Source organism: Roseateles koreensis (assembly GCF_028595305.1).
Lineage (GTDB): Bacteria > Pseudomonadota > Gammaproteobacteria > Burkholderiales > Burkholderiaceae_C > Paucibacter_A > Paucibacter_A koreensis.
Map to the genome: position 1 here is coordinate 1 of NZ_JAQQXS010000021.1, position 57,671 is coordinate 57,671.

A 57,671-nucleotide genomic window follows, 5' to 3' on the forward strand; every position below is an offset into this window, starting at 1 on the left:
CCCCTCCAGAACTCCCAGAAATCAATATCGATTGGATATCTTCCTGGGAGTTCCGACCATCGGCATTCACCCCAAATCACCAGTGTTCATGCGGGTTGGCGAGGTATTGCAGGTCAGACTAACTATTGAAGAAGTGGACTGGATTATTAAACACTTAACTCTGCTATTGAAAGATGCGTTTCCAGAAAAAGTAGAAAAATAGAAATCACAATCGTTGAACTTGAACTAAAACAACAAGTTCGCTGCGAGTTTTTGTATGAGAGTCAGAGCCCATGCCGAAAAAGAACGGGTTTTACCTCCTGAGTCCATTGGAGGTTTCAACCGTTGAAAGTCGCTGATAGCCGGGTGGTCGCCAAGACCCTGTGCAGCGATGGTGAATCGCACTTTCAACGGTTGAAACCTGCGTAGCATGCTGCAGGCTGGCCATTGGCGATCCGGCCTACTTTCAACCAGGGGTCAAAACTTGTTCCTTTTGACACCAGAGCAAATGGACAGCTCATTAGGCTCAAAAGTTACTTGTGAGTCATTGCAAGCCAGGCTCGCAATCGCTATATATCTTTTGATACAAAGCACACCCATGGCCCGCATCGCTTATTACAGAGTCTCTACCCGCGACCAGACTATCGAATCCCAGCGAAGCGCAATTAGTTGCGGCATAGCGTTCGACAAAGAGTTCATTGATGAAGGGGTCAGCGGTGCCGTCCTGGCTGCGGCCCGCCCTGGATTCAGCGAGCTCCTCAAATACACCAGGGAGGGGGACACCTTATTCGTGTCCGCAGTTGACCGGTTGGGTCGCGATGCCTTGGATGTCCAGGCCACGGTTCGAAATCTCATTGGCCGAGGTGTCTCGGTACATGTTCATGGGCTCGGCTTGATTTCGAAGGGGGTTGGCGAGTTGATCCTGGCAGTTTTGGCTCAGGTCGCGAGCTTGGAGCGAGATCGAATTGCTGAGCGTACTGCTGCCGGCAGAGCGACTGCCCGATCCACCTTGGATGCTACCGGCAAGACACACCGGGGGAAGACAAGCATGGGCCGTCCCTTCGGGGCCAATCCAGGTGAAGTTGCGCAGTGGCGGAGGGTTAACGGCGCCAGTATGAGTCAAACTGCAGCTCAGTTCGGTCTGTCACTGTCTACGGTCAAGCGGTACTGCTCTATAAAAGGCCAAGCCCTGGCAGACTGTGTGGCAGCCAACCTCACTCGCATGACAGATTCTGATTCGTCCATGAATGCGCTGTTGACAAAACTTGAAGGTGACGTTCCCTCGCGCTCTGACTTCGGCCCTTTTCGTGGGCGAAGAGGGTAGCTGCCATGTTTGATTAGTCAAAACACGAACCATGTTCACATTCGATCTACGTGCGTTTGATATATGCCGGCGCCAACCGCAAACTGTGTTTAACCGTTAAATCGTCAACCGCACAGCTTCCACATCGACACGATCAAGGGCGACATCAAGGCGCCTTAAAAGACCGCCCCTTGCTCTTCAGCACAAGACTGGCAAAGCGTCACACTGGACATCCAACCGACAGGATTTCGCTGCGAGCACTCTTTGCAGACGGCAAAGTAGCGCTTGCGCTGGATCACCGAAGCCGCCTGCTGCTGAACTTTGTGTGGTGGAGTGTCAGGCGAGAGGGCAACCAAAGGCACCCACTTCATCGAGGGTTCATGCCCCGACCATGTGATGTCTCCTACAAAGATAACTATGACGTCCGGATACTCGCTGACACGGACAAACTCATCGATGAGCTCTTGATCTTTGTTCATGTGCTCTTGCTTCCGCATTCAACCAAATTTGCTGACTTGAGGTCATATATTACCCGTGTAATTGATCCATCCTGAAGACGCTGGACGGCTTCATCAATCACATGATGGGGCACCATGAACCACTCCCTCGGCCTTACTGCTTACTGGATTCCCGAAGCGGTCATCAATAGTTAGGTCAAGCTGCGCGGATCTAAATAGACGATGGAAGATACTTTCCAGTCGCGTTCTATTCGCATTGTGCAATTTGTAGGTCGCGACCACTTCCACGGCAGACAACAAGTAGGTGCCCCAGCGCCGCAAATCGCGAAAACCGTTGGGCCGGCACTTGTTGGCGGTCGGGTTGGGTGGACAGGTACCAGGTACGCTTCAAAAATATTTGAATTTCTTCAACACCTGCGTAGTTTGTTGTCTATACAAAAAGCCGGTTTCCGGTTTTCACTAGGACAAACAATGCAAACAATGACGCATTCGCAAATTTGCAACACCAATTCAGAGCCTGCATCTGCACAGAGCGCGCCGCTTTTGATCAGATTGATCAGAGACGCCGCTCGGCGCCAGGGTCGGACGATTGAACAAATCGCCGCAGACCTAAACGTTACTCCGGGCTACCTGCATCAGCTCAGCAGCGGAATCAAACAAATTCAGAATGTGGGCGTGGACTTTGTTCAGTCTGCAGCCCAGTTGCTGCAACTGCCACCGGTCATCGTGATGATGCTTGCAGGGACTATTCGGCCAATCGATTGGCTAGCGCCAGATGAGCAGTATCTTGTCGCCGAGCGAATTCGCGCAGCTGATATGCGGGACGATCCAGCTTGGTCTATGCCTCGACCGTTTTCGGGCGATGCTACTGATCCAAGTTTGCGGGCAGCAGAGCTATGCATGTACGAAGCATTCAAAGGGTGCTCCCGAAATGCAAACGGTGCGCCGCCTCGGTTGCTTTCGAACATTTATCGTTTGCTACTACGAGTGGGACTCGATCAACTGACAGACACGGATTTAGAAGCCACGCTTCGTTAATATTTTAAAGGGCGCCCTAGTGCGCCCTTTTTTCTTCGCCTAAATTCAGTCATCGGGTCATTTGCTGCAGGCTACTTAAGCAAAACAAGTTGAGGTACGGCGTCATCGCCTGCCCAAACAATTGCGTTTTGCTCTAAGCGGTGGCCTAACGTCCTGGCTGCCTCCAAATTCAATCCCAGCACCAAATAGCTCGATTCTCCCGGCCAATTATTGTTTGGATGCTGACCAACGCCCTCAATAAAAGACAAGCTACGCGTCTTCAATTCCTGCGCAAGCTCGACTTGCCGCCGGGAGTTTTCTTCATCAGTCAAAACGGCACCAAAAGGGTTGCAGGCCGTAACGAAGGCACTGCTAAGAACACCTGTTGCTACCTGCACGGTCGCCAACTCTTGCGATGCAACACCTATTCGTAAAACGAACGGAGATTCACCGATAACCCTGTATTCAGTCTCTTCGTAAGCACGCCGGGTTTCAGGCTCGATGATTGATTCGAAATTCATTTGCTTTTCCAAAATTGACTGCCTAGGCAAAGGACAGCTATGCACTGATGTTTGAAATCCTGGCCTGGCGCAGCCTTACGTCCAACTGCTGGCAGACATTCCGCCCTTGTTCGTTCTTCCGTTCATGTGTTCACCGACGTCAGTGAGTCATTGGCGTAAGGAAGTACTTGGGGTATGCCAAAGCCCTCAGGGCTGACTGCAACCGCTAGGGCGATCACTTCAACGCCTGAAGCAACGGCTTCATCGAAGGCCTCGGCATAGACGGGATCGTGTGTATTGCTGACCACGAAACTTTTTGCATCAGCTCGTTGAACAAGAAAGAGCAGGACAGAGCGCTTTCCTCCCAAAGCTTGGCTTTTCAACGCTTTTAGATGTTTGACACCTCTTGGTGTAGCAGAGTCAGGGAAGCGGGCGACTCCACCTTCCACGACGGTAGCGCTCTTCACTTCAACCAAACACTCACCGTAAGGGCCGGTGAGCACAAAATCCACGCGGAAACCTACCTCCACCAGTTGCTCACGGGCCAGCGTGCAATAACTCTCAAGGCCCGGCACCAATTGCAACCTCAAAGCCTCCTCAACAATGCGGTTTGCAAGATGTGTATCCGTTCCGATCCAGCCATCCTCAAACTCAACCGCTCGCCAGGTGTACCGACGCTTTCTTTTCGGGTCCGCGCTATCCCAAAGTAGAGCTGCCATGCCGGAGGTCAGGCAGCCAGTCATGGCACCTGAGTTTGCACAGTAGACCAGCTCATCTGACCCTCCTGGCAAAGACATTTCAGCCAGAAACCGTTGCGGTCGGCGCAAAAACACTGCCTCACGCTGCGGCTGAGGAAACGTCATAAAAATGATGTCGCGACTCATGGAAAGCTAACCTTAAAGGTTCGGGCGCACTTGGCGCACGTAGGTACCGGGGGCACTCTCTCGGCCCGCTCAGTCCTCGAACGCCCGGTTCTTGAACTTCAACTGATCGCAGTTCTCACGCGCGGCCCGCTGGATACCATCGTCGAAGCCACTTGGCGACTCGGCCTCGATCTCGACGGAGATGCGCACCTTCACACCGGGCTTTTGCGTGAACAGCATAAGCACCTCCTCGGCAACATCCGAGAACTGCAACTTGGCTCTGACCGGATCGAGCTCCACGGAGCCAAAGAACATCGTCTTCTTGGCCGATGCTGCGCCGCCACCCGAACCCGTGCCTGTTCCCGATCCGGCACCAGTCGAACCGCCACCGCCCGAGCCAGCTGATCCCTCGCCCGTGCCGGTCGAGGTAGTAGAAGTTCCGCCCGAGGATTCGCCTTTGGACCCGCCTCCGGCGCCTGTGCTTCCCGCTTCCTTCTCCTTGGCCGCTGCCGCTCGCTCTGCAGCCTCCTCAGCGAGCTTGGCTGCAAACGCTGCCGCCGCTTTGGGCTCGATCAGCAGCAATGCATCATCAAGAATCGGGGTAGTGCTCTGCGCAAAACTGAAGCCTTGGAATCGGCCTTCCTCGCGCCCGTAAGCGATGCCGAAGAAGTCGCGGGAGGCCGCGCCCGCGGCAATGGTGGCTCTCAAATTATCGGCTTCGCGCAGTCTCGGCAGATAGAGGTAGCAGCAAGTTTTCTGCCACGTCTCCAAGGCACCGACCGCCGTCGCGTCGTCCTTCCAAAACCACGTTTGCAGCATCTTGGCCAAATGAATCGGCGCCCACTCGGTGATCAGGAGCTCATGCTCCTTGAGTACCTTCTCGATTTCCTCGGTGCGGTTAACAGCAGTCGGATTGATCAGGAAGTGGTCCCACTGAAGCTCTCCAATGCCCTTGCCGGGTTTGGCCTCCTGCAAGGGCGCCAGCAGCCACTTGAAGGTCTCGCGCACCATCCGACCCAAAGCGTCGTTGGCGAGTTCAAGGCTTTTCGATGCTTGTTTAGTCTGATGACCGTCGAGATTGAGGCGCCCTTCCTTCACGTCATCAACGATGGACTTCCACGCCAGAAGTGAAGTTACCTGATCTCTCAGGCGAGGAAGGCTGTCGGTATCAGGGGCCAAGAAGACCAAACGATTTTGCTTTTGCCTCGGCTGGTCACCCCTCCCCTTCAAGATTGCGGTGGCTGCATCAATTGCAGGACTTTGAGCACCCTTGCTGAAGGTCGCCTCCGGCGACAGCACCACGAGCCGGAGCTGCCAGTCGTCCGGCACGTCCGACGATGGCGTGAACACATGGGTGCCGCCAAAGACGCCATTGGCGAAACGCAGCTTGTCCTTGATGAAGGGATATACGTCTTCGCGCATGTCGAACCGCCGCTTGCGGTCTTCCATCTCGCGCCGGAGGTTGGGGCGCGTGTCGAACCAGAAGCGGTTGTTCGCGCTGTTGATGTACTGCAAGCGGTCCACCAAGGCCCGTACACCATCCTTGTAGTGACCCAGCACTTGGCCAGGCTGCGCGCTGCCCAACAGCATCCGCTCCAACTCGATGCCTCGGTGGTGCTTGGCGCCACCCACGGCTCCGGCGTCAGGGGCTGAACCCAAGAACACGGTTCGCGCAATGCGGCGGCATGCATGGATCGCACCGAACAGTGGGCGGGCGTTGTCGAGCTCGGTGCTCGCGGCCCGTTCGCCGTCAATATCACGGTCCAACACGGGGTCCCAGCCCTGCTCAAGGTAAACAATCGTTTCGTTTCTTGTGTCTGAATCAAATAGCGGGAGGCTCCCTGGTTGAATCATGAGGTCATTGTTGCCGGTGGTCCAAAGACGGTGGATCACTGTGGCCATCAGCTTCAAGACACCGCGTGTCCTTTGAAAGTTAGGCAGCGACGACCAATCCTCATAGAGCCGGTCGAAGACTTCCGGGTGGATCGGATAAGCGTGTTTAAGCCGATCTAGGTAGCCGGTCTCTTGGGTTTCGGGCGGGAAGTCGCCCGCGTTGGCGGTGTAGTAGTCAGCATAGGCGCGGCACACTTCCTCGGCGGCGAGACGATCCGTGACATCCGCGAACAAGCGCCTGCGAACGATCTCGAAGGCCTCCTCGGTCGCCACCGGCTTCCACAAGGCCTGCACACGTCCAAAATAGTGCTCCAAAGCCCTCAAGGCCTTCACGCCCTGCTGGCTACCTGCCTCCCGATCCGAGAACGGGAGCGACGCCAGAAGAATCGCATTGGGCACGGCCTTCAAGGCTTCGGTCAGCGACTGGATGAACGAGAGCTGCGTGTCGTAGGTGCCGCCCGACAGCGTCTTGCCCTCCTCGAACTGCGAAACGTACCGGACCAACTCGTCCATCAGGATGATGCAAGGCGCGCTGCCGCCAATGATGTCGGCCAGCACGCTTTTTCCCGGAGCCGTCCCGTCGCGGTCAGCTTCCGAAAGCTTGGCGAAGGCGGCTTCTCCACCCAACTGCCAAGCCATCTCGCCCCAGATCGTTTTTACGGTGGTCTTGCCATACACGCGCGGCTTGCTCGCGAGGTCCAGCAAGTCCACGCCGTCCAGCACTGCCACGCGGGCCTTGGGCAACTCGGTGATACCTGCAGCATCCAAGATCGGCGGAATACCCTGCATCTTGCTTGCGGTGGTTGCGCCCTTGGCTAGGTGATAGACCGCCAACAGCGTGTGGGTCTTGCCGCCTCCAAAGGCGGTCTGCAACTGCACGACCGGGTCGCCGCCTTTGCCAGCCAACCGCTTGACGACGGAGTCGAGCAAGAGGCGCATGCCTTCGGTGATGAAGGTCCGCTGAAAGAACAGGGCCGCGTCCTGATACTCCTCGGTCGCGATGCCCTGATGCACCTTGGAGATGTCGGCGGCGAACTCGGCTTGCTGGAAAGTGCCCTTCAAGACATCTTCGTGGGGGACGGCGATTTCGCGCCAAGGTTTCAGACTCATTGTTTTTCTCCCTTAATCCTCGATAGACATTTGCGATCCGAAGTGGCCCTTCTCGTGCGAGGCGTTTTCGATGCCCGTCCAAGAGGTGATCAATTCGTTGTAGCCCATGGCCTCTTCCGCCCAGCCCTTGCGCTCGCACAGGGTGTAGAGCCGATAGGCCAGATTTCGAATGTGGTCGGCTCGGGCGGGCATTCCTGCGAGCAACTCTCCGGACGCAGACTCGCCTTGGGCTTGCAGCGCCCGGATCATTTGGTGCAAAGCCTCCCAAACCGGCGTGTTGTTGTCGTTCTCCGGCAGCCAATCCGACGGGTATTCAGAAGGCTTGAACAACCTGACGTTGCCTGAGCCCGACTCGACCACGCCAGCGGCGGCCACGCCTTGTACGCTTGTCCCCTTGGCTCGGGCCAGCACGTCGGCTTGCCCGAATTCGCCCGCCGACCAGCCTTGCTCATCGAACCACGAGAGGCAGAACTGAGTGTCGGAATCAAAGTCGTCTGCGCCTTCAGTGAGCATCTTGTTGATGATAGTCAGCGCAGTATGGACGGTCATCGGACTACCATCAGCTTCGAGCACAGCCGAGTACTTCGAGAAGATCGCCATACCAGGGCCGATGACTGCTTGGGCCAAGTCAACGGGAGCAACTGGCGATACCCCTTCGGCTCCGCCAATCATCACGTCTAGCGCTTCGGAAAGCTGATCCTTGAGCTCGCGTTGGAACTCCCGGCGCGAAACCGTTTGGGCATCTGTATCACGCTTTCGGCACACCAGCACGATGGAGGAGGCCAAAGCATTCGATCCAATAGCCCGCCCCCGGCTGCTGCGCTCGGTGCGCACGGGCCAAGTTCCTGTGATGACGAAATCGGCCTTGATGACCGACTCTAGGAAGCTTTCCCAGCCGGAAGACGCCGTGCCGCTTGCCCCTGTGTCGCTTTGCTTGAACGCATAGTAGATGGTGACGGGAACCGACTCGTTGGACTTCGCATGCATTTGGCGCAGAGCCAATGTCATACCGTCGGTGAAGTGGCGCATCGCATCGTTGATGTCTGCATACAAGCTGTGCGAGGCCACCAACTCGTCGGCCTTCGGCGTTTGCCTGGTCGCGAAGATGTCAGGGAAGACTTGTCGCAGGCAGGGGCGCATCCAGATGTAGAAAAAGTCCGAAAGATTCGAATACGGAACGTTGTCGTAATACGGCGGATCGGTGGACACCACCGTCTGCGACTCGTTCGGAATGCTGGACTTGGCCGCGTCAAGTTGCATCGCGTGCCCTGTCTTGTAGGCAGGAAGCAAATCGATCACGCGCGCTATCCAGCCCAATGCACTTACCCATGAACCGCCGCCATCCGTCAGAGGATTGATTTCGCCGTAGTCCCAAACGATGGGCAGAGCGTGCTTAGTGAACGCGTGGGCGACAAACTCGCCGCCCGACTCCCATGAGGTCAGTGTGTTCCAGTAGTCGGCCGCCCGCCCAATCGCGCATGTCAAGTAAACAGATATTGCCTCGGCGTAGGCGGTGGCGCCCATGCCGCCTTGCTCCAAGCCCAAACCATCGTCCTTTAAGCCTGACTTGATCGCGTCGCGCTTAATGACATCGCGCGCCTCGACCACCAAAGCCCCGAAAGTGGACAAAGCCAATTGCTGCCGGACATTAAAGAGGCTCTGGAAGGTCTTCATGCCATAGACCACGACATTGGTGCAACCTGCCCAATGCAGGATGTCCGCCTCCGGCGCTGTGGGTTCGATGGCAGAGAAGTCCAGCTCCTCCATCTCGCTGGCCGCGACGTAAGCCTTGCCATTGGGCGTATTGACTACGGCAGCCATCATCCGCTGACCCATTCGCCCAGAGACCCCTTCTGCTCGTATATAGGTCAATGGAATTGGTGACTCTGTCAGGATGCAAATCCCTCCACGGCCACCGACCGTGCTGGTCAATTTCGGGCTGCCTCCCTCCTGGATTGCAAACGAGTAGCTACGCTTGTCGGCGGCGACCTTGGGAACGATGTGCATTTCCCTGCCTTCGCGCGTGGCGAGCTGAAACGACTTCGCCAACGGAATATGGGCACCACCCGCTGCGGGGTTGGGACTCGCGACAGTCCTGCACCAAAGCCAAGTCAACACGGTGCCCGTACCTCCACCCAGCCGTTTGGGAAGCTTGATCGGTGCGTAATGCTTGGCGAGCCTCTTGGAGGCCTCCTGCCCGACCCATTTGCCATAGCGGCGCAGGTCTTCAGAGAGTCCTCGGGCTCCAAGCCAGCGCTCGGGAATGCGCTCTTGATTCGCGGCCAATGACTGCGGCCCCACTGGCGGCTTGTCCTTGAACCGCGGTGGAATCTCAATCATGGCCTTGTTCAGCACCACGGGCACAGGATTCAAGTCAGTCGCGTAGCTCTCGAATCCAAGGCGCTGGGCCTCCAGTGGAAGCGAACCACCGCCAGCGAACGGGTCATGGAAGACTGGCAAGACGTTAGGGTCGAATCCGGGCACTCCCGGATTGAGGTCGCAGGTCTCCTTCCACGACTTTCGGATTTCTGCCCGAGCTCGGTCGAGCACCTCTTGGTTGTCAGTGTTCTCCCACTTCACCAAATCGCGAATGATGTTGAACAGGCGCTCGCGCTCGATCTTGGCCTTCTCTTTGTTGACGCCGCGCCCTAGATGGCGCTCGTAGCCTGGATCATTGACCATCTGAGCGAACAGGATCGCCCTCGCTGCAGCCAGCGGCCGGCGGGCGAACCAAAGATGCAACGTGGACGGATGCCCGTGGCGGATCGACTTTTCCTTGGACGATGCGACATTGATGTCGTCCAGTGGCAGAGCCACTTCGATGAGTTTTTTTGGTGTTTTGATGGTCATGATGCTTGCGCCCGTTCGAGCAGAGACGCGAGGTCCAAGTTGATACTGGTTACCGCCCAATCAGGCTCTTGCGTGAAAGGGTTGCGGACGTAATGGGGGCCTTCATGGTCGTCGCCATCGACGATCACGATGGCCAAGATGAACTTGTCGGCCTGGTTAAGCCCATAGAGGATTTCGTTGCGGGTAACGGTAATGGTGGATTGGCCCTTGGATCGTCCCTTGACCTCGATATGGCGGGCCTGCGGGAGCTTGCCCTCGACCACCGGGACAATCGCCGTCAAATCCCATCCGCACTTCTCGGCGGACACGTCGATTACCTGGTGCCCCTTGGCCTGCTCCGCCTTGCGGACGGCCTCCATGGCGACCTTCTCGACGCGGGCTCTGGCCTGCGCATCGGCTGACCATGTCGGGCCTTCGACCTCCCCACTTCGCATCGCTATTAGCCCCGCCGGAATCACGAGGGCGCCGCCTACGACCACCGGCATGCCAGAGACCACATGCCGCATGGCTTGAAGCCCCTTCGTGCGGGCTTCAAGGCGCACCGTCAATTCATCAATCGTGCGCCGGACATTCTCCAAGGGAAGCCGGACATCCTTGCCTACGGATAGGTCGGTCTTGAGCTTCTCGTGGCGGTCGGACCAGTAGTCAATCTCCTTGACCAACCGCTCGTGGATCGCCGCGAGGTTCTTGTCGATCTGGCGCTCGCGGCGCTCCCTGACTTCCTCGAAGTGCTCGGGCACGAGCTTGTCGGATGCATGGCTGAGAGCTGCCTCCTCCAGGTCTTTCTTGATCCAGTCGGCATCGATCTCGTTTGCCACCATGGCCCGCTGATCCGGCTCGATGGGGTTGAGGTCCAAGTGGGGCGCCCAACCGGCATTGCAGATTTGGCCGTGGCGGTCGATGGTCACGAATTGCAAGCGGCGCGATACAACCAAGCCCGACTCGCCGCCCTCCTTGACCGAATGGTCGATCAGAAACAAAAGCTTCGGATCAATGCCCTCGTCGTTGGGGTCCACCAGCACCGCCCCTTGTTTGAGCTTGCCTCGGTGCTGCTCGATCATGAGGTCCACAACCGACTGCATGAGAGGATGGGCCGGGTGCAAGAGGCTCGCCACCGCTTCATTGGGCTTGTCCTCGATGCGGACCTTGTTCTTCTCGAAGCAGACCCGCTCGTATTTGGTCACCACCGGATTCATGTTGCGGCGATCCCGCCCCGAAATCTGGCGGTCGCGCTCGCGGATGTTCGCGGGAACAAACGTGATCTCGTAGCGGCCTGATCCACGCGGGCGCAGGTCCCCGCCAAGACGCTCGAAGGCTTGGGCAAAGAATGACCGGATGAAATAGGGCTGGAGCTTTCTGGCCTCGGCCTTCTCCATCTCTTCTTTGAGAGCGAACAGGCGCTCCTCGCTCATGACTTCTTCGGCCAAGGCGTTGCGTTTGATGATCTCGCGGAGCTTCTCGGTTTCCAACGCGGTTGCGACCACTTCGCGAAGATGGAGCTTGCGGGCCGGGTCTTCCCCGTAGCGAATCGCCTCGATCAGCAAGTCCCGCAGGCTCACGCCCTCGAAAACCTCGCCCAAGATATCGAACACACGGCCACCCAAGGCTTTGCGCTCGATCTCGATCTTGTCGAAGAGCTTTTGGAACACGTCGCCCTCGCGGGTTTCGGCGGCGACCATGTTCCACAAGTGGCAAACCTGCGTTTGCCCGATGCGGTGGATACGGCCAAAGCGCTGCTCCAAGCGGTTCGGGTTCCAAGGCAAGTCGTAGTTCACCATGAGGTGGGCGTTCTGCAAGTTCACGCCTTCCCCCGCCGCGTCCGTGGCAAGCAAGACACGTGTGTCCTTATCGTTGCGGAACAGCTCTTGAACCTTGCGCCGATCTTCGCGGTGAACCCCGCCGTGGATCATCACGACGGCTTCATGCTTGCCCAAGAGGCCCCGAATCCGGTCGGCCAAATAGTTCAATGTGTCGCGGTGCTCAGTGAAGATGATGAGCTTGCGCTGCAAGCCATCGGGGCCACGCATCTCAGGCGTGTTCTGCAAGAGCTCGCGCAGCTCCTCCCACTTGCGATCTTGTCCAGAATGGACCAAGGTCTTCGCCTGTTCTTCGAGGTGCCCCAGTGTGAAGACTTCGGCTTCGAGCTCGGCAATGGTTTGGGCGGCGGTGGCCTGGTCAACGACTTCCTCTTCGAACTCCTCGTAGTCCTCAGGGGCCATGTCGTCAGCCGAATCCCAAATGTCCTCGGACGCCTTATCCGCGTAGGTCTCCGCCAATGACTTGCCGCCCCCGCGCTGCTTGATCTTCTCTTCTTCGATCCGGCGTTTGAGCTTCTCGCGGCGCCGCTTCAAGGATTGATAGATCGCCTCGGGGCTTGATGCCAATCGGCGTTGCAGGGCCGTCAGGGCGAAGCCGACTGTTCCCTTGCGCTTGCCGTCGAGTTGATCCGCGCGGTTCATCTCTTCTTTGACGTAGGTCGTTACGTCGTTGTAGAGCTGCGCCTCAGCTTCCGATAGCTTGTAGTTGGCGGTGTAGGCCACCCGCTCAGGGAAGAGCCTCGTGCCATCGAACTTCAACAGGTCTTCTTTAACCATCCGGCGCATGAGGTCGGTCACATCGACCTTGTGGGCTCCGTCGCGGAACTTGCCATAAAAGCGATCCGAGTCCAGCAGCGACATGAAGAGCTGGAAATCCTCCTCCTTGCCGTTGTGGGGCGTGGCCGTCATCAGCAAGAAGTGCCGGGTGACAGAACCCAAGAGCTGGCCCAGCTTGAAGCGTTTGGTCTCGTTGATCTTGGTGCCGAACCAAGTGGCCGAGAGCTTGTGGGCTTCGTCCACCACGATCAGGTCCCAACGGGAATTCCTGATCTTCTCTTGGAGCTCTTCACTGCGCGAAAGCTGGTCGAGCCGGGCAACGAGCAAATCGTGGTCGTCGAACGGGTTGCCCGACCGGCTTTGATCCATCAAGTCGCGACCAAACAGCGTGAACGAGAGCCCGAACTTCTCGAACAATTCGTCTTGCCACTGCTCCACAAGGCTTCCAGGCGACACGATCAGGATGCGGGCGGCGTCTGCACGCATCAGCAGCTCGCGAATTAAGAGTCCCGCCATGATTGTCTTGCCAGCACCCGGATCGTCGGCCAGCACGTAGCGCAGCGGCTGCCTTGGCAGCATGGACTCATAGACCGCGGTGATCTGGTGCGGGAGCGGCTCAACGTTCGACGTATGGACCGCCATCATGGGATCGAACAGGTGCGCGAGGTTGATCCGGTAGGCCTCGGCAGCAAGCTTGAATTCCGCACCGTCAGCGTCGAAGCTCCAGGGACGCCCAACGGATGCGATGTTGAGCTCCGACTCGTTGGAGCGGAACAGCACCCGCTCGCCCAAGCGGCCGTCATCGGCTTTGTAGACGACCGTGACGGCGTTGTCGCCCAAGGGGTCGGCGCTGACCACACGCACCACCTTGCCGGGTTCGATGCCGGATATCTGGGCGCCCTTGGATATTTGTTCGAGTTTCATTCGGTCCTCCCCTGTGCTGCTTGCTCATCGGCTGCAGTCTCGCCCGCGTCAAAGTATCCCGGCGCAAGAGTGGCACTCTCAACTCCATAGAGCGTTTGCGGATTGCGTAGCCACAAGTGATGCGACGCATGATCGAGCCGATGTCCGGGCGAACTGTCAACAGACCATCGCCGCAAAACATAGCCGACAAGGGCGGCCCTTGCCTTGATACGCAAAACACCCTCCAACATGCCGTAGTCTGCCTCGACGGCACTGGGCCATGAGATGCTCGGATGCGGGACCAGCTCTAGGTCAACGATCCGAGCCCATTGTTCGTCGGCGCTCAAGAGCTCATGCTCCTGCACTTCGCTTTCGATCATCTGAGCCTTTGTCAGCCGCGTGAGCACGAAGTCGCCAAATCGAGCCTTGTCACGGTCGAACGCTCGGATGTGCCAGCGAAACCCGTTGTCTGCCAAGGCAACCGGCACCAGATCGCGACATGTTTCGCCGGAAGACAGCGATAAATAGTTGACTCGTACTGCCTTCTTGGCAACCAAGGCTCGGGTGATGGTTGCAAGCACATCCAAGTTCGGCTTTATCAGTTGACCCGGCCCTTCACAAGGCGCTGCTTGGCGCAGCTTTAGATCGAGGCCGTCACCAAAGCCTAGCAACAGCCAGGCCAGGACTCGTTCTGTCGAAAAAGGGAAAACCGGACTAAAGGAATCGGACGGCCGATAACACCGCCCAGCCACGTCGTAATCAAGATTGGCCGGGGCGATATCGCGATAAGAGCTCAAGTCCCGTGAAGCAGCCGCGGGCTTAACGCCAAAACGAGCTTCGATGTCCCCTCGCCGCAGCTCACCGGCAAAGAAAGCTCGCAACTCAAGGAACGCAAGGCGTTCGCGTTGTGCCTGCGGCACATCCATTGATACGGCCAAGCTGTCCTTTCCCATGCTGATTGCCCGCTAGAAGATGTTGAATAAGATCAGAAAGACGATACCATACTCATCATCTTGATTAGGTAGAGCTCGTACAAATAGACCGCCAAACTACCCCAACAACGACTCAAGCACGCCAAGGAAAGCACCTGAGTCGTTCACCAATTTGATGCACCGCTCGCTTCAATTTCTTTCAAGTTGGCGGCGATACATCCAACTGCGGACCGAGGCCCCCCAGGGTCGTTGTATGACATTTCTTGTAAATCAGTATTGATTCTTCTATCGGCTGTGTAAAACTGATCGTGTGCCACCAGTCATTTGCGGAGTCGTATCCACACCGAACCGCAGAACCGCAGAACCGCATACGGGCGGTCTGTTCAGCCAAGCCGGATTTGCCACGCTACCTTGCGTCGAACCCCGTCCCAGATGCAACCGTCAGGCATAAGTCGCACTAGATTGTGGTCTGCAAGTACAGACATCGCTGCCCTTGCGCCGTCAGCACGCCGCAGCTTTGCGGGGCCAGCTTTGACCAGTTCTCCTAAGGAAATGCTGGAGACTCTTCGATCTCGCAACCAAGTCCACAACACTGCAGCGTCACTGGTCGCCACGCTGTGGACCTTTGATCCTTCGAGCCGAAGTGCTTCATTGAGATAGAAATGAACGACACGTTCCGCTCCGATTAGCTGCTGCAAATTGATCGAAGAAGCGTTCATATCTTGTATCAAAGTAAAGCAGCCGGCTACGCGCAGGATCTGCTCAGCGGCTTTGGAGGCGAATCGGCGAATGGGATGAAACTCCTGACCAATAGCGTGTTCAATATCGTTGAACATTGCTATCCACGCATCCAGCACCTCTCCTTCGACAACAAGGCCTCGCGGCGCGAGTTCATGAAACTCATTGAGTGGCCAGGGCGTATTCAAGATGGACGAAATGGCGTCGTTGTACGCGAGGAATTCTGGCATCTGCACAACATTGATATTTCGATACATCCGCGTGCCAGCGGTACTGCCTGGATATGACGTTAGGTACCTGGCGAACAAGCCGGAGTCTTGCAGTGCTGCATTAGCCAGCCAAGTTAGGGCCGCACGCGGTTGAATCATCAAATGCACCGCGACGCGGCGCCCGAACAACTTCACCGCACCCTCCTTCGCTCGCACCCGGTCGAGCGCTTCACCATCCCACAGTTGGTTCAGGCCGGCGGCAGTGCGCAGCGCGGCATCATCAGACATTGCATGGCCACCGATAAAGCGTCCGCCCTCAGCTGAGAAAATTCCCAACGCTGGCAAACCGGTTCCGAGAAGTTTCGACAAGCCTTCAATCGTCGGATCGCCCGTCAAAAACACGGCATCCCGTGGTTTATCCAACTCACCGCGACCCGCATGCCCGGCGCTCTTCTGAGGCTGCGTTTCCCGCCTTTGCTGATCAGCCAGGAACTTCTCGAAGGCCCTGTGGGGCCGCAGCACGATTGAGTCAACAGCACTCTTTCTTTCTCCAGATTCTGCGACTGAAATAACGAACAAACTGAGCGGAGATACGGAACCATGGGGCATCAGCACGTTGCCGAACGGTTGAACCGCAAGACTTGCAGCCGCGATCAGGCTGCCGCCGATGATGCCATCGGGGGCTTGAATTGCATCCGAGATCAGTCTCCCTACATCACACAAAACACGCGGTAGTGCGTCCATGGGAAACGGGTTTGGCGCTGAGGATGCACCGTCCAGGGGAAGCGGCGGGCCAAGCCATTCCTCGTTGGTGCTGGGTTCTTCAAAACTCAAAATTTCTGGAAGATCATTTTTCATATGGAGGTCGTTTGCTAAGCAGTCGGGGGTCCGACTAAAAGCGCGCTTATGTGTATGCACAAACGCACACCAGTCTGCTAATTCAAACTGGATGTAGCTGTCTATGAAGAACTCACAGCCTGTTTATGCGAAACGCCGCCTTCTGAGAAATTTTTTGCTTTTTCTGCTGACTCTGCATTGTTGAAGCTATACATAGAGTCGGCACATTGCCCGGCATACAGGACAAAACATGATCGAACTACAAGTGCCAGATGCAAGCCGCTACGTAAATGAGTTATGCCAGGAACAGGACGAACCCATTCTGATTCGGCTCCTCGATATTCATGCTGCTCAAAGCGGCTGGAGTACCGCTGATCTCGCCCGTTTTCTGGGGGTCACAGTTGGCTACCTCAGCCAACTCTCCTCGCGTCAAAAGGCCATCCACCGAATTCCGGATGACCTGGTGGGCGCATGTGCTGATCTACTCAGCGTGCCTGCATTTGTGGTGCAACTGCTGGTTGGCAGAGTCAAGCCAGCGGACCTTGTTACACAACCTGGAACTAGCAGTCTTTGCAACGTCGAATTGCTAGAAGTCATGCTGGCGGACAGCATCTGGATGGAGTTGGTGCCCCTTGGTATCGTTCATATGGAACTCGAACTTGTGAATGCGTACGTGTGTTTGCATGTACTCCATTCAGAAAGTTCAGTCGTGCCCAATAGCAATGCTGACCTTGTGCTGAAACGCCTGGGGCACTTTGCACAGCAGCTTGAAGCTTCCAGCATGGATTCGAAACAAAAGTATTTCGAAGAGGACTTTCTTTGATCGCTGACCGCCCCTTTTGGGGCGGTCTTTTTCGCCTTCCTAAGCCAGTGGGTCGCGCCTCCCAAACGGCCTCTACCCCTTGCGGTTCTGCGGTTCTGCGGTTTCGGGGCACATCGAAAGCTAGGTGTCAAACGTCGAAAGCTAGCCGCATGACGCAATCCGCGCTCGCTGAGTTGCACCGTCGCCGACCAGGGCTCCTAGAAGTCCTTGCGGTCCCCTCTTCATACACCTAATCTTGCCTTGGGGCAGGGCCATGGGCTCGCCATGTGTGCACGCCGGACACACTCGTGCTGCAGACCGAGGGGTGATCGCCCTGCCCTACCTAGCTCATTGGGCTACTGCCGATTTCGTAGACACTGATTGAGACTGCGCAACCACCGCCCAACGAACCTTGTTTGCTCGTAGACCGCGCGGCCCGCAATAGACTAGACACGCACTAGCACGTGAACCCCAAATGGCGGAACATAGGGCACCCAAGGAGACTGCAATGACTCACAAGGACACGCCACCAGAAGGCCGTTTCAACAAACTGATCGATGAACAACTGGATCTGGCCGCGGTCAAGCTGAGTTCTGCGTTTCACCTAGGCCGTGCCGCCCAAGCAGCTTCGAAAGATCTCGATGCAGCGAAGAACTTCGTTCGCATGACCGATACGTCCACGGATCCCATGCTGGCAAAGCTTGAAGAGGCGATTCCAACGCGCCCTGATTTCGGGCCATTTCGAGGTCGAAGAGAGTAATGTCGGGCGGAGCAGCCCGTTGACCTTTTATCCCGAACCCGATGGTGTGCACTTGCACTACATACTCTGCAGCAGCACATCTCTCCGGTGGCCGTACCCATTTCTTCGTCAAGCGAACCACTTTCTGCGCCGGGCGTACCTATTTCTGCGTGAATGCCTGCGGAACATCACAGTTCGGGCAGCTGGTCCTCCTGGCCGAGCGTAAGGATGTTTAACGGTTAAACACGGAGGTACCGGAACACGATTTGAGCAAGCCGGGTCCCGAATTGTCCAGCCATCTTGACCCGGCTGAGGCCGGTTTGACTATGCCAAGGAGGTATGACAAAATCGATTACGAAAAACCTCTAGAACCCTCGAATTTACTGGGTTTTGGTGGAAGTGAGTTTTTTTCTCACAGCTTCCGCCAGAAAGTAAGCAAAAACGGGCCTTAGCGGCCCGTTTTTTATTCCTCTCTACCATCCTATCTACCAATCATTGATCTGATTGAATTCAGTAGATTTGGGCCCAAGCAGTTGCAGTTCGTTCCAACGAGGCGGTGTCTTCCAGTTCTCTAGCGGTGCGTCTTTTTGGCCCGGTGGAGCGGCACGCATCCAGTGCCGACCCCGTGACTCCATGGTTGCAACGCTTTTCCGAACCTTGGTCCGTGCCGTTGAGATCTTTTTCCGATCTAGATTAAATCGCATGCCGGTATACGCGGTGGTGCAACGCGAACCAACACATGCCGGATCGGCTTCAGACTCTTGGCCGACCTATTAACAAGGCAATTGGCTTCAACCAGCCCTACCGACCATTTGCCCAACTTGGCACACTTTCCAACGAATTCCGATCTTGCGGCAGGCTGGTGCACAACATCGGTGAGTAGGATTGAAGGCGGTCGCGCGAGTGCAATGCCTTTGCCTGTGAAGTGAGTTCGCTCAGGCGACGCAGTGAACTCGTGACGAATCCCGTGGGTGTAAGCATTGCCCACCAACCTAAAGCAGGGAGCATAAATTGATTATTGAGACGGGAACCAGTCGCGCGCAGATTCCGCTGGAACAACGTGTAGAGATCGTGTCGGCAAACCTGATGCGCGCCTACGCAAAGATCAAGCCCGGTGCAGACAGGAGCATTTTCGAAAAAGAGGTCATCGGGCCCTTGCTGGTCTCAGGCTACCGCGCCGATGAGTTGCTCGAAGACCTGATGTCCATGGCAGGCAAGTCTGATGTGGCGAACGTCGATCAGCACATCATTCAGATCGCCTGCCTTTACACAGCACAGGCCGCACATGCACTGAAGGATGGCGATCGAAATCTTGCTGCAGGCAACCTGATTGAAGCCTATTTCTGGTCCGGCGTCGTCAACGCCTCAGGGGCGCTGGATCTGGCTGAACAAGCGGCCTACAAAGACGCAAGATCGAGCGTGGCGAGATCAGGCTCCGATGCGCGCAAGGCTCGCATTGACAAATCCAAGTCCCGGGCTTTTGAACTCGAACGTGAGATGCGACCGGCAAACGGCTGGCCCTCTTTGAGGCAGGCCGCCATCACTGTTTCAAAGGCCCTGCTTAAAACGCCTGTCAGCGATGGGCACAAGCTCAGCCCTGATCAGGCGCAAAAAACGGTCAGCGACTGGCTCAAAGAACTGCCAGACGCCGCAGAGCTGTTTCCAAAGACTGCGGCCAAGAAGAAATAGAACTCGCCTGACGCAAAAAGCTCTCCCAACCGGAGAGCTTTTTTTTTGCCCGTTTGATTTTTCCGAGTCCTGAGGCCTTGGGAATCGACCCCGCGTGTGTCCGAAAGCGTTCGAAGCCATGCAAATTTTTGGGAGGTTTGCAGGCAAACAACCTACGCGATTGGGCTCACAGTTCTTACGCGGATTGGCAGGGCCTTGGACACTGCAATGGCTGCATTCAACGACGAAAAGGAGCCAGCAATGTCAATCGAAAAAGTCCAATCCGATGTGCGCCGACTGCTGCGCAAACGCCAACTCCAGGAACTGATACCCGTGGCGAACGGCACGCTGTACTCCTGGATGGATAAAAACTCACCCTACTTCGATGCCAGCTTCCCCCTCCCGATCCGCCTGGGGGGTGGTGGTCGTTCGATTTTCTGGATCGCCTCCGAGATCGATGAATGGCTCAAGACCTGGGCCGACAAGAGCCGCGCTTCGGCGAAAGTCAACAAGGGCGTGTAGTGAAGCCGCTGGAACACCCACCGGTCAGGCAAGTGCGGCTTGCTTCGCCAATTTGTCTTGTTCTGAGAACCATCGGTACAAGTTTCATGATCGCGATGAAGGCCGCACCTGCAGGATTCATCGCTGTAGTGAGGAAAATTAAATGACAGTCACCGTTCATGACCAGCGCTTTCCGCGCACTCCTCGTCCGGCGCAGGTTCACTCGTGCGTGCGACTCATCACTGCGGCGGAGGTGCCGCCAGAGCCTATTCGCTGGGTCTGGGAAGGCTTTCTGCCGCGCGAAAAACTCGCTGTTCTGGCTGGGCAGCCTGGAACTGCCAAGACCACAATCGCATGTTGCTGTGCCGCCATCGTGTCCAAAGGCAGCATCGGTGGCATGAACTGGCCGGACGGAAGCCAGGCGCCTCAGGGGCACGTCCTGATCTGGTCTGGCGAAGATGGCGTCAGCGACACCCTGGTTCCCCGTTTGATCGCCATGGGCGCCGACCTTGCCTACGTTCACTTCATTGAAGGGACCCTCGACAGCGGAGGGCGCATTCGGCGTTTTGACTTTAAGACTGATGTGCCTAAATTGCGCCAGAAATTGGCGGAACTCGGCGACGTGGTGTTGGTGATCATCGACTCGCTTGTGCAAGCGGTTTCTGGCAACTCGAACAAAAACGAGGATGTTCGTCGTTCGATGGACCCGTTGGTGGAACTCGCTGCGGAAACAGGTTGCGCCATCCTGGGCCTCACACACGTGAGCAAGGGTGGTCAGAAGAAGGTTCCGCTGGAGCGCGTTACCGGAAGCCTTGCCTTCGCCGCCTACCCGCGTGTTGTGCTGATGACGGCCAAATGCAAGGCCGGTGATGACGCCGGCAGTGTGCTGGTGCGGGTCAAGAGCAACATCGGTCCAGATGGCGGGGGCTTCAGATACTGGGTCGAAGGCACCACCTTCGGTTCTCCAAAGGGGCCGATCGAGACGTCCAAACTACGCTGGGACGCTGAGATGTTGCATGGCACGGCAGCCGATATCCTAAGAGACGCCGAAGGCAGCCATGGAACACAAGACAGTGATGAGCCCAGTGACGCCGTCAAACAGGCCTGCGACTTCCTTCTAACAGTGCTGACGCCTTGCCCGATGCCGTGGCCGCAATTGGAACAACTTGCCGGGGCGCAGGGTATATCGACGGCCTCGATCAAGAGGGCAAAAGCCAAACTGCGAGACCTTGTCGGTTGCGAAAAGCAGAAGGGGGTCGGATCGGCCAGCCCGTCGATTTGGTTTTTGAAACAAGCCACCATCGAGCCCGGAGTAACACCACCATCGTGGCGGCCGCACGCCGTGATGAACCACGGCAGCCCATTTGCCCAGGCCATCGACATCGGTCATCCTCTGGCGCCCTATGCTGGCCTGAGTGCAGGACAGGGATGGAGCGACCCCAACGCTGGGGTACAGGTCGCGAGTCCTAATAACTGGGATCGGCGAAACCACGCGACTTTCACGCAGGTTGACTTCGCAGCTACGGGTTTGCCGAATAGTGCCACCCCTCTTTATCCACTTGGGGTGCACCATGCGCAAGTCGGGATTGATTCACTGGCATCGGCCCGCACCTCACAAGTTGCTCCAGTTGCTCCAGTTGCTCCAGTTGCGCCGGTTGGGCTTGTTGATCGCCGTCATTCTGTTGCACCAGTTGCGCCAGTTGCACCAGTTGCGGTTGTTGGCGTGGTGCTCGACGAGAAGGCGCAGGTGAGCTGGTATCTGGCTGAGGCGATCAAGGATTGTCGAAATGAATTCAGTCGGCGTGAACTGGCGTCCATCACCGATGTCGATGTCTTCACGGATGAGGTTGAGAGCATTGCCCATCACGTGGTCCGGTCCATGGACATCCAGATTGACGGCGACAACGAAGATGAAGTTGACACCAAGGACTACTCCCTAAGAAAACAGATTGCTGACCAGTTGGCTGCCATGAATTGGTGGGAACAGTGACGGCATTGCACCAGCATGATCGATGTGCTGATGACCAAGTCAGCCATGCCATGCTTTACGGTAGCAAGTGAAGCGAGCGAACATGAACGTGAAAAAAACATTTGTTGAACACTCAGCGCCAGGACCAAATTGGCTCTGCCTGCTGCTGGCGCTTTGCGCGAGCACGATCTCGTTGGCCGTCTCGGTGCAAGTCGGCTGGCAGCGTGGTGGATCCAACACCGAAAGGCTGCTCCTGGCCAGCGTTGGCGTCATCGCCGTGCTGGCCGGGCATCTGCTGCCATCGCAGTGCAGCAGTGCCCCCTTGAGGCTGCGCCTAATCGGCTACCTAGTGTGGAGTGCTTGCATGGCTTATGCAGCTTACAGCCATGCCAGTTTCCTGATTGACGTACAAGAGCAAATCGGTCAGCGACGAGTCGATGCAATTGATTCGGCCCCGTTGGCGGACCTGGTCGCACAGCCGCGCAACCTCTCTGCAATTCTTGAAGAGCGATCCAAGGTGATGTTTGAACTGACTCGGCGCTCCCGCGTTGAATGCGAAGATAAGTGCGCTGCAAACCGAGCGCGGCTGACCGCGCTGAACGGACACATTGCGTCACTGGACGCCGAGGCCGAGGAGGTGCGGGCTTGGAAGGACAAGCGTGACCAACTGGACCGACGCAGGATTGCGGCACGTGACGACCCGGTCACGGCGAGACTAGCGAGCACCTTGAGCGTGAGTCGCGAGAGCGCACGCTGGATCACCGTGCTCCCGATCACCTTCATACTTGAAGGACTTGGCTGCCTATGCTGGTCCCTACATTTTCAGAACCGCAACCTGGCAGGCAGGGGCAATGCCGTGCGGACGGCCCGGCGCAATGAGTTGCATGTCGCTCCAGCAATTGAGTCAGTCACGGCACCGATTGCGGTCACTACGAAACCGCTGCCAGTCACGGATGGCACTACTCATTCGGTAATCGCTGTCGGAAGCATTACTAAGCAAACGTCACGGTCGGAGATAGAAGACTGGGCGGCTGTTGTGTGGCCAGAGATCGTTGCAGGACGCGTCAAGCCCACGGTGAAAGAGATACGTGATTACCTGAAGATCGCCCAGGAAAAAGCCCGACATGTCCGGAAAATTGTTTGCAACTGGATAGATTCGGGAGGGCCCTCACTTCCGCCCGTTCATCGTGACTCCCCGCTGTTGCCCTTGTGACCGCCCGAGTCACGCTCTTGGGTCATGTTTGCTGCCTGACTGACCCGCGCGATGACGCGCCCTATCAAACCGAATGACCAGTCGACTGCTGCGTGTGTTGGCAGAACTTCAGGTAAGGCTCTCCTACTCGGTTTGCCGCCTTGGCAGTGAGATCAACCGCTTGGCTAATATTGATGAAATTGAATGAAAACCCAAGTAAATTCGACACTAACTTAATTACCGGCCTCAAAGGGTCGTCTTGCTATTACATATTGCTTTAATTGATGACAAGGAATGCAATTGACCGAGCACTCACTTTTCTCGACCATCAACAATTCGGTTATTTGATATTTAACAAATAGTAATCAAGACATAGCCTATGAAATACCGATGCACTTGATTGAATAAACTTACAACAGTTGATCTACTCGCAAAGTAGAGTGACGAAAATATGAGGAGCCAGAGTAACAAAATATCAATCCGCATAACCTTGTGAATCGAGCAATGGACTCACAAAAGGTGACGCAATGATTTTTAGTTCACAAATGACCAATCAGGCAAAAACATGGGATCAGTCATATATCGATGGCGTTTTCCATGAATTGGAGCATGTCAACATAGAGGTGATTTCGATGCTTCAGCAGCGAGATCATTTGCTATTCCTCCCTGAACCGGTTCAAAATCTTTACTGTCTTGTTGGAATGATCTATAGGTCGGGATTAACCGTTCATCAATGGAGTGGATTTCCTGAACTGCTTGAGCTATCAAGGCGCTGGGGCATGCAATGCCAAGAAGGCGACAGCTGGAGCAATGAGAATTCCCTTCAGTTTTTAGTTGAAATGAAGGCTGCGATATTTAAACTGCAGAGGAGAATGAATTCACTCCAGTACCGACGTATCGTGAATCAGAGTAGACGTAATGGAAACAACGTCTACAAACGAATGATCGATCTATTCTTACAGGGATTCGAACAGACCACGAGACTACTGGTGTGCCGGATAGACTGCCACTACAGGACTGCCGGATCCTGGCGGTTTCAACAAGACCTTTTGACTGGCGAACAATTTGCGCGTGATCGTGATTCGCTACTCCGAACGATTCCGGGGCTATATGGTGAAGCGCTCATTGGATATGCCTGGAAACTAGAGAGTGGAGACCGAAAAGGGCCACACATTCACGTAACTCTGCTATTGGACGCAAACAAAGCAAATAACGATGTTTGGGCTGTAAAAAAACTGGGGGATGAATGGGTGAGCCTGACCTGTGGTGACGGCTATTTCGTGAACTGTAATGCTAATTTCAAAAATTCCTACCAATATAACGCGCTCGGTCAAGTTCTGTTTAGTGATACTTGTGCCTGGCAGGGCATTAACAAAATTGCGAGCTATTTCGCAAAACCTGACTTCTCGGTGGGATTCTTCTTGCCCAATGGCGCTCGCACGTTTGGTCGTAGTGAGAGCTTGGTCCGATTAAGTCCAAAGCCGGGACCAAAGAGGCAGCAAGATTTACCCATAGACTTCATTCGGTCGCTACGACGGGTAATGTATGGTGCTGATAACTAGTTCCGCATTCTGACGGAGTGAACCTAACAAGCCGATTTTTAGGTTGAAGATGCGATTTTTTTGAGGCTATGCGTCGTGCTTTTCAAGAGTCCAACCGAGCAGCCAAGTCAATGATTGAACATGCGTCGTAAGTGACTGAACTGCTGCTTGCTGAGTTCCGGTCCAATCTCGAAAAGAGATTGAGGGCAGGACTTGCTCTTTGAATTGAGTCAAAAGAATGCGAAGGCCAGAAGCGTGCGACGTCGTTGCAGCGAGCATTTCGCTGATTTGATGCCGAGCGATGTCAAGTAGCCGCTTCGACTCAGCAAGCGATTCAATTCGAGTTCGTGCCGTTCGCGCAACTTTAAAATTCTTATACAAGTGATACCCAGCACTCAGTGTGATGCCTGCTCCAGCGACGCCGAGCCCAACTGGCGCTGCTAAGGCCAGTTGGGCAGTGCCGGCTGCCATACCCCCTCCACCGGCTGCGATGGCACCGCCCCCGAGCCAGGCCATCGTGGCATTTGTTAAGGCCAACCCGTAGAGGCTTGATATCGCCGCCCCCGTCGATGCAGTCCCAAACGTTGTTGCGATCGCAATGGCTGCCGGAGGACCACCAAGCGCGACGCCGGCGCCCAAAACTGAGCTTGCGCCTGCCACCACGAATTCGCCGCGCCCGTTGTTGAATGAGGCCTGCTCAATCTGTTTGCTGACCACGTGGCCAACGTTTGAGAAGGCGGAAAATTCGTGGGCAAATTTGGTAAAGACGTCCCGGATTTCCGTCGGAGCATCATGGATCTGGTCGACAAATTCCGCTGCATGCGGTACCAGAATTTCTCCTACCTGCTTGCGCAAATTGAACAACGATTTGGCGGCGTCCACGACGGCGTAGTGAGTTGCGTTGTAGTCAGCAATAGCAACGTTTAGTGCCGCCGTAGCCTCAGTTGCGGAATCCCGGTAAAACAAGTAGCCACCCTGTTGTTGGTAATAAGTTGCCAAGCACACGGCACAAATGTTACCTGCGAGTGTCCGGTCTCAATGGTGCTGTTGTCATTCAGAGGCGCCGTTCACGAAGTCGTAGGTCAACCGGAGCCGAATGGCTGCTGCTTGACACGTCGAAAAGGCGCGATCGACCCTAGAGGATCCGCTCGTTCTCTCGTCATCTGCGGCAGCAGTGTGCCCATAGCTGAAGTTCGTCGAAATTCAGCATTAGGATGTGAGCCACTGGTCGGCCGCCTTCCCATGAATGACGGCTGCCTGGAAGAGCAGAAACTTGAGAGCAACCGGGCTCGCCACTCATATCTGAAGACCTGATGCAGCCAGCGTGGTGAACAGCCCAAGCATTCCGATACAGTCTATTTACATGTCAAAAAACAATGCCAGCACTGGCCGTTTCCTGACCTATGCAGGCCGTGCCGGATGGTGACTGCGGGCATGCCCCATCAACCCAGCCGCCAGAGACAGAGACAGAGGAAACAGGAGACTTCGAGTTGCAGCCGACACCGCCCATGCCACCTCCGTCCGAACAGCTGAAGACCGATACGCAAGCTCTGCCCTTCGATGCAACGGTACTTTTCGCAGCGCTGCATTATCAGTTGCTTGTGGCCGTAGAACAGTGCCACGACCTCATGCCCGGAGAGTGCCTATGGATTGAAGCCATGGGCGATGTCACCGTGCCGGGCAAGACGCAGATCGAGGTCAAGCACTACAGCGACAAGCTGACCGACAGCCACCAGAACTTCTGGAACACGATCCGGAACTGGCTGCATGAGCGGTTTGACCGCAGCAGCTACAAGTCCCTGGTGCTTCTGACGACTCAGGAGTTCGGCACCCAAAGCCGCCTCAAGAACTGGAACACCCTGACCGCTGTGCAGCGGCTTGAGCGCATGCAGGAGATCGGCAGCGACGGGGCTGGCGCACCGCAGACGCAAATGGAGGAGTCACCCGAGCCGCAGGACGAGACCGTCCAAACTGCTGAAACTACGGCCCGCAAACCGTCCAAGGCGCGGGCACTACAGCAGGAGGTGCTAGCGCCCGAGAGCCGCGCGGCGCTGCTGGAGGTGTTGGAACGCATGGTCATCATCCCGGGCGAAGACGCCCTGCCAGAGCGCATCGACAGCTACAAGACCCGCTACCTCAAAGTCATACGACCGTCGTTGCAGCAACAGTACCTTGACGACTTGCTGGGCTTCATGTTCAGCACCGAACTCGTCCTAAACGGCTGGAAGATCACCCACGAGGCGTTCACCGCCAAGCTGACTGCTCTGAACTCCTTGTGCATGAAACATCCGGCAGAGTTCCCTTTGAGAGATCTTCGGCCGCTGGAAGAAAGAGTCGATCTCGACGAAATCAGGCCCATGCTCTTCGCCAGGAAAATCCTCGAAATCGAGGGCGAAAAATATCTCAAACACGCGGCCCTGCACCGCCTGTTTGCGCAGGACACGATTTCCGGGCTCCTCAAGGATCAGATTCCCATCAAGCCCTCTCTTGACCTTTATCTCCACAACCACCGCAGCAACCATTTTGTGGAGCGAGAAGCGGCCATTCTGGATTGCGACGGCCTGCAGGACGACGCGGCCCTCAAGAAGGCGTCACTCAGGTTCTACCTGGCACGTCTGAGAGCTTCGACGGAACCTTTTTGCGCCATGGCCAACACCATGCCGGAATTTCGCAATGGCATCTATCACATGCTGGCAGACGAGATTCCCAAAAACAAGGACGAAGAATTTCACTGGAAACTCTGGGAATGACGAGTACCGCCGCCGATCATCTATATACCTTGCATCGCAACGCCTTTGCGCTCGCGCCAGTGATCCAGAGCTTCTACCTGAATTGGGAGCCAAGGGAGAAGGACATACTGCTGAGCTATTTAGTTCTTCCCTTGGTGTCCTTTCCCGCGATGCAGGACTATTTGCATACCGCCAATCGAACCAGTTCGATCCGGACCATGACATCCGACTCATCCCGATTGGTCGGCTTGGCGCTTCGCATCTCGGAATATGAACCCATCACCAACAAGGCGCTGTTGATACTGCGCTCGGATGAAAGCCTCCAACTCAACGACGACCTGTCGGTTATCGCCGGTGAAAACCGACAGTCAGAGAATGCAGCTCCCAAGATGCTGCGATATGCGAGTCAGCTCGCCATGGTATTCAGGAACGAAAGTGTCGTGACCATTTATAGAATGCTGGGATTGAAGTCGCTATGAAATGTTATGTCCGATATATCGGCGTGATCGACCAAGAAAATGAGCCGCACAGTGTGATATTCAAGCAAGGCTTGAATATCATTACCGGTAAATCTTCAAAGGGCAAAAGTGCCATTCTCGACATCTTCGATTACTGCATGGGCAGTTCCGAAGACACGATTCCGCAAGGCATCATCTCCCAGCGGGCGAAGATATTTTTTACCGTTTGGCGCTTTTCCGGGATGGCGGTCGTCGCCGGCCGCAGAGCAGACAACGCCAACCAATGTTTCCTGCGAGAAGTCAGTGGCGAGCGGGCCAGGCATGTGCTGGCCTACATCAAGGATGTGGACAACTTCTTCACCGCGCAATACCAGCTTAGCCGGATCGAATTCTCCAAGAGCCTGGGGCGCTACTTCGGCGTCACTATGGAAGACATCGACACCGACCCGCTGCAGAAGCAGCTCATGCGTCAGAAAAGCCCGACGCCTTCCATCCGCAGTTTTGCCTCGTTCATGCTCCAGCATCAAAACCTGGTGGCCAACCGGCATGCGATCTTTTACCGCTTCGACGAAAAGCGAAAACGCGAACAGGCCATCGATCACTTCAAGATCTTCATGGGGATCGTGGGAGAGGACTATTTCGACCTGGCCAAAGAACTCGCCGAAGCAGAAACCGAGCTCAAGCGTGCCCTGGCCGTCATCCCCAAGCAGGAGCAGATCAAATCGGCCGGCATCGGAGAGATGGCGGGCTACCTGCGGGAGTTCCACGCCCTGGCGGGCACGCCGCTGACAGAGTTGACCGCCGAAGAAATCTGGTTGCGGCCGGCGCAGGCCCTGGAACGCTTGACCGGCATTGCCGTCACTGTCGATGGGCAGTCGGATACCTTCGACGCGACCCGCAAGGAACTGCGCACACGCAAGGCCGAGCTCATGGCCGAGATCCAGAAGGCCCTGAACACACGCTACCTGCTCGACGTCTCGACACAGCAAGTCGAGGGATTCGCCGGTGCCATGACGGATCTGCCCATCCCGAAGGCGACCCATCTGGACCATGCCGTGTGCCCGGTCTGTGCGTCACCCTCGGAAGCCGCCGAAGATGAGGCCAACAGACTCTCGGCGGCCATCCACTGGCTCAACGGTGAGCTGAAGGTCTCGGCCTATGCCCGCGAGGGCTTTGGACAGGAGCGTCGGGACATTGACGAGCAACTCAAGAAGGCTCGCCAGGCTTTGCGGCAGGTCGAAAGCACACTGCGTCCACTGGACCAGGAGGCCGACCGCCTGCAGCGCTCGAAGTCTGTCGATGCGGCAGCGCAGAAAGCCAAGATCAAGCTAGAAATCGCCATTGAACGCCGCATCGAGAGTCCGCCCACGGAAACCACGGAGTTGGTGAATTTGCTCCAGGACCGGGTGGCGGACCTGAAATCGAAGAAGGCTTTGCTCGATGTCGAGCCCCGGCTGCTGGCGTTGCAACGCGACATCAACCGGCGTCTGGAGATCGTCGGCACACATTTCGACTTCGAGGACTCCTACAAGAATGGATCCCTGAAGTTCGACATCGATTCCTTCGACCTATGGCATGAGACACCTGGGACAAACGGCGCGCCGGAGAAGAAAGTCTTCCTGAGGTCGATGGGCAGTGGCGCGAACTGGCTGTATTCGCACCTGACGCTGTTCCTGTCCCTGCACTACCAGTTTGCGGCCTACGCCGACTGCAAGCTGCCGCCCGTGCTGTTTCTCGACCAACCGACGCAGGTCTACTTCCCCTCCGCCGATTACGGCAAGGAATTCAATGCAGCCCAATTGCGCGCGAACCAGGACGACACAACCGCCAGCGCGCCCGGCAGCCCGCAGTCCGAAGAGATTGCGGACGAGCCCGCGACACGCGCCGCGAACTCGCCTGTGGACACGCACACACGCATCTCGACTGCCGACGACGACTTGAATACCGTCGCCAAGATGTTTACCGTCCTGGCCAAGTTCTGTGATGACACGGCAAAGGAGGTCGGCAACAAGCCGCAAATCATCGTCTGCGACCATGCCGACAGACTGGAGCTCGGCGAGGGCTACGACTTCGAGCACTTCGTCGCCGACCGCTGGCGTGACCGAGGCTTCATCGCGACGTGACCCTACAGCAGGCCCAGGACTACATCGCGGCCCGCCCGCATCGCCTGGATGGACCTGGCGGGCTTTGTCCTGGTGGCCTACTGGGTCAGTTCCAGATGGAAATTAACACTCAGCCGTAACGGCCCAATCAACTGGCGAGCTTTCATTTCGGCTGCGTGAACACTAGGGCAGCGCTGAGCAGGTCACCCATCGAACTCGGGTGTCGGATTTCGCATTCGATGCAGACGTCGGAGGCACCGAGGGCGACGACGGCAATCGCTGCAGTGGCGACCGTCAGCCCTGAGGTCGTACTTCGGCTATGGGCACGGAGGAGACCGCCACAGGCACATTCGCCGTTGACGCCAGCGGCGCCCTGATGCTGATTCGCAGCTTGTGAAAGCTGTCGTTGGGTCTGCCATCGTCTCCTGCCTTGTTGGTCGCACACTCAGACTTAGCCGATCGGCAGCTTCGGAAGGTGCTGCAGACATTCGTCCAACGAAATGCTCAATGACCCGAGTCGGCAGCAGCGGCAATTGGTGCACAGAAACCGGGCTTCGGCTGCCAGCCTAGTGCCGAAGTCAAATGAACTTTGGCAATTGGGCGCATTGCTGCCGACCCTGCCTGTGCTGTCGGTGCGATTGGCTCATGGACTGGGCAGCCTGCGCAATTCGATGGCGTTCGAACAAAAAAAAAGCAAGACAAAGCCACTCAATCGCCGTTCGATGGATGGAGTGGCCTACGCCGTGTCTGCGCTGCTGGCAAGTGTTGACGCGCTACTGAGTTGGCCCGGCCACTATTTGCTCGGATTGATACCTTCCTTCAGCGGCCTGCGGGAGTTAGTTTGGTGTGCTGAGCAAGGCGCCGACGGTCGTTTCATGGGACTGCTTGCCATCGAAGACCGTGACCTTCGTGTCTGGGCTGCCCTGCTCTTGGAGCCAGCTCTTCACGCCCGGCGACACCGCAGCGCTGACATCCAGCGACCTCATAAACAGGATGTGGTCGCTTGCGAAGTCGCAAACCAGGGCCAATTCCACCTGCCCGTCGGCGCCGAGCTGCAGTAAGCCCGCCACCCAGTTCTCTGCATGCGAGCCATGGGCCACACTGACGACGAACCGTTCACTTTTCAGACGCAGGGGCGGCAGCTCTGGTAGCGTCTGGTCCACGCATTGTCGGCCGGCTGCTGGCGTGATCGCGGCGATCTTCGGCCCCCAGTAGGCGTCCTTCAGCACGGTACCAGCCTGTGCGCCTTCGAATATGCTCAAGTCCACGCTGGTCGCCACCCCCAGCTTCTTGAGATCTACAGGCGCGGAAATGATCTTGGCCATTTGCTCCGGCGTCATGCCCGGACCTGATGCGGCTACTTCGGCTTGATGGGCCTGCCACCGCTCGTAGGCGAAGCTTCCGCCGTAGGCCAGGCAAGCCAGAGCGGTGACCACCGCCCCGCCGATAGACCACTTGCGTTGCGCGTCGTTGAACGCTTGCACGCTGGTCCATTCGCCTCGGCGCCAGGCCAGTTCACGCCCCTTGATGCCGAGCCAGATCGGCACAGCCAGGCCAACAAATGGCACCAGGGCGAGCAAACCCCACCAAACACGGAAGCGGATCGCCCAGACCCAGTTGAGCAAGAAGCCACCCCAGCACCAGCCCTTGATACCAATAGGCAGCGGCTCGTTCGGGCGAGTCGCTACTGACTTAAACGGTGCGGGCGGCCGCTCGTTGTGCGACGGCGCCGATGCACTGGCGCCCGGCAGTTTAGATGGCAGGGGCGGCGGCACGTCGGTCGATGTGCCGCTAGGAGCGTTGTTGTGATCGTTCATGGTTGATTTGAATAGTTCAAAAATTGGGAAGCCCCAGTGCTGCTGGTCAATGCGCACATCGGCCTGAACTCAGGCGCCCGCAAACAGGCTAAGCACAAAGAGCCCGATCCAGACCCATGCATAGGCAGGGCGTTGTGTCAGCGCTTTGGACCGCTTGAAGAGATAGACCGGTACGAGCCAAGCCTGGCCCAGCAACTGGGTATTCACGCCGGCCTTCTTGAGAACAGAGACGTCCCAGTAGGACAGGGCGATGCTGACCACGGGCCCGACCACCCAAAAGGCGTTTTGCGATACCAGTCGATCGGCCCGTGCTTCGTTGCCTCCCGTGGCGATCAGCGCGATGACGTAGCGGAGCAGCTCGATCAGTACAGGCGACAGTGCCAGCAGCCAAACAACACTGTTGTTGATCGCGTCACCGGGCAGTGGCGGAGAGGCGTCATGTAACAGCTGCAAACTTAGCTCTGTGGCCTCGACCGGTGTCCAGGCAGGCATACCGGCACTCCAGACAAGGGAGCCATGGGTTATGACGCCACCTTCAATCATCACGTGCATCTCGGCTTGGGTCACTGGGCCTTTGCGCTGGCCAGACTGCTCGTAGTGCCAGGTCTTGCTGGCAGGATCGTCTTTAGCTGGCAACACGGCAGACGCGTCAGACAGGAGCACCCGCAGTTCTGAGCGATCCATGGGAGCCCAGGCACCCCAGCCGCTGCGCCAGATCAAAGTGCTTGCAGACACGGTGCCATTGAGGGCTAGCGTCTGGATGTCGGCGGTTGAGACTGGCCCTTTGTGCTGGCCTGATTGTTCGTAGTACCAGAGGATCTCTTGTGATGCGGAGTTTTCTGTCATGAATGCTCCCCTTCCCTTTTGTTGACTTTGAGTCTCATTGGTAAGCAAAAAAAGCGATGCCGCAGTGGCATCGTTCCGAGTAGTAAGTTCACGCAAGCCTTCGCATCATTGGCATACGTGACTCATAGTCCGTAGTCTTATTGTCCTCATATCTAGAGGATCTGAGGCGTGAAAAGCGCCTCAGAACCCTCCCTATTAGCTGGCCGCAAGCTGCTCAGCCCACGTGGTCGTGGTGCTGTACCAGCTCCTGCCGACGAGGATCGCCTTCTCCGGCTATTCGCCGAGAACATGCGCACCTTGCGCCTGCAGCGCCAGTTATCCCAAGAGGCTTTGGGCGATCTCTGCGATCTGGATCGAACCTATATTTCGGGCATCGAGCGCAAGCGCCGCAATCTGAGCATTCGCAATATCCAGCGAATCGCAGATGCGTTGGGCGTAGATGCCCGCGTGCTGCTTGAGCCGGTGAAATAAGGTGTTACGCCGCAGCCGCTGATTGAGACGTGAGCTTCCTTGCCAACTTGGCAGCGAGCTGGTCCGTCACGCTTTGGGTTCCAGTGCTGGGGTGCTCATCCTCTTGCGCCCCTTCGCCAGGTCCGCGTTCCGGAAAAAACTCCTCCACGATGGCAGGGCTATCCTCGACCGACTCCTCGAAGGCGCCCTGCTCCAGGCCTTCCCGCGCCGTCGCGTCAAGGGCCAGTTGATCAAAGCCTCCAGCCTGCCGCAGGTCCCATTCCGCGCGAGCCTCGGCCACAGCTTCGCTCAAGCGCAGGCCACCGCGCAGCGCCAGATCGACGTAATAAATCGGCGCCCGATGAGACTGGGTTGTGGACTTTCCCCGCAGCCTCAATTCCAGGGCCAAGGTCGACAAACGTCCGCCTGACGCTGCATGAAAGTAGCGCAGCCTCGTGGACAAAGTGCGAATGCTGTTGAAACCCGTCGTGCGGAACACAAAGGCACTCAGCTCATCGTCATCGCCAATTCGTACGTTGAGCCGCCCAAAGGGCTTGCAGCCTTTCTGAGCAAGTTCGCAGCCTTCCGGCGCAGGGCAAGACATCGATTGGACGCCTGAGGCGGTTGAGCGCTTGCAGGTTTCGCCATTGCCGACGCACACCGGCCGACCGGTCTGCCGGTCAAAACAGCTGTAGCTGGCGCGCATGTTGAGGTCAGGGTCGTCGAACAGCAGCCGCACTGGGATCTGGCGCAGTTTGGTGTTGGCCTGGCGCAAGGTTTCGTTCAACGGATGAGGCACCCAGCCGTCCTTGTTTTGAACCTGGCTGGTCAGTGTGAATTCGTCGTCCTTCTCTGGCATTCGCTTGCCGTTTTTCTCGACAACCTTGCCGATGGAGATCCGCCCGATGATGGGCGGCGTTAGGGCCAGTCCTTTGAGCATGATGGTGTTCTCCTTGTTGAGTTTGATGGTTTCAGCCCGTCACTACAAAGCGTCGTGATCCGGGCCTGGTCGTCATGAAGCAGCGGGCCAGTTCGGGTTCGTCCTTGCAAAGCCGAGTTGCGTCCAACACTTGAGAATCCTTGCTTCGCTTCCAGGTCACATCGCCTCTTTCAAAGATGGCCTTCGTTGCGTCGCCCATGTGCTGCTGAATGCGCTGCTTAAGCTGAGCTTCGAGCAGGCTTTGCTGGTCCAGCACCTGCCGCACGGCCAGCAAGTCTGAGAACACGCCAGACATGGCAAAGTCCGCAGACAGGTCCAGCGTTTGCCCTGAGTCCTGCGGGTAGAGCGCCCGTAAGGCGGTGTCAGCGGAATCCGAACCATCGGCGGGTGGGGCCACGTCGTCCACGACATAGCGCCAGAACTTCCTTTCCAGTTCGATAAGGCGCTGGATCAGAATTTCGTCCCGCTCGATTCGGTGCACCTGCAAGTCCTGCCCACCCAAGAGCACAGCGACGTCAGCGGCCTGCTTGCCGGTCACTGCCAGTTGGTGCATGACCTGAAGCTGCACATACTCAGGAACACCGTCTTTCCACAGCCTGGCGCCATTGATGCCAGCCGTCTTGCATTCAAGAATCTGAACTTCGGGGGCGCCAGTGACTTCCCGGTCGATGTTGGCCAGCATCCATGGCTCGTCTGGATGCTGCAGCACGGCGTTGATGCGCCGAACCCGGTTGCCAGTTCGGCGGGTGTAGTGGGCTGCGACGATGGGCTCTAACAACGTGCCCCAGTACATCGGGCTGGTCTCGTCGTTGGGATCAGTTTTGGGCAGGTTGGCGTCCCGCCCGGTTTTCTCCATCCAGAGCTGCAACTGAGACTTGTACGGGTTCAGGCCGACAGCGGCGCCGGCATCCGAGCTGCCGATGCCGCCTTTGCGGACTTCCAGCCACTGATCGCGATCCAGGTTGGTCGTTTTGACAAGCCTCAATGCTGGCTTGCGCGATGCGGGTTGGGTTGATGATTGGGCGAGTGCCATGAAAGCTCCTTCTTACGAATGGTTTGGACTCAGATGAAATAAAGCCCCGGCCCACACGAGGTGGGTCGGGGCTTATGCCGTCGGGATTGGCGTTTGACGGGAGGGGAGCGATGTAGCCTCAAGAGATCAACTGCAAGGCTTGATCAAGCGCGCGCTGCTTGAGATTGGCGCCTTGACCGAACCAAGCGCTGTCCAGCCGGTACTCTTGGTTGCGAGCCTTGCGTTCGTGATCGACGAACTCGGTGACGGCATTGAGCAGGCCCCAAGCTGTGCCTTTGGCAGCGGCTAGCTCTGCACCTCTGCCAGCGCCGTCAAACAAGGCCTGCACCTTTTTCAGGGCACGTTCGTTGCTCAGGCCTGGCGCGCTATCGCCTTGGAAGTCCGCTTGGCAAATGACCTTGAGGAAGTAGTTCATCGCTTCGTGGCTTTTGACCTTGCGCTCGGACAGGGTCTTCATGCGGTATATGAAGCTGTCCCACTGCGACACCGCTATGCCCAGTTGCTTCTTGACGGCCAATGCATCAAAGCTCGTACGGTGTGGCACTTTGATGGCGCTGCTGGAACCGTTCAACGCGATGGTTAGGGTGTTGTTGCAGACCACCCGAACCGTCGTCGGAGTGGCCGTGGTGGCCAGCGTGCCGTCGCACGATGTGGCCAGCAGCAAGTAGCCTTTGACGACGTCATTGCCCTTGAGCATGGATTCTTTGCCCGTCTTCGCCAAGGCCCAGAACTTCTTGCCAGCTTTGAGAACGCCTGCTGTCTCCAGCTCGAAGCCGGAGACTTCAGTCAGGTCACGGTAGAACTCCAGCACCTCACGCGGCTGCACCACCTGATACCGGTCGCTGACGACGGACAGCGGTGCTTTGGTGTCGCTGCGGTACAGCACCATTTGTTCGTCAAAAGACATGACCGCGCCCAGCGTGCCGGCTTGCTCGGTCATGTACCGGACTGGCGTCGAACAGATGTCCCAGTTCATGCCCGCTTTGTCAGCCCAGACCTCAATGGGCTGTTTGGGCGGCAATTTGCTGCCGAGTTCGTGCCACGGTGTTTCGCCGACGTAGGCCATGGATTCGAGAAGGTGTGCCATTTGAATTTTCTTGTGCGGTTGAATAAGTTCAGACGAGCGAAGGTGGCCTGCGGGCTCAGGGCCTACAGGCTTGGGTCAGTCATGGGTGGTTAACGGGGATGGAATGTGCAGCCGCGATCGGCATGCAGGGCTTCGAGCGCCGGAAGGTCGACTTCAGTCAGTCGATGCGGATGGCGCCGGGCGTGGTGCCAGGTTGAATGTGAATCCGCAGTCAAGGCAGCGGTAGGCGTCGAACACATGCTCATCCAGTGCAGAGCCCAGCGCGTGACCAATGCTGCAACCCGAGACACCGCCCAGCAGGCCACCCAGAATTGCACCCGAGATCGCGCCGACGGCAGCAGCCTGTGGCGAGGCTCTCAGGCCTATCGAGGCCCCCAACTTGGGGCCATTCCAGGCTTGAGAAGCGCCACGGGCCGCGCCAGCTGCTGCGCCAATCGAACCAGCGGCCCACTTGCCGAGATCGCGCCGGCAGCACGATGCCGATCTACAGCGGGGGCATACGTTTTTCATGCGTCGGCCATTTCGATTTGAGGGAGGTGATGTACTGGAACATCCCAACAGCTGAAAGTGCGCCGGACGCGAAAGCGATGGCGAATGCAGCGAGGTAGTCCAGCGGGGAATCGTTGAATTTCATGTTGGCTCCATGAGGTGGTTAGTGCGAGAGTGGGGGCGTGGATTTGGATGCCGGTGAAACCTCCTTGGTTTGGTGCAGGTGAGCAGATTCAGCTGATGCACTGCGTGCTGACGGCATAAGGCCCGGTCTGATCTTTCGATCAGCCGGGCCTTTGGTTTAGGGCTTAGAAGTAGCAAGCAAACATGGCACCGCACGCTGCGCGGCGATGAAGCATCTAGCGTTCGTCTAGGTCAGTGATATGTGCCTGAAAAGAACTGCATTCAAGTCAAGAAGTTATGCAGACATAGTGCTTGTTCCAAGCTATCCAACGCACAGGGGAAAGGTCAAATAGGACCCGCGAAAGGCCCAAGGGTCGGCCAGCAAGAGCCTGTCAGAAATTTTGTGTGTGAGGCATAGCATGTCGACAAGGAGCATGAATGCCACGCAAGACAAAACCCACCGCTACGGCGGACCAGGCGGCGCAGCCGCAATTCCAGATCCCCGCCGAGTTGCTTGACCAACTGGTCACCGGGCCGATGACGCCTGAGCAAATGCAGGGACTATTTGATCAGATGAAGAAGGCCTTGTTCGAGCGTGCGCTCGGAGCTGAGATGAGTCATCACCTTGGCTACGCGCCGGGTGAAATCAAGCCTTTGGGATCGGCCGCCAACCATCGCAACGGCAAGAGTGCCAAGACCGTGCTGACCGACGCTGGGGCCCTGCGCATCGACGTTCCTCGCGACCGTGAGGGCACGTTCGAGCCGCAACTCATCGGCAAGCACGAGCGGCGCTTTACTGGCTTTGACGACAAGATCATTGCCATGTACGCACGCGGCATGACGGTGCGAGAGATCCAGGGTTTCCTGGCGGAGATGTACTCGGTGGAGGTCTCGCCAGACCTCATCAGTCGCGTCACAGACGAAGTCATGAGCGAGGTCACCGCCTGGCAGACGCGGCCGCTGGAGTCGATGTACCCGGTGGTGTTCTTTGACGCGCTGCGGGTCAAGATCCGCGAAGATGCGCTCGTGCGCTCCAAGGCCGTGTATCTGGCCCTGGGCGTGCTGCCCGACGGCAGCCGCGACATCCTGGGCATCTGGATCGAAAACACCGAGGGCGCCAAGTTCTGGATGAAGGTCTTCAACGAGTTGAAGACCCGTGGGGTGCAAGACATCTTGATTGCCGTCACCGACGGCCTAAAAGGCATGCCAGAGGCGCTGGGCGCGGTGTTCCCGGCCACGACGCTGCAGACCTGCATCGTGCACCTGATCCGCAACTGAATCGCCCCGGGATTTGTGGAGGCCATTTGGTTTAAGTCAGACCGCCACCGCGACGGCTTGACTGGCGAGTTGCCGGTAGTAGTTTGCCTCAGCCTCTGCAGGCGGTATGTAGCCGATGGGTTCGAGCAGGCGGTGGTTGTTGAACCAGGCCACCCATTCCAGAGTCGCCAGTTCCACAGCTTCCTTGGTCTTCCACGGGGCGCGGCGATGAATCAGCTCGGCCTTGTAGAGCCCGTTGATCGTCTCGGCCAGCGCGTTGTCGTAGCTGTCCCCCTTGCTGCCTACGGACGGTTCAACGCCAGCTTCCGCCAAGCGTTCGGTGTACCGAATGCTGACGTATTGGGCGGATTCAACTGGTCGTCGCAACACCGGATCAAGCGACGCATTCTAGGTAGACGGTCATGGCTTCCGTCGGCGTCTTCCAACCCAACGTTTTACGCGGCCTGTTGTTGAGGGTCAGTGCCACCGCTTGAATCTCTTCATCACTCCACCTTGATAGGTCGGTGCCCTTTGGGAAGTATTGGCGCAGCAGCCCATTCGTGTTCTCGTTCGTGCCGCGTTGCCATGGGCTGTGGGGATCAGCAAAGAACACCTTTACCCCAGACTCGATGGTGAATCTGGCGTGGTCCGACAGCTCTTTGCCACGGTCCCATGTCAAAGATTGCCATAGCTGGGTAGGCAGCTTCGTGACTGCTTGCTTGAGGGCATTGGCCATAGTGACGGCCCCGTATCCCGCCAGCGGTGGACCATTTTTCATACGAGGACTCTGTCCATAGCCCGATTCACGCGGAAGGTGCACAAGCACGGTGAAACGGCTCGTCCGTTCCACCAGCGTCCCAATGGCCGATCTGTCCAGACCGATGATCAAGTCCCCCTCCCAGTGACCGGGCACAGCACGATCTTCTATCTCAGCAGGGCGGTTCGAGATCATTACATCTTCACTGACATGCGCCCACGCTTTGGCCTGGCTACGGGCCCGAGGGGTGCGTAAAGCACGGCCAGTGCGCAGATAGCTTACCAACTCGCGCTTGAGGGCGCCTCGACCCTGGATGTACAGGGCCTGGTAGATGGCTTCGTGCGAAATGCGCATAGAGGGATCATCGGGGAAGTCGAGCAGCAATCGGTTGGCAATCTGCTCCGGCGACCAGCCATTGACCCACTTGCGGTCACCGCGGTGAGGCTTATTGCGACCAATGAACGGCGTCTGCTGGGGGCCTGAGACTTCAAGCCCGCGAGCATCATGGATAGAGCCCTCCAGGCGTTCTTGGACATACTCGCGCAGGCGTAGATTCGTCACCAGCTTGGCCGGCTTGGGGCGTCTGGCCAGAAGCTCCGACTTCCACTGTGCGACTGAGGGTCGGTACTCTAGCTTGCCGCAGCGGGTCGCTGCGTTGCGAGTCAGCTCCCGCGACACGGTTGAGGGGCTGCGCCCAAGACGACGAGCGATCTCCCGTACACCAAGATCTTGCGCCCGCAGGATCCCGATCTCTTCTCGCTCCGCGAACGATAGGTACTTGTCAGATACAGGTTTCGACATGAACAAAGGCATGCCACCACGATGCCGGAACCAGCGAGATCCCACAGCCTGAGAAACGCCAACTGCGTCGGCGGCCTTCTCACTCGTGATTCCGGTTGCAATCTGAACCCAGAACTGACGCTCGACCTCTCGCCGTAGCGATGGTGCCCCTGGAGATCGCATTGCGTCTCTGCCAGTCAACTGCTTCATCCATCCTGCGGGTCTCCCCATAAACACCTCCTGGTTGAAAGTGTTGCGACGACCGGTTGAATCCGCCCCCCAAAGCGTGCGGCGAGGTCTCGACAGATCGTGTCCCACAGCGGCGTGGTCGTGGCGCCTGGATTCACCACGTTGACTCGAATCCCGTGCTTTCCAAGGTCACGCGAGATCGCCTTGGCGAAGCCGGCAAGGGCGCAGTTGATCGTGCTGTTGATGGGGAAGAGAGGATCGGGCTCCTGGCTGAAAACGCCGTTCACGATCACCATCCGACCGGACTTCGCGCTGATCATGCCGGGGGCAACCGCGCGGGCCAGCCGCACGGTGCCGAGCAACTTTCCTTGGACGGTCTCGGCCCACATGCCCTCATCGGTTTCGAGCAACGAGGCCACAGGTCCGTCTCCGGCGGCCTGCACAAGATCGGTCACCCGGCCGTACCGACTCAGTACCTCGGCGATGGCCTGGAGAACCGACTCCGGTTCGCTGATGTCCACCACCTGGGTGGAAATCCGATCGCTTTCACTCACGTTCGTGGACAGGGTGTCGTGGACGCGTGCGAGCTTGGCCGCGTCGCGGCCCAGCATGACGACGCGCATTCCGTCCTCCAGCAGCCGAGCGCAGATCGCACTGCCCATCCCGCCCGTCGCTCCACTGACCAGAGCCACTCGGTCCCGAAGATCATCGTTGATGTGCGACTTCATAGCGGGCCTCGTCAGGCGGTGGCCATGCGCTGGTAGAGCCGTGTGTACAGACCGCGATCACCACCGGTGATGAACTGGTCGCCGGCTTCGCGGACGATCTGTTGATAGCGGGGGGGAACTGAACACCGCTGCGTAGTTGTCCACCGGTCCGGAGAACCCGGACACGAACATGACGCCAGGCTCGGTGCTCAGCACCGTGTGATAGGCCAGAAAGACCTCGACTTCGGTTGCGGTCCGAACAACGTCAAAGATTGTCCTCTCGCGCCAAGCTCGGTAGTCCGCGTAGCGGTCGGGTGGCACTTCGACATGCCGAAGTTGCACGTAGGCCGTTGCAGGCAGGGCATCCGGTGTGTCCTTCGGCGCTTCCACGAAGGTCAGGAGCTGCCGCCGAAAGTCGCTGGCAAGGTTTGGGCTCAGCTTCTCCCGTGCGAGTGCCCACCAAGACTCAAGGGTCGTAGCGTCGGCCAATGTGTTCAAGGCGCACAGTTCGAGAGCAACCTCACCATCGAGCGACTGGTAGATGGCACGCTGGATCACGCTGCTCTTCGGCGGCATCAGCGCGGCCCAGGCCTCGACGACCTGCTTCGTAGAACCAGTTCTCGGCGTCACTTCAGTGATCAAAAGGGCTTTGGTAGACATGGTTTTCTCCGTCAAGTGAAAGGGCTGCTGAGGTGATTGCAGTAGGGGTGGCGGTGGTACGGTGGGGATCGGTGAACTCTGGCGTCACCTTCTGCCGCGTGGCGACGACGAACCGGCAGCATTCTTCGGTTCAGGTTCGCGCTCATCGAGCACTTCCTTGGCCGCCAACATCGCATTGATGGCAGCCGGAAAGCCGGCGTAAGCGGCGACGTGAATGACGGCCTCGATCAACTGTTCGCGTGTGCCGCCGACGTTGAGCAGGCCATGCACGTGCACTTTGAGTTGTGGCGTCGCGGTGCCCAAGGCCGTGAGAGCGCCGACGGTGACCAATTCGCGCTGTAGCAGGTTCATGCCAGGGCGGGTGTAGATGTCGCCGAACCCGAACTCGATGATGAAGCGGCCGAGGTCGGGCGCCACGTCGGCCAGGGCGGCGATGACCTGCTCCCCGGCGTGGCCGTCGATGCGGGACAGCGCATCCCAGCCCATGTGAAAGCGCGCGTTCTGCGCCGGACTGGTCTGCGGCGCGGGATCGAACTTCAAGCCACGCTCCTGGAACACCTCCTTGGCTGCGAACACGCCGTTCAGCCCCGCTGGAAAGCCCGCGTAGACCACCAGATGCATCATCAGCTCGATGATTTCGGTTGCGCTGCAGCCGACGTTGAGCGCACCGGCGATGTGAAATTTGAGCTGAGGCCGCGCGTTGCCCAGTGCGGCAAGCGCGGCAACGGTGATGAGCTGCCTCTCCTTCAGACTCAGATGCGGGCGAGGATAGATTTCGCCATAGACGAAGCCGATTGCGAGTCGAGCAAGATCGGGCGCGATCTCGGCCATGGCATCAATGATCGATGGCTTGTCGGTTGCCTCAATCATGCGCAGGCAGTCCAGCCCGCCTTGGTAGGTCTTTGCGTTCACGGTCGTGTTGGTGTTTGGCATGGGTGCAACCGTACCGAGGGACACGACGTGTGCCTATGTCATTTTTTGCTGATACCTTTCGAGCATCAACGACACGACTGGGAGGTCGACGTGAGCAATCCACTGAAGCTGAGGCAATTAACCTACTTCGTCGCCGTGGCCGAGGAGCTGAGTTTTCGGCGAGCGGCCGAGCGGATGTTCATCACCCAACCGCCGCTGAGCCGGCAGATCAAGATGCTTGAAGACAGTCTGGGTGTTCCGCTGTTTGATCGCGATCGGCGCGGGGTGCGGCTCACCGAGGCGGGTACGCGATTCCTCGTCGACGCGCGCGCCCTGGTCAAGGAATCGGAACAGGTACTGACCCGATTCAGTTCGGACCAGAACACCCTGCAGGCCGAACTCACCCTCGGTATCACGACGGTGATCGATGCCAGCCTGTTCGCGTGGGTCGAGGTTGCCTTCGCGCAGCGGTTTCCTGGCGTCCGCCTGACCGTGAAACGGCAGATATCGTCGCAGTCGATCCGTGACTTGAATCGGGGCCACCTGGACGTGGCAGTGATTGGCCTGCCCTCGCGCGCCGAGGACCTGACCACCACGCATCTGTTCGACGACAGGATGGTCGTCTGCATGGCTTCGGATCACCCTGCGGCGAAGAAGCGCATCGTGTCGATTCGCGAGTTTGCGCAGGACAAGTTGTTCTGGTTTGATCGAAAGCTCAATCCGGCGTACCACGATCACTGCCAGAAGGTCTTTGATCGCTTGGGGTTCAAGCCGGAACGAATTCCCGAGCCCGCCGACCACCATGTGTTGCTCGGTCTGGTTGCCTCCGGCCAAGGTGTGGCGCTCGTCCCCCAGTCCCTCAAGTCGATCACCCGCAAGGGCGTTTCATACACGGAAATTCAAGAAGGGGATCAGCTCCAAATCAGCGTAGGGGCGGCGTATCGTGAAGCTGAACAGTCCGAGATGGTGTTGGCACTGGTAGCTTTGCTCAAGGAGCGTTCTGCGGCCCCTTAAAGGAAGAGGCCATAGCGATCATGGAGGTCAAACAACTATCGAACGCGAGCCCGTCGTATCCCGACGAAATTGCCAAGCTGTAACGTATTCCAAGCTCATTTCGCCTACTTGTGATGTCCTCAACCACTGCGGGCCTACCCCACGGTTCCAAGAAGATCAAAAACTGATGGTGCACCCTTTGGCTTCCCAATGAAGGACTCCCAGTCCTTCATCAGCGCTCGCCTCTTCTCAAGTGCATCCCCGCGACGGTAGGCAGCTTCGACCTTGTTTTCAAGCACGTGTGCCAGCGCCTGCTCAGCAACCTCACGCGGGTGGTTGGTCCGCTCACCGGCCCAGTCTCTGAACGTGGATCTGAATCCATGCGGCACAGCGTCCACTCCCATTCGCCGCATCACCTGCGTCAGCGACATATCCGATAGCTGACCGCCACGAGGCGCCGAAAAAATGAAGTCGCTGCCGGCGACCATTGGCATTTTTTCAATCAGCTGCAGCGCAGCATCAGTCAGAGGTACTCGGTGTTCTTTGCCGCCCTTCATGCGCTCGGCCGGGATTGTCCAGACCTTGGCGACCTTGTCGATCTCAGCCCAGATTGCGCCGCGAGCTTCGCCGCTGCGTGCGGCCGTCAGTATTGTGAACTCCAGAGCACGAGCCGAGATGCCGTCGCGCTTTCGAAGGTCCACCATGAACGCCGGCATGGCATCGATGGCAAGCGCCCGGTGATGTTCAACTTTTTGGATCTTGCTCGGCGCCGCCAAGAGTTTGTCGAGATGGCCTTTCCAGCGAGCCGGATTGTCGCCGGTGCGGTATTTGCGCACCGTTGCCCAGTCCAAGACCACCTCAAGTCGGCCACGAAGACGACTGGCGGTTTCGTTCTTGGTCTTCCAAATGGGTTCAAGGATTTTCAGAACCTGCTCCTGCCCTACATCTTGAATCTGAAGATCGCCGATGACGGGGTAGGCATAGTTCTTCAATGTACTGGTCCACTGCGCACGATGCTTGGCGCTTTTCCAGGTCTCACCATGAGCGCTGACGTAGTTCTCGGCGGCTGTTTGAAACGTGATCGCCGTCGCTTGCTGCGCCCGCAGCTGGCTCGCCGCTTCGCGCTTGCGTGCGATGGGGTCAATGCCCAAAGAAATCTCGTCACGAGCCTTTCTCGCCCGCTCTTTGGCTTGTGCCAGCGGAACATCTGGGAACCCACCCAAGCCAATATGACGCCGCTTTGACCCGACCATCACACGCAATACCCATGATCTAGATCCAGATTCAACAACGTAAAGGTACAAACCTGCGACTCCACCCACGGCGTGATGCCCTGGCTGGGTCAGCCTGCCCACAGACAAGGGTGATAGTTCTTTAGCTTTACGTGCCATGGGGAAAGGGCCTCTTTTTTATCTACCATACTTTCTACCATAATCTACGCGATTGCATTGGTTTTCGTTGGACGCCGTTGGAACGACATTTGGTCATTTTTCCTATGAGAGAGACCCTATTTGAATGTCATTGGATGGCATTAAATCTATTGGCGGAGGACACAGCTTCCGCCAGTAGTAAAAAGAAAATGCCCATGTCAATCATGGGCATTTTTTTGCCTGCACGGCTCGGCGATCAAATTGACTATCAATTGAAAATTGCTGCGTCGCCTCTGAAAATTGGACAAGCGCTGTAGGAGACTGCGGGCCGTGTGTGAAGTTGCACCGGCAGGTGCGGCAGATCTCAAGCCTATCGCAGCCCAGGCCAGCCGGATATGGCGTGACGTAGCGCGCGGCCAGCACGCCTTCAATCCGCGACGTTGGGGGGCTCGTCTGCCTCACACAAGGCGATCAAGGCGGGCAGATTCAGCACACTGATGCGGTAACCCTTGATTGCGATCACCTGCAACTCCCGCAACTGGCGCAAGCTGCGGGAGAAGGTTTCCGGCGATGTACCCAGCTGTGATGCGATAGCGCACTTGCGCTGACTCAGCACAATCTGCTGGCCCGCCGGCGCCAGTGCTGAGCCCTCAATGTCCGTTTTTGATTCCGCCTGCAAGGCCTGCAACTCGTTGAGCAGCCATGCCGCGCAGCGCGACAACACATTCTTGGCCATCAACTCATGGGCATCTCCGGCAACGCGTTGGACCCGGTCCGCGCTCACGGCCAGCAAGGCACGCGCCAACGCGGGCTGTGTACCCATGGCAATTTCAAGCTCCGCCACCGGAAAGGCCCACACCAGGGCTTGGGTCTCTGCCCGCGCGCATTCACGGAAACTGCCGCCCAGCCACGCGCTTTCAGCATCCACCCATTGCCCTGCGTGCACCGTGCGGCGTTGGCTCCATTGACGGGCGGCATCATGCCGCCCCACACTGATCGTGCCTTGCACAAGCAGGTACAAAGCGTCGGCCTTTTGGCCTTCGTCCAGGCACATGGATTTGGCTGTCAGGCCTTGCAGGTGCCCCAAACCGAGCAGGGCGGCGAGTGCCCCCTCGCTCAACTGCTCCACCGGAAATGCCGACTGCAAGGTGGCGCGCAAAGCCGCAGCGGACGGCATGTCGACACTGTGCCCACGCGCCGACGCGCGGCCGCGGGGACGCACAGCGTCAAAGCCATCGGACTCAAGGCTCAACGAGGCCGGATTGAGCCGGCGCTTCGACCGTGTGACGGCCAGAGTGGGAGCGGTGGACATTGTCGTCTCCAAAAAATCCTACACAGGGCTTGACTGTGGAACAGCCCGCGCCGCCTCCTTTTGAGGCAACGCAAAGGCCAGGCCTGTCACTTTTTGCGCAAGATCAAGCGCCATATCGATTGGCGTCCCAGGGGATGAGCCGAAACCGTGATGCCCATGAAGCAGATCAAGAAAGCGATCAAAGCCCCAGGGGCCCTAGCTGCCAGCGCAAAATGCTGGCCTCAGGAACGTTCACTGCACCCCATGCCCACCACCGCCGTTTCAAAACGTTTTTTGCTGCTGAGTCTGCTACTTATTGCGGCATGCACTGCACCGCAAATGCCGCAAACCGCGCGCAATTCGAGCGGCATGCTCAGTCAAGCTAACCCTCAGGCGCAAGAACTTACAAACGCCTACCCCGCCCTCGCACGTTTGCTGGCAGCACAGGTAACGGCGGGCCTTTCGCCCGGCGAAGCTCAGCTGCGCGTGGCGGCCCGTGCAGGCGTCAGGCCTGAAGAGTTGATGCACCCCACCCAAGCCCAGGACATCAGCAAAGACTTGCTTCAACGCCTCGATGCCGACACCCAAGCGCTGCTCGGCGCCGCACAAGCTGCGGGCCAGGCGCCAGGCACCGCGCTGCCCCTGATCGCCCCGCCCGGCAGCCTCTATGCGTGGACGCAGTTCAGCGACGACGGGCAAGCGCCCTTCTCGCGTGCCGTGCTGAGCGCCGTGGGGCGCTTTGCCAAAGATGGGAGCGCGCTTGCGATGGGTAGCCTGAACGACGAGTTACCGATGTCAGGCCCTGCCGCCAAGGTCAGCAACGCCAGCCCCGACGATCTGGCAGCGCGCTACGAGATGAGCGCACCGGGGCTGGGCGTCGGGCGTCAGGTGGCGCGCGCAATCACCACCGCAAGCCACTGCCCCGAGATGCAGGTGGACGGCCAAGCCGTGGCCATGAAGGTTCGCGCGCCGCGGGTGCGAGGCATCGCCAGCAACAGCGCCGCCCAAATGGGCCGAGGCCAGCCGCCCATCAAGGCCGACTTCGAGGTGCTGACCTGCGAGGCGCCCTTGCCCCCAGCGGCCCGGATTGTGGCGATCAACGGGCAGCGTCAGGCAGTGCTGGACCCTGCCGCGCTGATTCAACGGGTGGTGGTAGTGGGCGACACCGGCTGTCGCGTACAAGGGCCCGAGGCCTTCGGCCCGGCGGGGTCAACGGGGGCGCCTTTGCAGGATTGCAGCGACGAATCCGACTGGCCCTGGCGCAAAATCGCCCGCGCGGCCGCCAGCTTCAATCCGGATCTGATCATCCATAACGGCGACATTCATTACCGTGAAGGCACACCCAAAGGCCTGGAGCCCGGCCAGAGCCAGCCCAACGAGGTGCGGTACGCCGCTTATCTGGACACCATCACCTATGGATGGAAAGCCTGGCAGGCCGATTTCTTCAAGCCGGCCGGACCCTTGCTGAGCGCCGCGCCTTGGGTCATCACCCGAGGGAATCACGAGTTATGTGACCGCGCCGGTGCGGGCTGGTACCGCTTTCTGGACTACCGCAGCTTTCCGGCCGCCGAGCCGCAATACAGCACGCGCTACGACGCCAACACCTGCAGCAATTACACCGACCCCCTGCTGGTACGCCTGGGCGATCTGCAACTAATCTTGATGGACGCTGCAGGCTTGGCTGACAGCGCGGGGCGTGGCCGCAACCAAGGCTGGAGCAATGGCGACCATGTGCGCACGGCCCGGCAACTGAATGCGGTGGCCGAGGCCCCCTCCACCCGCAGCGCCGCCATCTCCTGGCTGGTGACGCACAAGCCCTTATTTGCCTACTACGCCGGCGGGCCGCAAGTCACCTCAAGCACCTGGCAATTTCAAAAGGCGCTGCAAGCCGGCGAAGAAAGTTTTGCAGCAGGCAACGGGCACTTGCCTGCGAATTTGCAAATGGTGCACTCGGGGCACATCCACGGCTGGCAAATGATCAGCCACCCCGCTGCGGCAGACTTGCCCACGCAGTTTTTGATCGGCATGTCGGGCCAAACCCTGGAGGGTCTGGTCTTTAGCTCACGCGGTGCCCGCCCCTACGCCATGGCCGTGCCGAAACATCAAGCCACCGATATTTCGCCTGACGACAAACGCTGGCCCTGGCATGAAGCGCCTTGGGCCTTTCAACAGTCCGACGGGCGCAGCGCCCGCCCCGACGCATTCAGCACCAGCCCCATCGCCCAGGCCGGCAGCGACAAAGCGCACGCCACGGAATTCGGTTTCGTCGTGTTCGATCGCCTACCCGGCACAAGCAACTGGACAGCCCGCATGTTCGACCCTGAGCGGCGTTTGTTGCGCACTTGCACGACCGAGGGCAAGCGGACGCGCTGCCAGGAATAGGGGCAGCGCCGCAGCGTTGCCGCGCCAAAAGCAAGCCCTCAGGGCGTGGTCAGGGTGTAGCGGGTATAAAAGCGCTGGCCCAAAGCATCTTGCGCGCCTAACCACAAGACATAACGGGTTGCCGTAAAGCTGGGCATCGCCAGAGCAGGTACGGCCAGCGTGGTTGTGGGCGGCAGCGGCACGGCGGTGTCGGTGATCAGAGGCGTTTGGGTGGCATCAGCCGCCAGACTCAGCACGGTGCTCACGCTGACCAAGCGCATGTCCGGGTTGGCCGCTGCCCAGTTGGCCCAATTGAGGGTGGTGCCCGCAACAAATTGGCTGCCCAGCAAAGGCGCGCTGCTGCCCACGCCGTCCAGGGTGGGAAACCGGCTCGCTGCCGGGCTGGCGGGTACATCGGCGCCCAGATAGACACTGCTTGTGGTCGCCGTGCCACCCCATGTATAGGTCACGGTGAATTTGGCGTTACGCGCGGTATCCGCGGCGCCCAACCATGCCAAGCTGGATTGCAGCAGGCCCGTGTCGCTCACGCCACCAAGTGGCACGGCGCTGGTGGCGCCCGCGGTGGCAGACACACACAGCTTGGGCAAGCCGCAATAGGCAAATGGCACGCTGAAATTACCGGCCGTCTGCAAGGTGGCACTGCTCAACAACAGAGTACCCGCGCTGCTTTGCGCCTGGATGGTGGCCTGCAGGCCGGTGGAAGGGTTGGGCGTGAAGCTTGTGCTGCTGCTGCCGTCCGCCGCCAACGCCGTCATGGCCATGGGGGTGACCGCCAACTCAAGCTTGCGGCCATTGCCGATCAAGTTCCAGGTGCTGCCTGTTGTGGAAGTCTTGTTGAAGCTGACTGCATCGCTGAAGAGATCAACCACCGTGCCTGATGCATCGCTGATCGGGGCTGACACCAGCACCCGGTTGCACAAACCATTGCTAACCGCCACGTCCGCGCAGCCCGTGATCAGCCAATGCCCAAATTGGCGATTGCCCGCCGCATAACTCGCCAATTTGGCGGCTACATCGGCTGGAGCCCGACCGTTGTGCGTGTCGTAGCTGGCCAGCAGCGGTGACGCAGCCATGCCACTGGCATTGAGCCCTTGCGCAATCAGCTTGTTCAATGCGGCGCTCAAATTATCCAGAGCGCCAAGGTTGGCCAGCGTGCCGGTCGGGCTGGTAGTGGCGAGCAAAGTGGAAGTAATGGCGTTGGCCGGGGTGCTGGCCGTTGTTTTCAACAGCTCGGTCTGCGCCGTGGGCAAAGCCACCACCACTTCAGCCGCTTGGCTGGGCTGGAGCTTGTTGTTCAGCTGCAGCTCCATCACGCCCTTGCTGTTCTTGACTACGCGCACGCTCAAAGTCTCAATCAGCAAGTCTTGCGCGCCTTTGTTGGCGGCAAAAGCCGGGTCGGCCAGCAAATCCAGCGCGGCGGTGTTGCTGATTTTCAGATCGCTGAGCTGCGTCTTCACCAGGGTCTTGACAAAGGTGCTGGCGGCACTCGCTGCGGTGGCCACCGCAGCAACCGACGTTGTGTTCTGCGTCGGTGCGGAAAAAACGGCTTGCGGATCCCCTCCAACGGCCAAGGCCACGATGGCCTGGCTCAAAGGCGTGATGTGGGCCACCATGGCTGGCGCAGCAGCACTCAGAATCGGCACCGCCGAATGCAAGACCTGCATCGTGCCGGCAGCGTCCATGCCACGGGCCTGCACCAGCAGCGGCGCCGTCAGGCTTTTGCTGCTGAGGCTGAGCGTGTAGCTGCCATCAGCCGCCAGCGTTTGTGCACTGCCCACGGTCGCGCCCGTACCGTCCAGCACCGTGATTGTGGCCAAGGTCAGGGGAGAGCCCACTGCCGCCACACCGCTGAGGCTTGGCGTCACACTGAAGGTGGTGCTGCCGCCACTGCTGGTGCTGGCGTCACTGCCTTTGCTACCGCCCCCACAGGCACTGACCACCATGCCGAACAGCAAGGCGGAGAAAGCTCTAAGGAGTCGGCCCCTGACATCAGGACCCACATAGACAAGGAGATTGCGCAACATGGCCATTTCAAGCTGAAGGCCCGAGGCCTTCTTGTCGCATGATCTTGCCAGCAAGTGATGTCCGGGATTGACCGGAGATGCAGGTGGTTTCAGCACCTAACCACAAAACTCAACTGCATGCGAAAACTCGGTCGCGCAGTGCAACCGGCCACGCTACGCAGCGCGCCAGATATCGTCGAGATGGGTAAAACCCCACTCTTGCGGCGACTCACGCCCCACCACCCGGTCTTGCGCGGCCGGGCTGGAGAGGTCCAAAACATGCACCGGCAAGGGCAGTTTGGAGCGGGTGGAATAGAACACCTTCACGATCGGGGCAGCCAAGCTCTGCGGATTGAGGTCCACCACCACGGCCAAGCGCCCTGACTCCAGGCGGACCAGACTGCCCACGGGGTAGATGCCAACGCACTTCACAAAGGCCTTGAAAATGGCGGGGTCGAACTGCCCCGTCCATTGCGCCATGCGCTGAATGGACCCTGCCGGATCCCATGCACTTTTGTAGGGGCGCGTCGAGGTGATGGCGTCATACACATCGCAGATGGCGCCCATGCGCGCCAGCACGCTGATTTGTTCGCCCTTGAGCTTTTGAGGGTAGCCGGTACCATCCATTTTCTCGTGATGGTGCAGGCACACGTCGAGCGCCGAGGCCGGCACCGCCCCACCCACCAAAAGCATCTGGTAGCCACGCACGGGATGCGAGCGGATCACATTGAACTCGGCTTCGGTGAGCTGGCCGGGCTTGTTCAGCACGTCAAGCGGCATCATCATCTTGCCAACATCGTGCAGCAAGCCCGCGAGCCCGGCATCCCGGGTTTGGGCTTCATCCATGCCCAATTGCTTGGCCAAGGACACCATCAGGGCGCACACCGCCACCGAGTGCATATAGGTGTAGTCGTCCTTGGTCTTGAGCCGAGCCAAGCTGATCAGAGCCGAAGGGTTACGGGAGACGGAATTCGCCACATCTTCAACAATCGAGATGCATTGCGCGTTGTCCACGGCCTTGCCCATCCGCGCCTCGCCGAACAGGTTCATCACCGCCTGCTTGGACCGATTGATCACCTTACCCGCCTGAAGCACCTCAGCCCCCAGGCTGACCTGAGCGGCGCTCTGCTGCGGGAAGTGCGCTACCGGTAGTTCAGGCTCCTGGGCAGCAAGCACAGGCATGACCAGTGCAGCAACCACCTCGGCCTCGTCAAGGGCGCGCTGGGGGTCTTTCAACGCCGGCACGTCGCTACCGCGACTGATGTCAATCCAGACAAATTGGACGCCACTGGTCAGCAAAGCTTCAAGGTCGGCCTGTTCGGTGAGGACGAACTTGGTCTTCCAAAACGGATGCGACAGCCACGAGCCTTCCATGGACTGGAGATACATGCCGAGTTGAACGAACTGGGTCGGGATTTTTTTGAGCATTGCCGGCTTTGCAGCTCATTAGGACAACAAGACACAAAGTATCGCGGAATCGCAAAAACGGCGTGCAAGACAAAGAGATGAAAAAAGCCGCCTTTCGGCGGCTTTGCACGGTTCAAGTCAGCTTGACTTGATGGCTAGCTGTACTCAGCGGAACTTGCTTTGCGGCACAGTGCGCAATTCGCTGGGCACAGAGGCCAGATAGCCAGCCAGCGCCTTCAACTCCGCATGGCTGAATTGCTTGACCTGGCCTGCCATGATGGCGTTGCCACGCCCCACCACCGGGTTGCCTTCGGTCTGGTAGGACTTCAATGCAACGTAGAGGTAGTCGGCGTACTGGCCAGCCAACTTGGGATAGCTGCCATCAATGGGCTTGCTGAAATTGGCACCGTGACAAGACGCACAAGCGCCCTTGGTGAGCAACTCAGCCACTTGGGCCGGCGCTGGCGCCAGGGTTTCGGCCACCGGCGCGGCACCAGCTGCTGCAGCTTGCGCCTCGTAGTAAGCCGAGATGTCGGCAATGTCTTGTTCGCTCAATGTTTGGGCAATGCCGCGCATCGTGGGGTGCTTGCGATCGCCCTTGCTGTAAGCCGTCAAGGCGGAAGCAATGTACTTGGCATTTTGACCCCCGATCATGGGCACCTTGTGCAACTCAGGAAACGTCGCGCGGTACCCCGGAATGCCATGGCAGCCAATGCACATGGCCACCTTGGCCTGAACGCTGGCCGCACCGGCCGCCTGAGCTTGAACAGAGGCTGCGCCGCCCAACATGGCGCACAAAGCAATCGAGATCTGCAACAGTTTTTTCATAGTCCCGTGGTCTTGATCTGAGGTCGGCGGCGATTATAGGGCCCGCCTTATACTGAATTCACCCTTAAACCTATTTGATCGACAGCATGAAATTTGCAGGCTCTGACCAATACATCGCCACGCCCGACTTGATGCTGGCCGTGAACGCAGCTGCAACGCTGCAACGCCCTTTGTTGATCAAGGGCGAACCCGGCACCGGCAAGACTATGCTGGCAGAAGAAGTCGCCGCAAGCCTGGGTATGCCCCTGTTGCAGTGGCACATCAAATCCACCACCAAGGCCCAGCAAGGCTTGTACGAGTACGACGCCGTCAGCCGTTTGCGCGACAGCCAGTTGGCTGGTATCGAGGGCGCGGAGAAGGTGCGGGAGATCAACAACTACATCGTCAAGGGCGTGCTCTGGCAAGCCTTCGAGGCGGACCGCCCGGTGGTTCTGCTGATCGACGAGATTGACAAGGCCGACATCGAATTCCCCAACGACTTGCTGCGTGAAATCGACCGCATGGAGTTTTATGTCTACGAGACCCGGCAACTGATCAAGGCCAAGCACCGGCCGCTGGTGTTCATCACCTCCAACAACGAAAAGGAGTTGCCCGACGCGTTTTTGCGCCGCTGCTTCTTCCACTACATCAAGTTCCCCGACCCGGCGACCATGCAGTCCATCGTGGACGTGCACTTCCCGGGCTTGAAGAAAGAGCTGCTGGCCGCCGCGCTGAAAACATTTTTCGAGGTGCGCAACCTGCCGGGTCTGAAGAAAAAGCCGTCCACATCCGAACTGCTGGACTGGCTCAAGCTGCTCGTGGCGGAAGACATCCCCACCGAAACCCTGGCCACGCAAGACGCATCGGTCAGCGTGCCGCCTCTGGTCGGTGCCTTGTTGAAGAACGAGCAAGACCTGACGCTGTTTGAAAAGCTGGTGTTCATGCAGCGGCATAACCGTTGATTTCAGCGCCATGAATCAAGCACTGAAGAATGCCCTGCAAGAGGGCGTGGCCGACGCCTTCGGCTTCGTCCTCGGCGCCCTGGCCGGCTGGAAGCTGGGCTTGGCCCTGGGCTTTGATTTTGTGGGCAGCGCCGCCTGGGGTTTGCCTCAGATCACTGGCCTGCTGTTGATTCTGGCCGGCTGCGGCGCCGGCCGCCTGCTGTGCCGCAGCCTGCTGGCGCATTGGCGCCAGACGCACTGAAGAGAGCTCAACCCTCATGAAACGCAAGGTTTTCGATGCCCAAGCGCTCTGGCAACTTGAACGCGTCGGCGCGCCCAGCCTGTCACCTGACGGCGCCCAAGTAGCCGTCAGCGTCAGCCGTTATGACGCCGACAAGAACAAGGGCAGCAGCAGCCTGTACCTGCTGTCGACCTTCGGCGGTGCACCACGGCAACTGACCGTTGCTGGCGAAAAAGATGCGGCGCCGCAATGGAGCCCGCGCGGCGACCGCATTGCCTTCATCGGGCGACGCGAGCAAGAGGGCGTCAAGGACGACGAAGCCCAGCTCTACCTGATTGCCCCCGATGGCGGCGAAGCGCGCCGCGCCGGCCCAGACGCGCAAGGCATCGCCACCGGCGTCGAGTCCTTCAAGTGGTTTCCTGACGGCCGCCGCATTGCCTTCGTTTCCTGGGTCTGGCCCGAACTGCGCGGCAGCAAGGCACAAGCCAAGGCGCTGAAAGAATTCAAAGCACGCAAGGCCACAGGCTACGTCACCTCACAAGCCTGCTACCGCTTCTGGGACCACCACATCCCCATGGGCCGCGTGCCGCACCTGCATGTGCTGGACGTCGACAGCGGCAAGGTCACCGACTTGTTTGAGGGCAGCGATATCAGCCTCAGTTGGGCCGAACCCGACATGAACTGCTTCGATATTTCACCGGATGGCCGGCGCATCGTCTTTTCCTTCGACCCCGCGCAGGAAAAGCGTTTGGACAACCGCTTCGCCCTGGGTGAAGTGGAAGTCAAGGGCGGCAAAAAAATACGCACCCTGCTGCAGGACAAAGACTGGCATCTGGAAGCGCCTCGCTACAGCCACGGCGGGCAGCACCTGGCCTTTATCGCCAGCCACCATGGCTTCAAGCACACCATGCCGGCGCAGTTGGCGGTGCTCGACACGCAGGGCCAATGGGCGGTGGTGTCAGACACCTGGGACCACGAGGTGAGCGCACCCCTGGTCTGGGCGGAAGACGACCTGCACCTGCTCTTCACTGCAGAAGACCGGGGCCGGCGTCACCTGTGGCAATTCAATCTGCAAACGCAAGAAGCGGCCCTGCGCTTCGAGGGCGGCAATGCCACGGCCTTCTCGCAGGCGAATGGCACGGTGGTGGTTCAGCACGACAGCGTGCAGTACCCGCCCCGGCTGTCGGCGCTGAATGCTGACGCCCAGCCTGAGCGGATCGAACACTTCAACAATTCGGAGTTGGCCCGCTATGCCCTGGCCACCCATGAGGAGGTCACGCTGCAAGGCGCGCAGGGCGACGCAGTGCAGATGTGGTTGGTCCACCCGCCCGGCTTCGACGCCTGCGACAAGAAGAAATACCCCGTCATGCACGTGATCCATGGCGGGCCGCACACGGCCTTTGGCGACTCCTGGCACTGGCGCTGGAACCACCAAGTATTCGCGTCGCAGGGCTACATCGTGGCCTGCGTGAATTACCACGGCTCGTCCAGCTTCGGCCACGCCTTCAAAGACGCCATCACGCACCGCTGGGGCGAACTGGAGTTGCAAGACATTGAAGCCGGCACCGACTGGTTGCTTCAAAAGGACTGGGTGGACAGCCAACGAATCTACGCCACCGGTGGCAGCTACGGCGGCTATATGGTGGCCTGGATGAACGGACACGTGCAGCCGGGGCGTTATCAGGCCTATATTTGCCATGCCGGCTGCTACGACTGGCAGGCCATGTTTGCTGACGACGCCTACACCTGGCACGCCAAGGAGCTGGGCGCCTGGTACTGGGACGACCCGGCCAAGATCGCCGCGCAAAGCCCGCACAGTTTTGCCCAGCACATGCACACCCCCACTCTGGTGATTCACGGTGCGCAAGACTACCGCGTGCCTGACGCCCAGGGTCTCGCTTACTACAACACCCTCAAGGCGCGTGGTGTGGACGCACGCCTGCTGTGGTTCCCTGACGAAAACCATTGGGTGCTCAAGCCCCAGAACAGCTTGCTCTGGTATGGTGAATTCTTTTCTTGGCTGCGTGGGCATGCGCCCGGCAAGCCAGACAAGCCGACCGCCCGTTCCGCCAAGAAATAGCGTTAAAGAACTCCGATGCTGATCAAATTCTTCTACACCTTGCGCGCCGCCAAGCTGCCGGTCTCCGTGCGGGAATTTCTGAGCCTGCTCGAAGGCTTGAAGGCCGGCGTCATCGGCTCAGATGGCCCACCCAGCATCGATGACTTCTACTTTCTCGCCCGGGCCACCCTGGTCAAGAATGAAGCGCACTTCGACAAATTCGACCGTGCCTTCTCGGCCTATTTCAAAGGGGTGGAACTGCTCACCGACTTCAGCAAAGAGGTGCCGCTGGAGTGGCTGCGCCAACACCTTCAACTGGAGCTGACGCCCGAGCAAAAGGCCGCCATTGAAAAAATGGGCTGGGACGAGCTGATGGAGACGCTCAAAAAACGTTTCGAAGAACAGAAAGAACGTCACGAAGGTGGCAACAAATGGATTGGCACCGGCGGCACCAGCCCCTTTGGCAACAGTGGCTACAACCCGCAGGGCATCCGCATCGGGGGCGCCAGCCGCAACAAGAGCGCCGTCAAGGTTTGGGAGCAGCGCGCCTACAAAGACTACGACGACAATTTGGAGCTGGGCACCCGCAACATCAAGGTGGCGTTGCGCCGTCTGCGCCGCTTCGCGCGTGAAGGCTCTGAGCTGGAACTCGACCTCGACAACACCATCCACAAGACGGCCGCAAATGCCGGCATGCTGGACATCCGCATGATCCCCGAACGTCACAACAAGGTGAAAGTCTTGTTGCTGATGGACGTGGGCGGCACCATGGACGAGCACATCCACCGGGTGGAAGAGCTGTTCTCGGCCGCCAAGTCAGAGTTCAAACACATGGAGTTCTTCTACTTCCACAACTGCGTCTACGACTTTGTCTGGAAGAACAACCGGCGCCGCTACGCCGAAAAAACACCCACCTGGGACATCATTCGCAAGTACAACCGCGACTACAAACTGATCTTCGTCGGCGACGCGACCATGAGCCCCTACGAGATCCTGCAAGCCGGCGGCAGCGTCGAGTACAACAACGAAGAACCTGGTGCGGAGTGGCTGCAGCGCCTGGCCAACGCCTTTCCCAAATACGCCTGGATCAACCCCGAACCGCAGGGCGTGTGGCAGTACCGCCAAAGCGTGGCGCTGATCCAGCAGATCATGCACCAGCGCATGTTCCCCTTGTCGCTGGCGGGGCTTGAAGGCGCGATGCGATTGCTGAGCAAATGATTCGACGTTCAAGGGCTCCGGCCCTGCGACAGCGGGCGCCTTCGGCCGTTCTTGCCGCTCCGGCCTCACTTTCGTCGCCTGCCCGGCATGTGTCGCTGTGCGCTGCGCTATGTGTATGGCTGTGTATGTCGCTGTCCGCCTGCTCAGGCCTGGCCCCTTTCAGCCGACAAGCCGCAGCACCCGACGCCAAAGTACAAGCCGCAACGGCCCCTTCAGACAGCGCCAGCGCGCCGCAAGGCGTGCGCATGGTTGCGGAGTACACGCTCAATGTGCAGGCGCCTTCAGAACTGCGTGAACTGCTTACCGAAAACCTGGACCTGGCCCGCTTCCGCAATGCGCCGGCCGACCAACGTTTGGGCACACAGGAGTTGGCCCGACTCAGTGCCGCAGCACCCCAGCAAGCGCAATCCCTGCTGGAGACTGAAGGCTACTTCAACGCCCGGGTCACGGTGGATCGCGACTTGACGCAAACACCCATCGTCGTCACGGTCAAGGTCGATCCCGGCCCGCGCACCACGATCAAGAACGTGACGTTTTCTTTCAGCGGAGAGCTGGCACCGCCTGAATCTGGCAGCGCGTCTTTGCCCGCACCGCAGCAGGCCGCCCAACAGCAAGCCGAACAACTGCGCAGCGCCCTGCAAGGAAGTTGGCCGCTGAAAAATGGCGCGCCTTTTGTGCAGGGTGCTTGGTCCAACGCCAAAACGGCCTTGCTCGGCCAGGCGCGCGCAAAAGGCTATCCGCAAGCGCGGCTCGAGCAATCGGCGGTACACGTCGATGCTGAAACCAACAGCGCCGAGATTGAATTGCAACTCGACAGCGGCCCCTTGTTTCGCCTCGGTGAACTGCACATCACGGGACTGAAGAATCAACCGCCCGAAGTGATCGAGCGCCTGAGCGGCTACACCCCCGGCGATCCGTACTCCGAACAAGCCTTGCTTGATTTTCAAGAACGACTGGTCAAGACCACCCTGTTCGACAACGTCAACATCACGATTCGCCCCGAGCCCGATGGGCCGGTGCAAACG

General features: G+C 58.4%; 45 protein-coding genes and 3 pseudogenes (1 of these 48 running past the window's edge). 22 read left to right on the plus strand and 26 right to left on the minus strand.

All coding sequences use genetic code 11. From position 1 onward, the window contains the following. A partial coding sequence (locus PRZ01_RS18080; RefSeq protein ID WP_273598245.1) for a hypothetical protein occupies positions 1–202 on the plus strand: 202 nt, incomplete at its 5' end. 375 nt (positions 203–577) lie between these two features. Beyond that, complete coding sequence (locus PRZ01_RS18085; protein WP_273598246.1) at positions 578–1,303, plus strand: recombinase family protein; 726 nt, start codon at positions 578–580, stop codon at positions 1,301–1,303. Positions 1,304–1,458: 155 nt separating this feature from the next. Here PRZ01_RS18085 and PRZ01_RS18090 read toward each other — a convergent pair whose 3' ends face one another. Beyond that, positions 1,459–1,761: a hypothetical protein gene (locus PRZ01_RS18090; RefSeq protein ID WP_273598247.1), complete on the minus strand. Its 303-nt coding sequence runs from the start codon at positions 1,759–1,761 to the stop codon at positions 1,459–1,461. Beyond that, positions 1,758–2,046: pseudogene (locus PRZ01_RS18095) on the minus strand (GIY-YIG nuclease family protein); the annotation flags it as partial. The pseudogene PRZ01_RS18095 and the gene PRZ01_RS18090, both read right to left, overlap by 4 nt. Here PRZ01_RS18095 and PRZ01_RS18100 point away from each other — a divergent pair. Next, the gene (locus tag PRZ01_RS18100; RefSeq protein ID WP_273598290.1) at positions 1,963–2,778 is read left to right on the plus strand and encodes a hypothetical protein; all 816 of its coding nucleotides are present in this window, start codon (positions 1,963–1,965) and stop codon (positions 2,776–2,778) included. The pseudogene PRZ01_RS18095 and the gene PRZ01_RS18100 sit on opposite strands and share 84 nt — an antisense overlap. Positions 2,779–2,849: 71 nt before the next feature. Here the strand turns inward: PRZ01_RS18100 and PRZ01_RS18105 are convergent, their stop codons facing one another. The 7 genes from PRZ01_RS18105 to PRZ01_RS18135 all read right to left on the minus strand — a co-directional run bounded on the left by PRZ01_RS18105 (position 2,850) and on the right by PRZ01_RS18135 (position 16,207). Then, positions 2,850–3,278: a DUF3293 domain-containing protein gene (locus PRZ01_RS18105; protein ID WP_273598248.1), complete on the minus strand. Its 429-nt coding sequence runs from the start codon at positions 3,276–3,278 to the stop codon at positions 2,850–2,852. Between the two features lie 122 nt (positions 3,279–3,400). Then, positions 3,401–4,141: a DNA/RNA nuclease SfsA gene (gene sfsA, locus PRZ01_RS18110; RefSeq protein ID WP_273598249.1), complete on the minus strand. Its 741-nt coding sequence runs from the start codon at positions 4,139–4,141 to the stop codon at positions 3,401–3,403. Positions 4,142–4,210: 69 nt separating this feature from the next. Beyond that, positions 4,211–7,123 carry an ATP-binding protein gene (locus tag PRZ01_RS18115; RefSeq protein WP_273598250.1) on the minus strand — a complete coding sequence of 971 codons (2,913 nt, stop codon included), beginning with the start codon at positions 7,121–7,123 and terminating at the stop codon, positions 4,211–4,213. 12 nt (positions 7,124–7,135) lie between these two features. Continuing rightward, the gene (locus tag PRZ01_RS18120) at positions 7,136–9,973 is read right to left on the minus strand and encodes a DUF1156 domain-containing protein (RefSeq protein ID WP_273598251.1); all 2,838 of its coding nucleotides are present in this window, start codon (positions 9,971–9,973) and stop codon (positions 7,136–7,138) included. Beyond that, positions 9,970–13,491: a helicase-related protein gene (locus PRZ01_RS18125; RefSeq protein ID WP_273598252.1), complete on the minus strand. Its 3,522-nt coding sequence runs from the start codon at positions 13,489–13,491 to the stop codon at positions 9,970–9,972. Before PRZ01_RS18125 ends, PRZ01_RS18120 begins: the two co-directional genes overlap by 4 nt. Then, the gene (locus PRZ01_RS18130) at positions 13,488–14,423 is read right to left on the minus strand and encodes a WYL domain-containing protein (RefSeq protein ID WP_273598253.1); all 936 of its coding nucleotides are present in this window, start codon (positions 14,421–14,423) and stop codon (positions 13,488–13,490) included. The genes PRZ01_RS18125 and PRZ01_RS18130 overlap by 4 nt, the downstream gene beginning before the upstream one ends. 362 nt (positions 14,424–14,785) lie before the next feature. Further along, complete coding sequence (locus PRZ01_RS18135; RefSeq protein WP_273598254.1) at positions 14,786–16,207, minus strand: YfjI family protein; 1,422 nt, start codon at positions 16,205–16,207, stop codon at positions 14,786–14,788. A 229-nt stretch (positions 16,208–16,436) separates the two neighbouring features. On the opposite strand from PRZ01_RS18135, the gene PRZ01_RS18140 reads away from it, so the two are divergent. From PRZ01_RS18140 to PRZ01_RS18170, 7 genes are all read left to right on the plus strand, one after another. Further along, complete coding sequence (locus tag PRZ01_RS18140; RefSeq protein ID WP_273598255.1) at positions 16,437–17,009, plus strand: hypothetical protein; 573 nt, start codon at positions 16,437–16,439, stop codon at positions 17,007–17,009. A 487-nt stretch (positions 17,010–17,496) separates the two neighbouring features. Further along, the gene (locus PRZ01_RS18145) at positions 17,497–17,748 is read left to right on the plus strand and encodes a hypothetical protein (protein ID WP_273598256.1); all 252 of its coding nucleotides are present in this window, start codon (positions 17,497–17,499) and stop codon (positions 17,746–17,748) included. A 990-nt stretch (positions 17,749–18,738) separates the two neighbouring features. Continuing rightward, positions 18,739–19,416: a hypothetical protein gene (locus PRZ01_RS18150; RefSeq protein WP_273598257.1), complete on the plus strand. Its 678-nt coding sequence runs from the start codon at positions 18,739–18,741 to the stop codon at positions 19,414–19,416. Between the two features lie 240 nt (positions 19,417–19,656). Beyond that, a complete protein-coding gene (locus tag PRZ01_RS18155) occupies positions 19,657–19,917 on the plus strand; it encodes a helix-turn-helix transcriptional regulator (RefSeq protein WP_273598258.1) in 261 nt (86 codons plus the stop codon). Between the two features lie 142 nt (positions 19,918–20,059). Then, on the plus strand, positions 20,060–21,886 hold the full coding sequence (locus PRZ01_RS18160) for an AAA family ATPase (protein ID WP_273598259.1): 1,827 nt from the start codon (positions 20,060–20,062) through the stop codon (positions 21,884–21,886). A gap of 82 nt (positions 21,887–21,968) precedes the next feature. Beyond that, positions 21,969–23,078: a hypothetical protein gene (locus PRZ01_RS18165; protein WP_273598260.1), complete on the plus strand. Its 1,110-nt coding sequence runs from the start codon at positions 21,969–21,971 to the stop codon at positions 23,076–23,078. Positions 23,079–23,584: 506 nt separating this feature from the next. Beyond that, positions 23,585–24,619 (plus strand): YagK/YfjJ domain-containing protein, encoded by a 1,035-nt coding sequence (locus PRZ01_RS18170; protein ID WP_273598261.1) that lies wholly within the window; start codon positions 23,585–23,587, stop codon positions 24,617–24,619. Positions 24,620–24,685: 66 nt separating this feature from the next. Here the strand turns inward: PRZ01_RS18170 and PRZ01_RS18175 are convergent, their stop codons facing one another. Further along, on the minus strand, positions 24,686–25,597 hold the full coding sequence (locus tag PRZ01_RS18175) for a hypothetical protein (RefSeq protein ID WP_273598262.1): 912 nt from the start codon (positions 25,595–25,597) through the stop codon (positions 24,686–24,688). A 404-nt stretch (positions 25,598–26,001) separates the two neighbouring features. Between PRZ01_RS18175 and PRZ01_RS18180 the strand changes: the two genes are divergently transcribed. The 3 genes from PRZ01_RS18180 to PRZ01_RS18190 are packed head-to-tail and all read left to right on the plus strand — an operon-like array spanning position 26,002 to position 29,908. Then, the gene (locus PRZ01_RS18180) at positions 26,002–27,348 is read left to right on the plus strand and encodes a hypothetical protein (RefSeq protein ID WP_273598263.1); all 1,347 of its coding nucleotides are present in this window, start codon (positions 26,002–26,004) and stop codon (positions 27,346–27,348) included. After that, positions 27,345–27,806 (plus strand): three component ABC system middle component, encoded by a 462-nt coding sequence (locus PRZ01_RS18185; RefSeq protein ID WP_273598264.1) that lies wholly within the window; start codon positions 27,345–27,347, stop codon positions 27,804–27,806. Before PRZ01_RS18180 ends, PRZ01_RS18185 begins: the two co-directional genes overlap by 4 nt. After that, complete coding sequence (locus PRZ01_RS18190; RefSeq protein WP_273598265.1) at positions 27,803–29,908, plus strand: DUF3732 domain-containing protein; 2,106 nt, start codon at positions 27,803–27,805, stop codon at positions 29,906–29,908. The genes PRZ01_RS18185 and PRZ01_RS18190 overlap by 4 nt, the downstream gene beginning before the upstream one ends. Before the next feature lie 815 nt (positions 29,909–30,723). On the opposite strand, the gene PRZ01_RS18195 is transcribed toward PRZ01_RS18190, so the two are convergent. Continuing rightward, positions 30,724–31,704, minus strand: coding sequence for a hypothetical protein (locus PRZ01_RS18195; protein ID WP_273598266.1), 981 nt, complete (start codon positions 31,702–31,704; stop codon positions 30,724–30,726). A gap of 69 nt (positions 31,705–31,773) precedes the next feature. Next, positions 31,774–32,550, minus strand: coding sequence for a DUF4339 domain-containing protein (locus tag PRZ01_RS18200; protein ID WP_273598267.1), 777 nt, complete (start codon positions 32,548–32,550; stop codon positions 31,774–31,776). Between the two features lie 168 nt (positions 32,551–32,718). Between PRZ01_RS18200 and PRZ01_RS19285 the strand changes: the two genes are divergently transcribed. After that, on the plus strand, positions 32,719–33,021 hold the full coding sequence (locus PRZ01_RS19285) for a helix-turn-helix domain-containing protein (RefSeq protein WP_338111486.1): 303 nt from the start codon (positions 32,719–32,721) through the stop codon (positions 33,019–33,021). A 4-nt stretch (positions 33,022–33,025) separates the two neighbouring features. Here PRZ01_RS19285 and PRZ01_RS18210 read toward each other — a convergent pair whose 3' ends face one another. The 4 genes from PRZ01_RS18210 to PRZ01_RS18225 form a co-directional block, all read right to left on the minus strand. Next, entirely contained in the window at positions 33,026–33,940 is a 915-nt protein-coding gene (locus PRZ01_RS18210; RefSeq protein WP_273598268.1) for a recombination directionality factor, read from the minus strand. Positions 33,941–33,971: 31 nt separating this feature from the next. Continuing rightward, positions 33,972–34,973 (minus strand): YqaJ viral recombinase family nuclease, encoded by a 1,002-nt coding sequence (locus tag PRZ01_RS18215; RefSeq protein ID WP_273598269.1) that lies wholly within the window; start codon positions 34,971–34,973, stop codon positions 33,972–33,974. A 118-nt stretch (positions 34,974–35,091) separates the two neighbouring features. After that, complete coding sequence (locus PRZ01_RS18220; protein ID WP_273598270.1) at positions 35,092–36,060, minus strand: DUF932 domain-containing protein; 969 nt, start codon at positions 36,058–36,060, stop codon at positions 35,092–35,094. A 484-nt stretch (positions 36,061–36,544) separates the two neighbouring features. Beyond that, the gene (locus PRZ01_RS18225; protein ID WP_273598271.1) at positions 36,545–36,694 is read right to left on the minus strand and encodes a hypothetical protein; all 150 of its coding nucleotides are present in this window, start codon (positions 36,692–36,694) and stop codon (positions 36,545–36,547) included. 416 nt (positions 36,695–37,110) lie between these two features. On the opposite strand from PRZ01_RS18225, the pseudogene PRZ01_RS18230 reads away from it, so the two are divergent. Continuing rightward, positions 37,111–37,947: pseudogene (locus PRZ01_RS18230) on the plus strand (IS256 family transposase); the annotation flags it as partial. Between the two features lie 39 nt (positions 37,948–37,986). On the opposite strand, the pseudogene PRZ01_RS18235 reads toward PRZ01_RS18230, so the two are convergent. The 5 genes and pseudogenes from PRZ01_RS18235 to PRZ01_RS18255 form a co-directional block, all read right to left on the minus strand. Then, positions 37,987–38,295: pseudogene (locus PRZ01_RS18235) on the minus strand (integrase core domain-containing protein); the annotation flags it as partial. Positions 38,296–38,323: 28 nt separating this feature from the next. Further along, on the minus strand, positions 38,324–39,676 hold the full coding sequence (locus PRZ01_RS18240) for an IS30 family transposase (protein ID WP_273598272.1): 1,353 nt from the start codon (positions 39,674–39,676) through the stop codon (positions 38,324–38,326). Further along, a complete protein-coding gene (locus PRZ01_RS18245; RefSeq protein WP_273598273.1) occupies positions 39,673–40,383 on the minus strand; it encodes an SDR family NAD(P)-dependent oxidoreductase in 711 nt (236 codons plus the stop codon). The genes PRZ01_RS18240 and PRZ01_RS18245 overlap by 4 nt, the downstream gene beginning before the upstream one ends. Before the next feature lie 57 nt (positions 40,384–40,440). Continuing rightward, entirely contained in the window at positions 40,441–41,022 is a 582-nt protein-coding gene (locus tag PRZ01_RS18250) for a hypothetical protein (RefSeq protein ID WP_273598274.1), read from the minus strand. An 84-nt stretch (positions 41,023–41,106) separates the two neighbouring features. Beyond that, entirely contained in the window at positions 41,107–41,955 is an 849-nt protein-coding gene (locus PRZ01_RS18255; RefSeq protein ID WP_273598275.1) for a carboxymuconolactone decarboxylase family protein, read from the minus strand. 90 nt (positions 41,956–42,045) lie between these two features. Between PRZ01_RS18255 and PRZ01_RS18260 the strand changes: the two genes are divergently transcribed. After that, positions 42,046–42,948, plus strand: a complete 903-nt coding sequence (locus PRZ01_RS18260) for a LysR family transcriptional regulator (RefSeq protein ID WP_273598276.1) — start codon at positions 42,046–42,048, stop codon at positions 42,946–42,948. 134 nt (positions 42,949–43,082) lie between these two features. Here PRZ01_RS18260 and PRZ01_RS18265 read toward each other — a convergent pair whose 3' ends face one another. Further along, a complete protein-coding gene (locus PRZ01_RS18265) occupies positions 43,083–44,318 on the minus strand; it encodes a tyrosine-type recombinase/integrase (protein ID WP_273598277.1) in 1,236 nt (411 codons plus the stop codon). A 406-nt stretch (positions 44,319–44,724) separates the two neighbouring features. Continuing rightward, complete coding sequence (locus PRZ01_RS18270; protein ID WP_273598278.1) at positions 44,725–45,609, minus strand: Crp/Fnr family transcriptional regulator; 885 nt, start codon at positions 45,607–45,609, stop codon at positions 44,725–44,727. Between the two features lie 243 nt (positions 45,610–45,852). Here PRZ01_RS18270 and PRZ01_RS18275 point away from each other — a divergent pair, with 243 nt between their 5' ends. After that, positions 45,853–47,970 carry a metallophosphoesterase gene (locus PRZ01_RS18275; RefSeq protein WP_273598279.1) on the plus strand — a complete coding sequence of 706 codons (2,118 nt, stop codon included), beginning with the start codon at positions 45,853–45,855 and terminating at the stop codon, positions 47,968–47,970. Between the two features lie 38 nt (positions 47,971–48,008). On the opposite strand, the gene PRZ01_RS18280 is transcribed toward PRZ01_RS18275, so the two are convergent. The 3 genes from PRZ01_RS18280 to PRZ01_RS18290 form a co-directional block, all read right to left on the minus strand. Further along, positions 48,009–49,994 carry a hypothetical protein gene (locus tag PRZ01_RS18280; RefSeq protein ID WP_273598280.1) on the minus strand — a complete coding sequence of 662 codons (1,986 nt, stop codon included), beginning with the start codon at positions 49,992–49,994 and terminating at the stop codon, positions 48,009–48,011. 153 nt (positions 49,995–50,147) lie between these two features. Further along, complete coding sequence (locus PRZ01_RS18285) at positions 50,148–51,401, minus strand: HD-GYP domain-containing protein (protein ID WP_273598281.1); 1,254 nt, start codon at positions 51,399–51,401, stop codon at positions 50,148–50,150. A 144-nt stretch (positions 51,402–51,545) separates the two neighbouring features. Continuing rightward, on the minus strand, positions 51,546–52,208 hold the full coding sequence (locus tag PRZ01_RS18290; RefSeq protein ID WP_409993874.1) for a c-type cytochrome: 663 nt from the start codon (positions 52,206–52,208) through the stop codon (positions 51,546–51,548). Positions 52,209–52,294: 86 nt separating this feature from the next. Between PRZ01_RS18290 and PRZ01_RS18295 the strand changes: the two genes are divergently transcribed. From PRZ01_RS18295 to PRZ01_RS18315, 5 genes are all read left to right on the plus strand, one after another. Continuing rightward, complete coding sequence (locus PRZ01_RS18295) at positions 52,295–53,149, plus strand: AAA family ATPase (RefSeq protein WP_273598282.1); 855 nt, start codon at positions 52,295–52,297, stop codon at positions 53,147–53,149. Between the two features lie 10 nt (positions 53,150–53,159). Next, positions 53,160–53,390: a hypothetical protein gene (locus tag PRZ01_RS18300; protein WP_273598283.1), complete on the plus strand. Its 231-nt coding sequence runs from the start codon at positions 53,160–53,162 to the stop codon at positions 53,388–53,390. A gap of 16 nt (positions 53,391–53,406) precedes the next feature. Further along, positions 53,407–55,449 carry a S9 family peptidase gene (locus PRZ01_RS18305; protein WP_273598284.1) on the plus strand — a complete coding sequence of 681 codons (2,043 nt, stop codon included), beginning with the start codon at positions 53,407–53,409 and terminating at the stop codon, positions 55,447–55,449. Between the two features lie 15 nt (positions 55,450–55,464). After that, positions 55,465–56,646, plus strand: coding sequence for a vWA domain-containing protein (locus PRZ01_RS18310; protein ID WP_273598285.1), 1,182 nt, complete (start codon positions 55,465–55,467; stop codon positions 56,644–56,646). Between the two features lie 125 nt (positions 56,647–56,771). Continuing rightward, positions 56,772–57,671, plus strand: partial view of an autotransporter assembly complex protein TamA gene (locus PRZ01_RS18315; protein ID WP_273598286.1) — the 5' portion only. Its footprint extends 969 nt past the window's final position; 900 of the gene's 1,869 nt are visible here — the first part of the coding sequence; it begins with the start codon at positions 56,772–56,774; the stop codon falls past the right edge of the window.

Excerpts from the sequence above, each read along its gene's own strand:
- PRZ01_RS18225 (WP_273598271.1), bottom strand. The coding sequence starts at position 36,694 with ATGAAATTCAACGATTCCCCGCTGGACTACCTCGCTGCATTCGCCATC.
- PRZ01_RS18090 (WP_273598247.1), bottom strand. The coding sequence starts at position 1,761 with ATGAACAAAGATCAAGAGCTCATCGATGAGTTTGTCCGTGTCAGCGAG.
- PRZ01_RS18215 (WP_273598269.1), bottom strand. The coding sequence starts at position 34,973 with ATGGCACTCGCCCAATCATCAACCCAACCCGCATCGCGCAAGCCAGCA.
- PRZ01_RS18240 (WP_273598272.1), bottom strand. The coding sequence starts at position 39,676 with ATGAAGCAGTTGACTGGCAGAGACGCAATGCGATCTCCAGGGGCACCA.
- PRZ01_RS18100 (WP_273598290.1), top strand. The coding sequence starts at position 1,963 with ATGGAAGATACTTTCCAGTCGCGTTCTATTCGCATTGTGCAATTTGTA.
- PRZ01_RS18275 (WP_273598279.1), top strand. The coding sequence starts at position 45,853 with ATGCCCACCACCGCCGTTTCAAAACGTTTTTTGCTGCTGAGTCTGCTA.
- PRZ01_RS18115 (WP_273598250.1), bottom strand. The coding sequence starts at position 7,123 with ATGAGTCTGAAACCTTGGCGCGAAATCGCCGTCCCCCACGAAGATGTC.
- PRZ01_RS18165 (WP_273598260.1), top strand. The coding sequence starts at position 21,969 with ATGAACGTGAAAAAAACATTTGTTGAACACTCAGCGCCAGGACCAAAT.
- PRZ01_RS18280 (WP_273598280.1), bottom strand. The coding sequence starts at position 49,994 with ATGTTGCGCAATCTCCTTGTCTATGTGGGTCCTGATGTCAGGGGCCGA.
- PRZ01_RS18310 (WP_273598285.1), top strand. The coding sequence starts at position 55,465 with ATGCTGATCAAATTCTTCTACACCTTGCGCGCCGCCAAGCTGCCGGTC.
- PRZ01_RS18305 (WP_273598284.1), top strand. The coding sequence starts at position 53,407 with ATGAAACGCAAGGTTTTCGATGCCCAAGCGCTCTGGCAACTTGAACGC.
- PRZ01_RS18170 (WP_273598261.1), top strand. The coding sequence starts at position 23,585 with ATGATTTTTAGTTCACAAATGACCAATCAGGCAAAAACATGGGATCAG.
- PRZ01_RS18250 (WP_273598274.1), bottom strand. The coding sequence starts at position 41,022 with ATGTCTACCAAAGCCCTTTTGATCACTGAAGTGACGCCGAGAACTGGT.
- PRZ01_RS18185 (WP_273598264.1), top strand. The coding sequence starts at position 27,345 with ATGACGAGTACCGCCGCCGATCATCTATATACCTTGCATCGCAACGCC.
- PRZ01_RS18190 (WP_273598265.1), top strand. The coding sequence starts at position 27,803 with ATGAAATGTTATGTCCGATATATCGGCGTGATCGACCAAGAAAATGAG.
- PRZ01_RS18140 (WP_273598255.1), top strand. The coding sequence starts at position 16,437 with ATGATCGAACTACAAGTGCCAGATGCAAGCCGCTACGTAAATGAGTTA.
- PRZ01_RS18200 (WP_273598267.1), bottom strand. The coding sequence starts at position 32,550 with ATGACAGAAAACTCCGCATCACAAGAGATCCTCTGGTACTACGAACAA.
- sfsA (WP_273598249.1), bottom strand. The coding sequence starts at position 4,141 with ATGAGTCGCGACATCATTTTTATGACGTTTCCTCAGCCGCAGCGTGAG.
- PRZ01_RS18105 (WP_273598248.1), bottom strand. The coding sequence starts at position 3,278 with ATGAATTTCGAATCAATCATCGAGCCTGAAACCCGGCGTGCTTACGAA.
- PRZ01_RS18300 (WP_273598283.1), top strand. The coding sequence starts at position 53,160 with ATGAATCAAGCACTGAAGAATGCCCTGCAAGAGGGCGTGGCCGACGCC.
- PRZ01_RS18290 (WP_409993874.1), bottom strand. The coding sequence starts at position 52,208 with ATGAAAAAACTGTTGCAGATCTCGATTGCTTTGTGCGCCATGTTGGGC.
- PRZ01_RS18295 (WP_273598282.1), top strand. The coding sequence starts at position 52,295 with ATGAAATTTGCAGGCTCTGACCAATACATCGCCACGCCCGACTTGATG.
- PRZ01_RS18180 (WP_273598263.1), top strand. The coding sequence starts at position 26,002 with ATGCAGGCCGTGCCGGATGGTGACTGCGGGCATGCCCCATCAACCCAG.
- PRZ01_RS18120 (WP_273598251.1), bottom strand. The coding sequence starts at position 9,973 with ATGACCATCAAAACACCAAAAAAACTCATCGAAGTGGCTCTGCCACTG.
- PRZ01_RS18145 (WP_273598256.1), top strand. The coding sequence starts at position 17,497 with ATGACTCACAAGGACACGCCACCAGAAGGCCGTTTCAACAAACTGATC.
- PRZ01_RS18085 (WP_273598246.1), top strand. The coding sequence starts at position 578 with ATGGCCCGCATCGCTTATTACAGAGTCTCTACCCGCGACCAGACTATC.
- PRZ01_RS18125 (WP_273598252.1), bottom strand. The coding sequence starts at position 13,491 with ATGAAACTCGAACAAATATCCAAGGGCGCCCAGATATCCGGCATCGAA.
- PRZ01_RS18255 (WP_273598275.1), bottom strand. The coding sequence starts at position 41,955 with ATGCCAAACACCAACACGACCGTGAACGCAAAGACCTACCAAGGCGGG.
- PRZ01_RS18210 (WP_273598268.1), bottom strand. The coding sequence starts at position 33,940 with ATGCTCAAAGGACTGGCCCTAACGCCGCCCATCATCGGGCGGATCTCC.
- PRZ01_RS18155 (WP_273598258.1), top strand. The coding sequence starts at position 19,657 with ATGTCAATCGAAAAAGTCCAATCCGATGTGCGCCGACTGCTGCGCAAA.
- PRZ01_RS18130 (WP_273598253.1), bottom strand. The coding sequence starts at position 14,423 with ATGGGAAAGGACAGCTTGGCCGTATCAATGGATGTGCCGCAGGCACAA.
- PRZ01_RS18270 (WP_273598278.1), bottom strand. The coding sequence starts at position 45,609 with ATGTCCACCGCTCCCACTCTGGCCGTCACACGGTCGAAGCGCCGGCTC.
- PRZ01_RS18195 (WP_273598266.1), bottom strand. The coding sequence starts at position 31,704 with ATGAACGATCACAACAACGCTCCTAGCGGCACATCGACCGACGTGCCG.
- PRZ01_RS18285 (WP_273598281.1), bottom strand. The coding sequence starts at position 51,401 with ATGCTCAAAAAAATCCCGACCCAGTTCGTTCAACTCGGCATGTATCTC.
- PRZ01_RS18265 (WP_273598277.1), bottom strand. The coding sequence starts at position 44,318 with ATGGCACGTAAAGCTAAAGAACTATCACCCTTGTCTGTGGGCAGGCTG.
- PRZ01_RS18245 (WP_273598273.1), bottom strand. The coding sequence starts at position 40,383 with ATGAAGTCGCACATCAACGATGATCTTCGGGACCGAGTGGCTCTGGTC.
- PRZ01_RS18220 (WP_273598270.1), bottom strand. The coding sequence starts at position 36,060 with ATGGCACACCTTCTCGAATCCATGGCCTACGTCGGCGAAACACCGTGG.
- PRZ01_RS18135 (WP_273598254.1), bottom strand. The coding sequence starts at position 16,207 with ATGAAAAATGATCTTCCAGAAATTTTGAGTTTTGAAGAACCCAGCACC.
- PRZ01_RS18160 (WP_273598259.1), top strand. The coding sequence starts at position 20,060 with ATGACAGTCACCGTTCATGACCAGCGCTTTCCGCGCACTCCTCGTCCG.